The organism is Dehalococcoidia bacterium, assembly GCA_035574915.1.
Classification (GTDB): Bacteria; Chloroflexota; Dehalococcoidia; order DSTF01; family WHTK01; genus DATLYJ01.
Genome location: DATLYJ010000016.1, coordinates 1 through 40,847 on the forward strand (window position 1 = coordinate 1; position 40,847 = coordinate 40,847).

General features: G+C 68.5%; 37 protein-coding genes. 31 read left to right on the forward strand and 6 right to left on the reverse strand.

Annotated features, from left to right (window positions below):
- The 25 genes from VNN10_01285 to aroB form a co-directional block, all read left to right on the forward strand.
- A partial coding sequence (locus tag VNN10_01285; GenBank protein ID HXH20631.1) for a hypothetical protein occupies window positions 1–344 on the forward strand: 344 nt, incomplete at its 5' end.
- A 423-nt stretch (window positions 345–767) separates the two neighbouring features.
- Entirely contained in the window at window positions 768–1,832 is a 1,065-nt protein-coding gene (locus VNN10_01290; GenBank protein ID HXH20632.1) for a rod shape-determining protein, read from the forward strand.
- Window positions 1,833–1,983: 151 nt separating this feature from the next.
- Window positions 1,984–2,808: a rod shape-determining protein MreC gene (mreC, locus tag VNN10_01295; GenBank protein HXH20633.1), complete on the forward strand. Its 825-nt coding sequence runs from the start codon at window positions 1,984–1,986 to the stop codon at window positions 2,806–2,808.
- Window positions 2,805–3,302, forward strand: coding sequence for a hypothetical protein (locus VNN10_01300; protein HXH20634.1), 498 nt, complete (start codon window positions 2,805–2,807; stop codon window positions 3,300–3,302). Before mreC ends, VNN10_01300 begins: the two co-directional genes overlap by 4 nt.
- A gap of 136 nt (window positions 3,303–3,438) precedes the next feature.
- Complete coding sequence (gene mrdA / locus VNN10_01305; protein ID HXH20635.1) at window positions 3,439–5,355, forward strand: penicillin-binding protein 2; 1,917 nt, start codon at window positions 3,439–3,441, stop codon at window positions 5,353–5,355.
- Complete coding sequence (rodA, locus tag VNN10_01310; protein HXH20636.1) at window positions 5,356–6,480, forward strand: rod shape-determining protein RodA; 1,125 nt, start codon at window positions 5,356–5,358, stop codon at window positions 6,478–6,480. It abuts the gene before it with no gap.
- Window positions 6,467–6,979 carry an NUDIX domain-containing protein gene (locus VNN10_01315; protein ID HXH20637.1) on the forward strand — a complete coding sequence of 171 codons (513 nt, stop codon included), beginning with the start codon at window positions 6,467–6,469 and terminating at the stop codon, window positions 6,977–6,979. The genes rodA and VNN10_01315 overlap by 14 nt, the downstream gene beginning before the upstream one ends.
- Before the next feature lie 33 nt (window positions 6,980–7,012).
- Window positions 7,013–7,705 (forward strand): A24 family peptidase, encoded by a 693-nt coding sequence (locus VNN10_01320; GenBank protein ID HXH20638.1) that lies wholly within the window; start codon window positions 7,013–7,015, stop codon window positions 7,703–7,705.
- A gap of 154 nt (window positions 7,706–7,859) precedes the next feature.
- Window positions 7,860–9,074 carry a CoA transferase gene (locus VNN10_01325; GenBank protein HXH20639.1) on the forward strand — a complete coding sequence of 405 codons (1,215 nt, stop codon included), beginning with the start codon at window positions 7,860–7,862 and terminating at the stop codon, window positions 9,072–9,074.
- Complete coding sequence (locus VNN10_01330) at window positions 9,071–10,285, forward strand: CoA transferase (protein ID HXH20640.1); 1,215 nt, start codon at window positions 9,071–9,073, stop codon at window positions 10,283–10,285. The genes VNN10_01325 and VNN10_01330 overlap by 4 nt, the downstream gene beginning before the upstream one ends.
- Entirely contained in the window at window positions 10,282–10,722 is a 441-nt protein-coding gene (locus VNN10_01335) for a GNAT family N-acetyltransferase (protein HXH20641.1), read from the forward strand. Before VNN10_01330 ends, VNN10_01335 begins: the two co-directional genes overlap by 4 nt.
- Window positions 10,719–11,120 carry an MmcQ/YjbR family DNA-binding protein gene (locus tag VNN10_01340; protein HXH20642.1) on the forward strand — a complete coding sequence of 134 codons (402 nt, stop codon included), beginning with the start codon at window positions 10,719–10,721 and terminating at the stop codon, window positions 11,118–11,120. The genes VNN10_01335 and VNN10_01340 overlap by 4 nt, the downstream gene beginning before the upstream one ends.
- The gene (locus VNN10_01345; protein ID HXH20643.1) at window positions 11,120–11,932 is read left to right on the forward strand and encodes an alpha/beta hydrolase; all 813 of its coding nucleotides are present in this window, start codon (window positions 11,120–11,122) and stop codon (window positions 11,930–11,932) included. The genes VNN10_01340 and VNN10_01345 overlap by 1 nt, the downstream gene beginning before the upstream one ends.
- 97 nt (window positions 11,933–12,029) lie before the next feature.
- Entirely contained in the window at window positions 12,030–13,364 is a 1,335-nt protein-coding gene (locus VNN10_01350) for an adenylate/guanylate cyclase domain-containing protein (protein ID HXH20644.1), read from the forward strand.
- Window positions 13,365–13,467: 103 nt separating this feature from the next.
- Window positions 13,468–14,286 (forward strand): alpha/beta fold hydrolase, encoded by an 819-nt coding sequence (locus VNN10_01355; protein HXH20645.1) that lies wholly within the window; start codon window positions 13,468–13,470, stop codon window positions 14,284–14,286.
- A 268-nt stretch (window positions 14,287–14,554) separates the two neighbouring features.
- The gene (locus VNN10_01360) at window positions 14,555–15,496 is read left to right on the forward strand and encodes a hypothetical protein (protein HXH20646.1); all 942 of its coding nucleotides are present in this window, start codon (window positions 14,555–14,557) and stop codon (window positions 15,494–15,496) included.
- A gap of 599 nt (window positions 15,497–16,095) precedes the next feature.
- Window positions 16,096–16,785, forward strand: coding sequence for a hypothetical protein (locus tag VNN10_01365; GenBank protein HXH20647.1), 690 nt, complete (start codon window positions 16,096–16,098; stop codon window positions 16,783–16,785).
- Between the two features lie 125 nt (window positions 16,786–16,910).
- Window positions 16,911–17,741: a peptidylprolyl isomerase gene (locus VNN10_01370; GenBank protein HXH20648.1), complete on the forward strand. Its 831-nt coding sequence runs from the start codon at window positions 16,911–16,913 to the stop codon at window positions 17,739–17,741.
- 85 nt (window positions 17,742–17,826) lie between these two features.
- Window positions 17,827–20,574, forward strand: coding sequence for an alanine--tRNA ligase (gene alaS / locus VNN10_01375; protein HXH20649.1), 2,748 nt, complete (start codon window positions 17,827–17,829; stop codon window positions 20,572–20,574).
- Between the two features lie 80 nt (window positions 20,575–20,654).
- Window positions 20,655–21,212: a Holliday junction resolvase RuvX gene (gene ruvX / locus VNN10_01380; GenBank protein HXH20650.1), complete on the forward strand. Its 558-nt coding sequence runs from the start codon at window positions 20,655–20,657 to the stop codon at window positions 21,210–21,212.
- Window positions 21,202–22,275, forward strand: coding sequence for an endolytic transglycosylase MltG (mltG, locus tag VNN10_01385; protein HXH20651.1), 1,074 nt, complete (start codon window positions 21,202–21,204; stop codon window positions 22,273–22,275). The genes ruvX and mltG overlap by 11 nt, the downstream gene beginning before the upstream one ends.
- 33 nt (window positions 22,276–22,308) lie before the next feature.
- Window positions 22,309–23,175 (forward strand): shikimate dehydrogenase, encoded by an 867-nt coding sequence (gene aroE, locus VNN10_01390; protein ID HXH20652.1) that lies wholly within the window; start codon window positions 22,309–22,311, stop codon window positions 23,173–23,175.
- Between the two features lies 1 nt (window position 23,176).
- The gene (locus VNN10_01395) at window positions 23,177–23,824 is read left to right on the forward strand and encodes a hypothetical protein (GenBank protein HXH20653.1); all 648 of its coding nucleotides are present in this window, start codon (window positions 23,177–23,179) and stop codon (window positions 23,822–23,824) included.
- 1 nt (window position 23,825) lies between these two features.
- Window positions 23,826–25,013: a chorismate synthase gene (aroC, locus tag VNN10_01400; GenBank protein ID HXH20654.1), complete on the forward strand. Its 1,188-nt coding sequence runs from the start codon at window positions 23,826–23,828 to the stop codon at window positions 25,011–25,013.
- A gap of 33 nt (window positions 25,014–25,046) precedes the next feature.
- Window positions 25,047–26,741, forward strand: coding sequence for a 3-dehydroquinate synthase (gene aroB / locus VNN10_01405; GenBank protein ID HXH20655.1), 1,695 nt, complete (start codon window positions 25,047–25,049; stop codon window positions 26,739–26,741).
- Window positions 26,742–26,756: 15 nt separating this feature from the next.
- Here the strand turns inward: aroB and VNN10_01410 are convergent, their stop codons facing one another.
- Window positions 26,757–28,622, reverse strand: coding sequence for an acyltransferase family protein (locus VNN10_01410; GenBank protein ID HXH20656.1), 1,866 nt, complete (start codon window positions 28,620–28,622; stop codon window positions 26,757–26,759).
- A gap of 321 nt (window positions 28,623–28,943) precedes the next feature.
- On the opposite strand from VNN10_01410, the gene VNN10_01415 reads away from it, so the two are divergent.
- The gene (locus tag VNN10_01415; GenBank protein ID HXH20657.1) at window positions 28,944–30,737 is read left to right on the forward strand and encodes a phosphoenolpyruvate carboxykinase (GTP); all 1,794 of its coding nucleotides are present in this window, start codon (window positions 28,944–28,946) and stop codon (window positions 30,735–30,737) included.
- On the opposite strand, the gene VNN10_01420 is transcribed toward VNN10_01415, so the two are convergent.
- A complete protein-coding gene (locus VNN10_01420; GenBank protein HXH20658.1) occupies window positions 30,734–31,735 on the reverse strand; it encodes a zinc-dependent alcohol dehydrogenase family protein in 1,002 nt (333 codons plus the stop codon). The two genes, VNN10_01415 and VNN10_01420, sit on opposite strands and share 4 nt — an antisense overlap.
- Window positions 31,736–31,803: 68 nt before the next feature.
- Here VNN10_01420 and VNN10_01425 point away from each other — a divergent pair, with 68 nt between their 5' ends.
- Window positions 31,804–32,463, forward strand: coding sequence for a methyltransferase domain-containing protein (locus VNN10_01425; GenBank protein ID HXH20659.1), 660 nt, complete (start codon window positions 31,804–31,806; stop codon window positions 32,461–32,463).
- Here VNN10_01425 and VNN10_01430 read toward each other — a convergent pair.
- Both VNN10_01430 and VNN10_01435 read right to left on the reverse strand, forming a co-directional pair.
- Complete coding sequence (locus VNN10_01430; GenBank protein ID HXH20660.1) at window positions 32,438–33,757, reverse strand: NAD(P)/FAD-dependent oxidoreductase; 1,320 nt, start codon at window positions 33,755–33,757, stop codon at window positions 32,438–32,440. The two genes, VNN10_01425 and VNN10_01430, sit on opposite strands and share 26 nt — an antisense overlap.
- On the reverse strand, window positions 33,754–34,824 hold the full coding sequence (locus VNN10_01435) for a lysylphosphatidylglycerol synthase transmembrane domain-containing protein (GenBank protein ID HXH20661.1): 1,071 nt from the start codon (window positions 34,822–34,824) through the stop codon (window positions 33,754–33,756). Before VNN10_01435 ends, VNN10_01430 begins: the two co-directional genes overlap by 4 nt.
- A 196-nt stretch (window positions 34,825–35,020) precedes the next feature.
- Between VNN10_01435 and VNN10_01440 the strand changes: the two genes are divergently transcribed.
- Window positions 35,021–35,272 (forward strand): Lrp/AsnC ligand binding domain-containing protein, encoded by a 252-nt coding sequence (locus VNN10_01440; protein ID HXH20662.1) that lies wholly within the window; start codon window positions 35,021–35,023, stop codon window positions 35,270–35,272.
- An 85-nt stretch (window positions 35,273–35,357) separates the two neighbouring features.
- Here the strand turns inward: VNN10_01440 and VNN10_01445 are convergent, their stop codons facing one another.
- The gene (locus VNN10_01445; GenBank protein ID HXH20663.1) at window positions 35,358–36,698 is read right to left on the reverse strand and encodes an MFS transporter; all 1,341 of its coding nucleotides are present in this window, start codon (window positions 36,696–36,698) and stop codon (window positions 35,358–35,360) included.
- A gap of 147 nt (window positions 36,699–36,845) precedes the next feature.
- Here VNN10_01445 and glp point away from each other — a divergent pair, with 147 nt between their 5' ends.
- Window positions 36,846–38,126, forward strand: coding sequence for a gephyrin-like molybdotransferase Glp (gene glp, locus VNN10_01450; GenBank protein ID HXH20664.1), 1,281 nt, complete (start codon window positions 36,846–36,848; stop codon window positions 38,124–38,126).
- Here glp and VNN10_01455 read toward each other — a convergent pair.
- Window positions 38,123–39,055 (reverse strand): acylphosphatase, encoded by a 933-nt coding sequence (locus tag VNN10_01455; protein ID HXH20665.1) that lies wholly within the window; start codon window positions 39,053–39,055, stop codon window positions 38,123–38,125. The genes glp and VNN10_01455 overlap by 4 nt on opposite strands.
- A gap of 77 nt (window positions 39,056–39,132) precedes the next feature.
- On the opposite strand from VNN10_01455, the gene VNN10_01460 reads away from it, so the two are divergent.
- Together VNN10_01460 and VNN10_01465 are read left to right on the forward strand one after the other, a co-directional pair.
- Window positions 39,133–40,029, forward strand: a complete 897-nt coding sequence (locus VNN10_01460) for an MBL fold metallo-hydrolase (GenBank protein HXH20666.1) — start codon at window positions 39,133–39,135, stop codon at window positions 40,027–40,029.
- Between the two features lie 341 nt (window positions 40,030–40,370).
- A partial coding sequence (locus tag VNN10_01465; GenBank protein HXH20667.1) for a hypothetical protein occupies window positions 40,371–40,847 on the forward strand: 477 nt, incomplete at its 3' end.

Genomic DNA, 40,847 nt, shown 5'->3' on the forward strand with positions numbered 1-40,847 from the left:
TGCGTCTTCAGCACCTGTCGCAGCAGCAGGAAGTAGCCCTGAGCGTCCTCCTGCTCCCGGAAGAGGGCCGCGACGACCTTGCCAGTGGCGTCATCGATGGCGGCCAAGAGGGTGCAGGCAGGGTGGTCGAGGCCGAACCAGGGGTGGGGGCTGCCGTCAACCTGGAGCAGGATGCCTTCCTGGGGCCGGCGGTCGCGGCGCTGGCGATGCTTAGGAGGCCGGTGGGTACGCTTGGGCTTTTGGCCCGCCTGCGGCGCAGACGCTGGACGCTAGCGCGGCTAAGGGCGATGCCCTCGTCGCGGATGAGCAGGTCCTGGAAGTGGCTGTCGTTGCAGGCGGCGTAGCGGCCAGCACCCAGCTCCACCACTCTGGCGCGTACCTCATCACTGATGCGATGGGGCGACGGCTGGCCGCGGTTGCCGTGCATGAAAGCCCTAGCGCCTCTCTCCGCGAAGCCTCTGCGCAAGCGCCGGACCTGTCGCTCCGACAGCTTCAGCGTCCGGGCGGCCTCCGCCGCCGACCACCTCCCTGCTGCTACTTCAGCGATCACTCGCAAGCGTGTCTGCTCCTTCTGGCTCAAGATGACCGGGTCCTCTCTCATGAAAGGACAGAATCATCGCTAGCGTCTCAACGGACAAATCTACTGAGCAGAACCAGCGGACAGATTCTCGGAGCAACGACACCTTAATGCGCTTCTGATAGACGGGTCTGATGCGTCTCCCTATAATGTCTGGGGTCTCCCGCCTGAGGCGGGGGAAGGAATCTCTATGGCCTTCAACCCGATCAGCGCCTTCCTGGGCCTGTTTTCACACGACATAGGCATAGACCTGGGCACGGCCAACACCCTGGTGATGGTCAAGGGCCGCGGCATCGTAATCGACGAGCCGTCGGTGGTGGCGATCGACCGCATCTCCAAGAAGGTGCTGGCTATCGGCGCCGAGGCGAAGCGCATGGTTGGGCGGACGCCGGCGAACATCGTTGCCGTGCGGCCGCTCAAGGACGGGGTGATCTCGGACTTCCACGTGACGGAGCGGATGCTGCACTACTTCATCCGGGCCGTCCATGAGCGCTTCGGTTTCGGTGTCCCCCGCCCCCGGGTCGTCATCGGCATACCGTCCGGCGTGACGGAGGTCGAGAAGCGGGCGGTCCACGACGCGGCGCTCAACGCCGGGGCGCGCGAGTGCTACCTGATCGAGGAGCCGATGGCGGCGGCGATCGGCGCCGGGCTTCCGATACTGGACCCTTCGGGCTGCATGATCGTCGACATCGGCGGTGGCACCACGGAGGTGGCGGTGATAGCGCTCGGCGGCACCGTGGTGTGGCACTCGAGCCGGATCGCCGGCGACGAGATGGACCAGGAGATCATCGCCTACGCGCGCCAGGTGCACAACATGATCATCGGCGAGCGTTCGGCGGAGGAGATCAAGATCCAGGCCGGCTCCGCCTTTCCCCTCGACGAAGAGGAGACGACGGAGATACGCGGCCGTGACCTCGCGACCGGGCTCCCGAAGCAGGTCGAGGTGAGCACGGTCGAAATCCGGGACGCGCTCTCCGGGCCCGTGAGCGCGATCGTCGACGTCGTGCGGGCCGCGATCGAGATCACGCCGCCGGAGCTGGTAGCGGACCTGATGTACAAGGGGATATGCCTGGCGGGCGGCGGCGCGTTGCTCCGCGGCCTGGACCGGCGGCTGCAGCAGGAGACTCGCTTCCCCGTGTATGTTGCCGAGGACCCGCTGACCTGCGTGGTGCGGGGTTGCGGCGAGGTGCTGGAGGAGGCAAGGATCCTCGCCAAGGTCCAGGCGTCGCTCGCTGCGCGAAAGCCGCCGCGATAGCGCCAGCCACGCTCTGCCCGGCGGCAGCCGCGCCGGCCGGCCTCGTTTCATCGAGACAGAGAAAGGAGCGCCCCACCATGACAAGCTCCTCACTCCCTGAACCTGAGCCGACCGCCGAAGCCAGGGGCCACGGGCTGCAGTCACCGGCCTTATGACCGCCCGCACCAGCCTCTGGTTTGCCAGCATGATGGCCACGGGCCTCTTGCTGATCGCTATGTCCACCGTCGGGGTGCTGCGCCCCATCGAGAACGTCTCGTACAAGGTGCTGGCGCCAGTGGAGGGCGTCCTGCGGGCCATCGCGCGGCCAATCGCGAACACGGTCACTAACTACAACGACATCCGCGACCTCACGCGGGAGAACGAGGCCCTGCGCACCGAGAACGAGCGCCTCAACGCCGTCATCGCCCGGCTGCAGGAAGAGGCAACGCAACGAGAGGCGTTGGAACGCCTGGTGGAAGTGAAGCAGGGCCTGTCCGAACACACATTCCTGGGGGCGACCGTAATTGCCCGCGACCCGACGAACCTGCGGCAGATGATCGCCATCGACCGCGGGCGCGACGACGGCATCAAGGTGGGGATGCCGGTGATCACCGAAGGCAGCGCGCTGGTCGGCACCATCTCCAAGGTGGAGAGCGACCACGCCTGGGTCACGCTGGTCACGGACGTGAACAGCGCCGTGAGCAGCCGCACCCTGGAGTCGCGCGCGGACGGCGTTGTCTCCGGCGGCTACGACCGGCGCCTGTCGATGGAGTTCGTGACCCAAGACGCGCCGGTAAAGGAGGGTGACACCGTCGTGACCTCGGGCCTGGGCGGGAGCTATCCGCGCGGCCTCGTGATCGGGCGCGTGACGGGCATCGCCGGCAGCAGGCAGGAGGTGTTCCGTAAGGTAACGGTCGAACCGCTGGCGAGCCTCGCGCGGATCGAGACCGTGCTGGTGATGACCAGCTTCGTGCCCGTGAGGCTTGCCGCGCCGTGAGCTACTACATCGGCATCCCCCTCGTGATCACGGTCGCGCTTTCCGAGGTGGCGTTCCTGCCTTACTTCAGGGTCTTCGGCCTCCAGCCGAACCTGCTCCTGGTGGTGCTCCTGGCCTGGCTCATGGTACGGGGCCAGGAGGAAGCCCTGTACCTGATCCCTACCGGCGCCATCGTCCTGGGCCTCGTCGACGGCGCGCCGCTGGGCGTCGCCCTCCTGGCCCTGGCGCCGCTGGCGATCCTGCACGACCTTCGCGGCTCCCATCTCAGCGAGGGGCAGTTCCTGAACGCCGTCGTCTTCACGATTGCCGCCACGGTCGTTTACCAGACCGCTTACCTGGTGGCGTTTGGGGCGGCGGGCGAAGGAGGAAACATCCTGGTGGCGGTCACCCGGGTCGTGGTGCCTGTCGCGCTCCTGAACGTGGCCGTAATGCTGCCGGTGTACTGGGCTACGTGGGTCTGTAGTCCTGATGTGCGCCGCACCATGTTTGCGTGAAGCCATGACGGTAGCGCGGAGATCCGGGAGCAGAGAGGAAAGGGTACGGGGCCGCTGTCCGGCGCCTCTGCGCGCCTCCGCGCCCCGGGCAGCGTCCACGGCCACAGGCCTTCATTTCGTGACAAGGGGGCTCTGAGTGGGCTACAGCACGGGCCGAAAGCCGTGGCGCTCCGATCCGCCCCGCGAGCTCACGGACGAAGCGGAAGCGGCGAAGCGGAAGGTCTTCTACCTCGGCCTGGTAGTGCTGGCGGTCTTCGGCGTCCTCACCGTACAGCTGGCGCGCCTGCAACTCATTTCCGGCGAGAAGTACGCCCTGCGCGCGGAAAACAACCGCCTGCGCCAGGTGTCGATCACGCCGCCCCGCGGCCTGATCTACGACCGTCATGGCGTACCCCTGGTCGAGAACCGGGCGAGCTTCTCGGCGGCGATCGTGGCCGCCGACCTTCCGCCGGAGCAGGAGACCGCGATCACGGTGACCCTCCAGGAGCTTCTCGGGGTGCCCGCGGGAGAAATCGCCGCGCGCGTCCAGGAGCGGCGCCGCTCGAATGACCCCTTCAGCCCCGTGGCGATCAAGGAGAACCTCAGCCAGGAGACGGCCTTCCGGTTGCGGGAACGCCTGCCGGAACTGCCGGGAGTCCGGGTCATCGTCGAGCCGCGGCGGGAGTACATCAACGGTCCTCTCTTGTCGCATGTCATCGGGTTCCTCGGGCCGATCGACGATACGGAGTACGCGGCCCTGAGGTCGCGTGGCTATCAACTCAACGACGACATCGGCAAGACCGGCGTCGAGTACACGTACGAGAGCGCGCTACGCGGTATCCCGGGCGTGAAAGTCGTGGAGGCCGACGCCTCCGGGCGCGAAGTGCGCACGATCCTCGAACAGCCAGCGACTCCGGGCGCGAGCATCGTCCTCTCGCTGGACCTGGACCTGCAGCAGAAGGTCACCGAGTTCGTCCAGGCCGGGATGGGACGCTCGCGCAATGCCGCCGCCGTGGTAATGGACGTACGCACCGGCGAGATACTGGCCCTCGTCTCGCTCCCCACTTACGACAACAACGTCTTCGCGCGCGGCGTCGACCAGCGGGAGATCGAGCGGCTGCTCACCGACCCCGGCAAGCCGCTGGTGAACCATGCGATCGCGGAGATGTATCCGCCAGGGTCGACCTTCAAGCAGATCACCGGCATAGCGGCGCTCCAGGAAGGCATCGCGAACGCCAGTACGCGCATCACCAGCCTGGGCTCGATCCAGGTGCGGAACCAGTACAACCCCAGCATCTCCTACACATTCAAGGACTGGGCGGCGCTGGGCACGATGGACTTTTACCGCGGCGTCGCCATGTCGTCTGACGTGTACTTCTACTACCTGGCCGGCGGCTACGTGGACTTCAACTCCGGCCGCGATGTCTTCCAGGGGCTTGGCGCGGCGCGGCTGGCCTCGTGGGCGCGCAAGTTCGGCCTGGGCGCGGCGACGGGCATCGACCTCCCGGGCGAGTCCGAGGGCCTTGTCCCTGACCCGGCCTGGAAGGAGAGGGCGCTCGGCGAGGTCTGGACGGTGGGCGACACCTACAACATGGGGATCGGCCAGGGCTACGTGGCCACGACGCCGTTGCAGATGCTGCTGGTGACTGCGGCCATCGCCAACGGCGGCGACGTGCTCGTGCCGCACGTCGTGCGCGAGATCCGGGACGCGGCGGGCGGAGTCATAGTCCCGCCGTGGCGACGCGTGAAGAACAACCTCAACGTCGACCCGCGAAACATAAACATCATGCGCGAGGCCATGCGACAGGCGGTCGACACCGGGACGGCGACGACGGCGAAAGTGCGCAGCGTGGCGGTTGCCGGCAAGACGGGGACGGCAGAGTTCGGCGAGCGGCGGCCCGATGGCTCCTACCTGGAGCACGGCTGGTTCACGGGCTTCGCACCCTACGACAACCCGGAGATCGCGGTGGTGGTGTTCCTGGAGCAGGGCGGTGGCGCGCTCACCGCCGCCCCGGTCGCCGCCAAGATCTTCGACTACTACTTCCAGCGCAAGAACCTCGCCGAGGCCCGCTAAATGCGCAAGCGCGATACCGGCAACTTCGACCTCGTCCTCTTCGGCCTAGCCCTGGCCTTGACTGCCTACGGGCTCGTCCTGATCTACAGCGGCAGCCTAACCTCGTCCGGGGGCGTGCGGGAGTCGCTTAGCGGGCCGGTAGGGCGCCAGCTTGTCTTCGCGGCGATCGGGATCGGCGCGTTCCTGGCGGTCTCGCAGGTCGACTATCGCTTCCTCGCCCAGGGGTCGCTCGGGATGTACGTCGGGCTGATCGCGGCGCTCACGTTCGTGCTGGTGTTCGGGGCGCAGGCGTTCGGGTCGCGGCGCTGGATCGACATTGGCGGCACCCACGTCCAGCCCTCTGAGATCGGCAAGATCGTCGTCATCCTGACTCTGGCCAAGTACCTCTCGGACCAGGGCGAGCGCGTCAAGGAGCTGCGCGTCTTCCTGACGTCGCTTGCCATCGCGGCGCTGCCGGCGCTGCTGGTCTTTGCCGAACCGGACCTTGGCTCGGCGGTGATCTTCCTCCTCATCTGGCTGGGCATGGTGGTGATGGCCGGTTGCGACATGCGCCACATCATGGGGGCGATGGGCATGGTCATCGCCATGCTGCCCTTCGCGCTCATCGCCGTGGTCACCGACTATCAGCGCGAACGCGTCAGCCTCTTCCTGGACCCGAGCCAGGACCCGCTCGGCTCCGGTTTCAACATCTTGCAGGCGGAGATTTCGATTGGGTCGGGCGGTCTCCTCGGCAAAGGGCTGACGCAGGGCACTCAGACGCAGCTCGATTACCTGCGCACGCAGACGACGGACTACATCTTCAGCGTGCTGGGCGAGGAGCTTGGCTTCGTCGGCGCGATGCTCTTGTTCGCGCTTTTCATCCTGCTCCTCTGGCGCGGACTGCGCGCCGCGGCGCTCTGCCGGGACGACTTCGGGCGCTCGATCGCCGTCGGGGTCGTGATCTTCATCCTCTTCCAGGCGTTCATCAACATCGGCGTGAACATCCGCCTGTTCCCGGTCACGGGAATTCCGCTGCCCTTCATCAGCCAGGGCGGAAGCTCTTTGGTCACCGTGTTCATAGCAATCGGATTGCTCGAGAGCGTGCTCATCCGGCACCGGCAGATGTCGCCCTATGGCCTCACCTGAGGCCAGGGCCGGAGCGATCGTCCGGCCAGCCGCGCGCGTACTGCTGCTTGACCCGCTCGGGCGCGTCCTCCTGCTGCGTGTCGAAAGACCCTACGGCCTGCCGTACGCCGCCTGGCTCACGCCCGGTGGCGGCCTGGAGCCGGGCGAATCCCATGAGGAAGCGGCCCTCCGCGAGCTCCGCGAGGAGACGGGGATCACCGGAGTCGAGCTGGGGCCCTGGGTCTGGGAGCGACGCTTCCACTTCAGCCGCGGTGTCGTCTACTGCAACCTGGAGCGCTACTACGTCGCCCGGATCGCCTTCGAGCCGCGCGTCCAGACCCAGGGTGACGATGGGGAGGGGCCGCCCGGGCACCGCTGGTGGGGAGTCAGGGAGCTGGCCAGCCTCCGCGAGCCGCTGCTACCGCCGCGCCTTCCGGAGTTCCTGCCGGAGATCATCGCGGGGCACTATCCGGCAAGAGTGCTGGACATAACCGAGGAAGGCGAATTGCAGACCTGCTGAACGCCCCCCTGCGGGCGTCCGATAATGGAGACGATGACGCCGCTCCTCTTTTTCCTGGCCGGTATACCGGCCGCCCTGGTGCTAAACCACGGCATCGCCGTGTTGGGCCGCGAGCAGGACCCCGCAGAAGACGGGCTGGAGGCGAATGAGCCGGGGCCAGGCCCCGTGGTGCGCAAGCTGCCCTGGCAGGTACAGCCCTGGCGCGACCGGGTGCGAGTGCTGGTCGTCGCTGCCGCGCCCTTCCTCATGGCGGGCGCGGGGTGGCGCTTCGAGCCGCTTGAGGCGGTGGCAGTCTCGGCGCTGATCCTGGCGCTGCTCCTCTGCACGGGCACAGACTTGATCGAGTACCGCGTGCCGAATGTCGTGACCTACCCGGGCATCGTGCTGGCGCTGGCGGCCGCGGCCTTGTTTCCGGATGGCGACCCCGTCAACGCCCTCGTCGCGGGCGTCGTGGGCGGCCTGATATTCCTCGTGCTTGCGATCGTTACGCGGGGCGGCCTGGGCCTCGGGGACGTGAAGCTCGCGGTGCTGATCGGCGTCGCCCTGGGCTTCCCAGCGAGCTACCAGGCGCTCGTCATCGGCGTCCTCACCGGCGGCGTGGTCATCCTGGCGCTGTTCCTGGCCGGCATCGTGTCGCGCAAGCAGGCCGTGCCCTACGCGCCATTCCTGGCGCTTGCGGCGGTCGGGATAGTGCTCACGCAGGGCGCCGTGTTCGCGCCGTTGTAGCGGCGCCGGGAGTGGGGCGTCAGAGCAGGGTCTCGGACACTCACGGCATGCTCTGCCCTCGACCCTCTCCGTCGCCTTGCCCGTAGCTTGACACCTTCCCTTACCATATACAGCGACCCTCGCCTTAGCCTGCACTGCTAGACAGGACCTACGGATGCCCGGCGCCCTGCAAGGCCTTCGCGTGCTCGACCTCACGAACGAGCGGGGCGTGTACTGCACCAAGGTCCTGGCAGACCTCGGCGCCGACGTCATACGCATCGAGCACCCGAAGGGCGGCGGGATCCGCGACTTCCCGCCCTACTACCATGGCGAGCGCGACGCGAACCGGAGCCTCTACTTCTGGCACTACAACACGAGCAAGCGGTCGGTCACGCTCGACATAACCAAGCCCCGGGCGCGGGAAGCCTTTCTGAAGCTCGTGGACGGCGCCGACGTGCTCGTCGAGAGCTTCGACCCCGGCTACATGGCGTCCCTCGGCCTCGGCTACGCTGACCTTGCGCTGCGCAACCCGAAGCTCATTTACACCTCGATCACGCCGTTCGGGCAGGACGGGCCGCTGGCCAAGAACCCGGCCAATGACATCGTCCTCTGCGCCCTGGGCGGCATGATGAACGTGAACGGTGACCCGGACTTGCCGCCGCTGGCCGCGTTCGGAGAGCAGTCCTATCACGTGGCGTCGAACTACGGCGTGGTGAGCACGCTCGCGGCGAACCAGTACCGGCGGCGCAGCGGCAGGGGCCAGCACATCGACGTCTCGACGGAGGCCTGCATCGCCGGCTTCATCGAGCACGTCGGCTACTTCTACTGGTACAACGACATGATCGCGATGCGGCAGGGGAGCCTGCACTGGAGCCTGGCCTTCGCTGTCGTGCGCTGCAAGGACGGCTACAGCATGGTGAGCATCGCCCACAATTGGGAGGACCATCTGGCGTGGATGCTCTCTGACGGCTTCGGCGAAGAGCTTGCCGGCCAGCCGGCCCGGCCCACGCAGATACCCGACTACGCGACGCGCCGCGCGAATGCGCAGCGCCGCACCGCGATCGTCGAGCAGTGGGCGGCGACCAAGAGCGTCGACGACTTCGCGCGGGAGGGGCAGGAGAGGCGGTTACCGTTCGGCAAGGTCCTGAACGTCGACGAAGTCTTCGTGAACCCGCAGCTTCGGACCCGGGGGTTCTTCGTGGATGTTCAGCATCCTGAGCTGGGCGAGACCGTCACCTATCCAGGCGCCCCGTTCGTGATGCACGCGAGCCCCTACGCCATCCATCGTCGCCCGCCGCTACTGGGCGAGCACACCCATGAGGTGCTCGCCGGCGAACTCGGCATGTCGGAGGCCGAGCTGGCGCAGCTCGAGCAGGAGGACGTGATTTGACCGACCGAGCGCTGGAGGGCGTCCGCATCCTCGACTTCACGTGGGTGGTCGCGGGGCCGTTCGCGACGCGCATGCTCGCCGACCTCGGGGCCGAGGTCATCAAGGTGCAGTCGGCTGCGACCTCGCGGGGCGCGGACTCGAACGGGGCGGCGGCGTTCAGCACCTTCAACCGCAACAAGTACGGGATCGTGCTCAACATGCGGCAACCGAAGGCCGTCGAGCTGGCGAGGCGGCTGGCCGCTTTGTCCGACGTGGTGGTCGACAACTTCAGCGCGCGGGTGATGAAGAACTGGGGCATGGACTACGAGAGCCTGAAGGCGGTGAAGCCGGACATCATCTGCGTCTCCATGTCCGGACCAGGCCACAGCGGCCCCTGGCGCGACTACGTGAGCTACGGCCCCACGCTGCAGGCGCTCTCGGGGATGACCTACCTCATGGGCTTCCCCGGGCGGGCGCCGCAGGGGTTTGGCTACTCTTACGCCGACCACGCCGGCGGCGTGACGGGGGCGATCGCGGTGCTGGCGGCGCTGGAGCACCGCGCGAACACGGGCGAGGGACAGTGGGTGGACCTGGGGCAGCTGGAGGCGATGACGGCGCTCATCGGGCCGGCATTCCTCGACTACGCCGTCAACGGCACGGTGCCCCAGCCGAAAGGCAACCTCCTCCAATCGCGGCCCTGCGGCCCCTATGGCGCCTATCGCTGCAAGGACGACGAGTCCGGCAGGCTCCCGGCGGTCGACCGCTGGATCGCCATCGGCGTCACGAACGACGACGAGTGGCGGGCCTTCGTGAAGGCCATTGGCTCGCCGGCGTGGACGCAGGACGCGAGGTTCGCGACGCAGGAAGGCCGCTACAAGCACGCCGAGGAGCTCGACCGCCTGGTCGAGACGTGGACGCGCGACAAAGAGCCCTACGAGGCCATGGAAGCCCTAACCCGCGCTGGCGTCCCGGCCGGGGTCGTCCAGAACGCCTATGACCTCGTACACAACGACCCGCAGCTCAAGCACCTGGACTTCTGGTGGGTGGCAGAGCGCACGAACATGGCGCCGAACCACTTCGACGCCTACCCGGCGCGCCTCTCGGAAACGCCGGCGACGCTCTGGGGCCCTGCGCCCTGGCTGGGCGAGCACAACGAGAAGGTGTTCGGCGAACTCCTCGGCCTCAGCGCCGAGGAGATAAAGCGGCTACAGGAGGAAGAGGTCATCTGGTGACCGCAGCGATCGAGTATCGGCGAAAGCCCGCGATCTCCAATGCCGAGCTGGATGACCTCTATGCTGCCGCCTGGCCGGCCCATCAGCGGGGGCAGGAGCTGCAGCCGGTGCTCCAGCGCTCCCTGACCTGGATTGGCGCCTACGCCGGCGCCCGCCTCGTGGGATTCGTCTACGGCGCCTGGGACGGCGCACAGCACGCCTTCCTGCTCGACACGACGGTCCATCCAGACTATCGGCATCTCGGCGTGGGCACGCGGCTGGTGCGTGAGCTGGCGGCCGCGGCGATCGAAGCGGAGCCCCGGCTCGAATGGCTGCACGTGGACAGCGATGAGGCGCTGATGGAGTCCTTCTATCTGCCGGCCGGCTTCCGGCCGACCGCCGCCGGGCTCATGAGCGCAGAAGACATGCGCGGCATCGGGGAGGCGCTGCGGCCGTGACCGCTGACGCCTCGGCGCCCAGGGCTCGCTTCCCAGCGGTGCCGCCGCCAGCGTCGAAGTACTACCCGCCGCTGCGCGACCTGTGCCTGTCGATGCCTGGCGCCTGGGAGGACTATCCCTGGGGCGAGACGGTATTCAAGGGCCCGAACAACAAGATCTTCGCCAGTTTCTACCAACGCGAGGATGGCGCGCTGGGCGTCGGCATGCGAGTCTCTCTTGCCGAGCAGGGCGCGGTGACTCAGATCCCCGGCATTTCCGTGGCCGCCTACTCCGGCAAGTACGGCGGCATCACCGCCATCGTCAGTGACGAGGCCTCGTACGAGCTGGTACGCGACCTCATACTGATCAGCTACCATCACGTGAACCCGCGGAAGAAGGCGCGGGCAAGGAGAGGCTGATGCGGATCAAGGCCGGTGACTTGCACCTGAATTACGAGATTTACGGCGAGAGCGGCGACTGGCTGGTGATGTGCCACGGCCTGGGCGCCGGCCTGCGCTCGCTGCGCAATGCGGCCGAGAGGCTGTCGGACAAGTTCCGGGTCCTCATCTGGGACAACCGGGGCATCGGCGAGTCCGACACGGCGCCGCCAGGGAGCGACTACAGCATAAAGACCCATGCTCGCGACCTAGCGAACCTCATGGACGCCCTCGGCATCGAAAAGGCCATCGTCCACGGCGTCTCCTGGGGCGGCGTCCTCGGCCTTCGCTTCGTCATCGATTATCCGGAGAAGGTGCGCGCCTTCATCTGCGACTCCTCCTCTGCCGAGGTCAACGAACGGGCGGCGCAGAACTGGATCGCCCGCGGCGAGGCCTATGTCCGCGAAGGCCCGGCCGGCATCCGAAACGCCCCCGGCGGCCTCAACGATGGCAACAGACAGGCGCCTTCAGCGCAGCCGGCGCCCTCACTGGCCCAGGCCAGCGGCGGTCCCCAGGCAGACCCGACGGCTTATCTGGAGACCTGCAAAGCCGTCGCCTCGCTCTACGAGCACCCCATGAACCAGGACCTGCCCGGCATCCGCGTGCCGATGCTGGCGATCGTTGGGGAGGACGACCAGACCGCGGGCGTTGGCGGGACGGTGAAGATCGCGCGCGCGGTGCCGGACTGCAAGCTCGTGATCGTGCCGGCCACGGGTCACGGCGTCTACAGCCAGAACTTCGAGGTGTTCCGCAAGGAGCTCGAGGAGTTAGCGGCGCGGGTGGCCGTCGCCTGAGCCCAATCCGGCGCCGCCCGCGCTGCCTGGAAAAATCGCAGCCAGGTGCCCGGATGCATGGCCGGCTAACGGCTGCATGATCCTACAATAGGAATCCGTGGACCCGCCGCGCATTCAGTATGCCCGCACCAAGGACGGCGTCAGCATCGCCTACTACTCCTCGGGGACGGGTTTCCCGCTCGTCGTCATGCCCTCGCTCCCGGTCAGCCATATCGAGCAGGAGCTGGGCATCCCGGAGTGGAGGGCATGGTACGAGAAGCTGGGACGCGGCCGGCGCGTCATTCGCTACGACGCGCGCGGCACCGGACTGTCCGACCGCGGTCGCATCGAGCGCGACGTGGACGCCATGGTGGCGGACCTCGAAGCGGTGGTCGACCGCCTTGGCCTTGAGCGCTTTGGCCTCCTCTCGATCTTCTACGCCGTGCCGCCGGCGATCGCCTATGCCGCGCGCCATCCGGAGAGGCTTTCCCATCTGCTCCTGTTCTGTGGCTTCGCCCGCTTCGCCGACCTGCGGTCGCCCCAGTTGGCGGCGGTGCGCAGCCTCCTCGACCGGGACTGGGAGCTTTACACGGAGACGGCCGCGCACCTGGTCCTGGGCTGGTCGCTAGGCGAGCCGTCGCGGCGGTTCGCCAGGTTCATTCGCGAAAGCGTCTCGCCTGAAGCGATGGCAGCGATCTACGCCGCGGGCTACGACGTCACGGACCTGCTGGCCGGGGTGCAGGCGCCGACTCTGGTGCAGCACCGCAGGGAAATAAGCTGGCTGCCCCTGGACCTTGGACGGCGGCTGGCGGCCGCGATCCCGGACGCACGCCTTGAGGTGCTCGAGGGCAGTTCCATCGCGCACTACCTCGGCGACAGCGACGCGATGCTGCGCGGCATCGACTCCTTCCTCGGCGACCGCGGCGAAGAGCGGCCGCTGGACTCGGTCGGAGGCCTGCAGACCATAGTCTTTACGGACCTGCGCAACCACGCCGAGATCCTGCGGCGCCTGGGCGATGAGCGCGGGAGCCAGGTGCTTCGTGAGCACGAGCGCATCACGCGCGAATCACTGCGTGCCCACGGTGGCCGTGAGGTCAAGTCGCTGGGGGACGGGTTCATGGCCTCGTTCTCCTCGGCGCAAAGGGCCCTGGAGTGCGCGATCGACATCCAGCGGCAGTTCGACGCTTGGAACCGCGAGCACGAGGAAGCGCTCCTCGTGCGCATTGGCGTCAACGCTGGCGAACCGATCGCGGAAGACGACGACCTCTTCGGCGAGTCCGTGATCGCGGCCTCGCGTATCGCTTCGAGGGCGGCGGGCGGCGAGATCCTGGTCTCGAACGTCGTGCGGGAACTCGTCGCGGGCAAGGGCTTCGCGTTCGCGAGCCGGGGCGAGGAAGTGCTGCGCGGCTTCGACGACCCGGGGCGCATCTGGGAGCTGAACTGGCATCAGTAGGCCCCCCACACGGCCGGCGCAGGGCTGACGACGAGGGACGACGACCGCGCCCGCGCCGCGCGGCTGGGGGCTCGCCCGGGCGCGAATCCCGTAAGATCGCCTCGTGGACCCGCCAACCGTCCGATACGCGCGCTCCTCCGATGGCCGCGCGCTGGCCTGGGTGATGCTGGGCACAGGGCCGCCGAACGTGTATGTCAGCCCCGTGCCCTGGAGCCACGTCACGGCGTTCTGGCGCATACCCGGCTATCCTCAGATGTACGAGGCCGTCGCGGCCCGCCGCACGCTCGTCATGTACGACGCGCGCGGCACCGGCCTCTCCGACCGCGACCCGGACTTCGGCCTGGAGGCGCGGCTGCGCGACCTGGAAGCGGTCATCGACGCGGCGGGGTTCGATACCGTCGACCTGGCCGGGGCCGCGATAGAGGCCGGTGTGGCCTGCGCCTTTGCCGTACGCCACCCGGCGCGCGTCCGGCGCCTCGTGCTGCTCGACCCGGTAGCCCGCGGCAGCGATTACATGCAGCAGCCGGCGATCCGCGCGCTCTCGAGTTACCGCGAGATGCTAGACGAAGACTGGCTGGGGTACCTGGCGACGCTCAGCGCCAGGATCGTCGGCTTCGAACACACGGACCGAGCGCGGGCGCTGGCCGGCGTCATGGCCGAGGCCAGCTCGCCGGAGGCGATCCGGGTGCACGTGCGGACCCTGCCGGAGTTCGACGTTTCGGACTGCCTGGCCCAGGTGTCCTGCCCCACGCTCATACTCTGCTTCCCGCAACAGACTGCCTCCTTTCCACACCTGTCACGCGAGTTTGCGGACAAGGTACCGGGCGCCCGGGTAGCTACGCTGGACGTGCCCCACCGCTTCCCGCTGCAGCCCAGGGCGATAGAGGTGATGGAGGCCTTCCTCTCGGAGACAGACCCTTAGTCTTCATCGGGGTCAGGGCGGCCGAGCCCCCGGCCGGTCGAGGCCCAGCGCCCTCCTCGGCGCGCGGGTCTGGGTCCGCAACGTGCGCAGGGGCCTGCCGTGCCGCCGCGGGCGCCAGCGCGACGGCGATCTGTGAGCCGCGCGAAGTTGGCTTGGCCTGGACGCCCCACTGCGCCAGTACGCAGCCCTCCGTGTCCGGCATAGCAGCGTCTTATCCAGAAATGGCCTCATCACAGGGCCGGCAGCGCCGATACCTAATATGCGACCCATGGACTTTGAAGCGTCTCCCGCCATGGAACCGCGCGAGGGCCTTGCCCGGTTGCTGGACCGGCGCTACATGGTACTGCCCGCAGCGGCCGCGGCAGCGCTTGGCCTGAGCGCCTACGGCGCGGCCCTGATCCTCGGTGCCGCTGCGGCGCCGCTGGCAGCGGTCGCCGGCATCGCTGCCGGCGCTGGTTGGAGCTGGACCCGTGCGCACCAGCATCGTCACGACGGCTCGCGGGCCAGCCTCGCCAGGGCCCTGGAGCGCCAGGTCGACAACGGCCGCAAGATATCGATCCAGGACCGCGCGACCGGGCTCCTCCAGAAGTGGTACTTCGATCTCCGCGTCGCTGAGGAGGTGAGCCGCTGCAAGCGCTACGGTACGCCCATGGCGCTGCTCAGGCTGAGCGCCGGGTCCGGCGCCGAGGAGGACACCTGGGGGACGGAGACCGAGTGGCGGCTGGCCCAGGAGCTTGCCCACCACCTGAGGGCAGTCGACATCGCGACGCGGGCCGGGCCTCTGGAGTTCCTCGTCTGCCTGCCGCACACGGACCTGCGCGGCGTCCAGGCCGCGGCCAGGCGCCTCCTGGCCAGCCTCGAGAGCTGGTCTCCCGGCGTCAGTTACGCGACTTATCCCGAGGACGGCGACGAGTCCGAAGCGCTGATGCAAGCAGCCCTCGGCCGCCAGTCCCCGCCCGAGGGAGGACCGCCTCCGCACGAAGACGATGCCGCCCCGGCCAGCTACGACGAGGTCCTTGCGGCGCTGGCGGAGGGGGAGACAGCCGCCGTTGCGGTCGAAGCTCCTGACACGGCCCGGCTCGTGAAGCAGCGGCTGCGGCATGCTGGCAGACGCCTCGGCCTCAGGGTGAGGGTCTGGGAAGAAGACGGGCGCGTCCTCGTCCGCCGCGAGACAGCCGCCGACTCCGGGCGCTCGACCAACGCTGCCTGAGCCAGCTGTAACGCTATCGCGCCAGCGACGTTTCCTCTGTTGAAGGAACGCCCGAAGGTCAGGGACTGGACCAGCAGGCCGCGACGCACTGGCCGGCGCCCAAATCCCACGCCCGGGCTCCGCTCAGTGCTCAGCCCGATGCCGGCCTGCCAGGAATGGCAGGCCTCTTTGCGTCAGGGCTGCTTCCCACAGCGGAAGCCGGCCGCGGGGAGACAGGCAAGGTTAGTGATGACAGGGAAGAGTAGGGAAGCTGGTCAGAAGCCACTTTCGTGTCCGTACTGCGGGCTGGACTTGATGGTTACGAGGCCCGTAACCCACGGCCCCGGCGCGCCCAGCCGTCCGCTGGGCCAGCTTTACCAGCGCCCGCGGCTGGTATTGCCGACGCAGACCCAGACGCTGCCCCCCGCCGCGGCCTGAGCGCACCCTAAGGCCGCCCCCTCGCCCCTTAGCAGGGCTCGGCCTGTGTCTCGGATGATGGGCGGGTGCGCGTGTCCGCCGTGCTCCTCTCCGCCGATAGGCTGCCCTTATACTGGGCCGGCGGAGGGAGGTGCTCGATAGCCGGCGAGATTACGATCGCGGAGCTCGTTCGCAACGGCACCATGAGCGCCGAAGTCGCGGCGGTGCTATGGGCTGCCGTGGACGAAGAGGTCTCGTTCCTGACGGTCGCGGTGCCACGCTTCGCCGGCAAGTCTACGACCTCCGAGGCGGTCCTCGCCCTCCGGCGCCCGGAGGTGCCCCTGCACCGCTTTCATGGCGAGCCCGGCGTCCTCGACCGGCTGCGGCATGAGCGGCTCGGCGGCTACATCGTCGTGCCCGAGTTCAGCCAGGCGCCAGTCCCGGGCTACATCTGGGGCGAGCCCGTGCGCCAGGTATTCGACACCCTCAAGGCCGGCTATTCGCTCCAGGCCTCGCTCCACGCCCCATCACCGCAGGACGCCGTCCTCGAGGTGACCGCGGGCTGCGGCGTGGACGACGAGGATGCGTCGGCGATCGGTCTCATCATCTATATCGAGCGCTTCGGCCACGACCTGGCCGACTTCTGGCGGCGCATCGCCGAGGTATACGAGGTCGATTACGTCGAGGGCGGCCAGGCCGTTGGCCGCACCCTGTACCGCTGGTCCCCGGAGACCGACCGCTTCGACGCCGAGGAAGAGCCGCGCAACTTCGCGCGGGACACGGACCTGCTGCTTGCCCGCGCCGAGCTCCTGGGGGACCTTGCGCGCTCCGGCCATACCGCTGCGGCGGACGTGGCGGCAGCCCTGGAGCGCTTCCGCGCCGCCCACGGCTGACGCGTGCTTGCCAGCCTCGCGCTGACGGCACTGCCGACGGAGGCAGATCGCATCTTTGGGCGTAGGGAAGGCTGCTTGATATACTCGATTGGGCCGCTGGAAGCGGCCAGGGGAATGCCTCGCCGATGATGAACCGTCAGCCCGCCAACCGCCGCGCCCGGCGCCGCGCACCGCGCTCCTACACCGACGTCCGCCGCGCCGAGCTACCCGGCCTGCTGGGCGTGATCACCAATCCCAAAGTCTTCGTAGTGGCAATGGTCGTAATGGGCCTCTCGATGCTGCTGAGCGTGCTACCGCTTGGCATTGGAGGGGCGCAGCCGACAGACGATGGCCAGATCCACCAGGCTGGCGAACTGGAAGACAAGCCGATCGTGAGCGCTGACGAGACGCCGCAGCCGCAAGTCAGCACGACGCCGACCGTGAAGCGCTACGACTCGCCGCCGAGCCTGCATATCGACCCTTCCAAGCGCTACGTGGCGACCGTGAAGACCTCGAAGGGCGACTTCCAGATCGAGCTGGACCCGAGCCAGGCGCCCGAGACCGTGAACAGCTTCGTCTTCCTGGCCCGCGAGGGCTACTACAACAACACGCCCTTCATGCAGCTGGCCCGGGACCAGAGCGGCGGCAAGTTCGTCGCCCAGGCGGGCGACCCGACCTGCAAGCCGGGTGTCCTGTGCCAGGCCCTGGGCACGCCGGGATACTCGATCCGGAAGGAGACTACGAGCCTGCCCTTCAGCCGCGGCGCGGTGGGCATGGGAGGCAGCTCGCCGACCAGCAATGGCGGGCAGTTCTTCATCTCCTTCGGCGACTACCCCGCTCTCAACGGCAAGTACACCATCTTTGGCCGGGTTATCTCCGGCATGGACGTCGTCGACCGCTTGACCCTGCTCGACCTCACGCAGGGCGAACCCGGCCCCGCGGACACGATCATCTCCGTGGAGATCGCGGAGAGCTAAGCCAGGCCTCCCTCGGTCCGAAGGGCTCAGGACGGAGGGAGCCCTTCGACAGGCTCAGGACGGAGCCCTAGACTGGAGCGAGGCCATGAGCAGCAGCCGGGACATTCGCGACCTCTGGACGTCCTTCTTCGAGGCGCGCGGCCACAAGCGCATCCCTTCCTCCTCCCTGATCCCGGTGGGCGACCCGACGCTGCTCTTCACGACGGCGGGCATGGTGCAGCTCAAACCCTGGTTCATGGGCCTCGCCGAGCCGCCGGCAAGGCGCCTCATCTCGATCCAGAAGGTCCTTCGCACCTCTGACATCGAAGCGGTGGGGAACGAGCGGAACCAGACGTTCTTCGAGATGCTGGGCAACTTCAGCGTCGGGGACTACTTCAAGGACGAGGTCATCCCGTGGGCCTGGGAGCTGGCGACTACGCCCTGGCCGAATGGACTCGGCCTGGAGCCGGAGAGAGTCTGGGCCACCATCTACCTCGACGACGAAGAGTCGTTCGACCTGTGGCGCAAGGTTGGCATCCCGGCGGAGCGCATCGTCCGCTTCGGCGAGAAAGAGAACTACTGGTTCGCCGGCCCCGTCGGGCCCTGCGGCCCGAATACGGAGATCAACTACGATTTCGGGGAGGGTTTCGGTTGCCGGCGCCCTGATTGCGGCCCGAACTGCGAGAACCCCAAGCCGGACGGCAGCGGCGAGTGCGACCGCTTCCTGGAGTTCTGGAACCTTGTCTTCATGACGCTGTACCAGGCCGAGGACGGCAGCCGGACGCCCTTGCCCCAGAGGAACGTGGACACGGGCGCCGGTTTCGAGCGCTGGGCCACGCTGCGCCTCTGGCTGGAGGGCGTCGACTGGCGGGGGAAGCCGAAGGACTGGCGCGCGCTGGGCGTCCGGCCCACGAACTACGACACGGACCTTTTCGGCCCCCTGCTGGACACCATCGGCGGGATCGTTGGCAAGTCGTACGAGGAGGCCTCGCCCCAAGAGCAGCGGGCGATGCGCATCATCGCCGACCACTCCCGGGCCGCCACCTTTCTCATCGCCGAGGGCCTGACGCCCAGCAATGAGGGCCGCGGTTACGTCCTCCGCCGCCTCATCCGCCGGGCGACGACGTACGGGCAACGCTTGAAGCAGGGCGAGCAGTACCTGGCCCGGACGGCGGCGACGATCGTCGACATAATGTCGCACGCTTACGAGCAGCTGGAGCAGCAGCGCGAATTCGTCCTCAAAGTGCTCCGAGGCGAAGAGGCGCGCTTCTTCGAGACGCTGGGGTCGGGCCGGGCCCAGATCGCCGACTTCCTCCGGGCCCGTCCGGACCGCAAGCTGACGGGGCGCGAGCTCTTCTACCTCTGGGACACGCACGGCTTCCCGCCCGAGCTGACGCTGGAGCTGCTGGCCGAAGAGGGCGCCGGCGTCTCGGACATGGACGAGTTCGAGCGCGAACTCGAGGCCCAGCGCGAGCGCTCCCGCTCCGCGTCACGCTTCGAGGGCGAAGCCGAGCGTATCCAGGCCTACGCCACCCTCGGCCTCGAACCAACGACGTTCCTCGGCTATGACACCCTGACGGCGACCGCAGCCGTGCGCGGCCTCGTTACCGAAGGCCGCGTCGCTACCGCCCTCGAGGCTACGGAGACGCATGGCGCCCGGGTCGAGGTCGTGCTCGACCGGACGCCCTTTTACGCCGAAGGCGGAGGCCAGGTGGGCGACAAGGGTGACCTGGTCTGGGACGGCGGCCGGTTCGTGGTCGAGGACACGCAGGCGGTGGGTGAGGGCGGCGTCATCGCCCACGTCGGCCGGCTCGTGGAAGGCCGCCTTGCGGCCGGCATGCAGGTCGAAGCCCGCGTCGACCCCGAGTTGCGCGCCGACACGATGCGCAACCATACGGCCACGCACATCCTCCACGCGGCCCTGCGCCAGACGCTGGGCTCCCACGTCCGCCAGGCGGGCTCCTACGTCGGCCCGGACCGGCTTCGCTTCGACTTCACGCACCTGGAAGCGCTGACGCCGGAGCAAATCGCCGAAGTCGAGGCACTGGCGAACCGTGTCGTGCGCCAGAACATCGAGGTGCACGTGAGCATGGAGCCTTACGAAGAGGCGATCGCCGGCGGCGCGCTCGCCTTCTTCGGTGAGAAGTACGCGGAAACGGTGCGCGTGGTGGGGATCTGCGAGCCCGAAGCTGACCGCTGCTTCAGCAAGGAGCTTTGCGGCGGTACTCACTGCCACGCCTCCGGTGAGGTGGGCGTCATCATCATCGTGCACGAGACTTCGATCGGCGCGGGGATGCGGCGCATCGAAGCCGTGACCGGGCGCGCGGCCGTGGAGCGCATCCGCCGCAACGAGGACGCCCTCGCCGGGGTGGCGGCCCTCCTCCGTGCCCAGCCGGGCGAGATCGGCGCCCGCATCCAGGCGCTTCAGGAGGAGGTGGAGGCGCTACGGCGCAAGGTGCAGGCCCTGGAACGCGCCGCCGCCCGCGACGAGGCCGAGGAGCTCATCGCCCGTGCCCGGAACGTCGACGGCGTCTCCGTGCTAGCCGCACGGGTGACGGCCAGCAGCACGGACTACCTGCGCGAGCTCGGCGACGGCCTGAAGGCGAAGCTGGGCAGCGCCGTCATCCTCCTCGGCGCGGACATCGGCGGCAGGCCGGCCTTCGTGGCGATGTCGACGCCGGACGTCGCCAGTCGGGTCCCGGCAGGCGACGTCGTGCGCGCCGCCTCGCAGGCGTCCGGCGGCGGCGGCGGTGGCAGGCCGGAGCTGGCCCAGGGTGGCGGGACGGACGTCTCGAAGCTCGACGAGGCCCTGGCGGCCGGGGCGAAGCTCGCGGAACAGAAGCTCATGACCTGACGCTTTCACCCGCGGGGCGTCGATCGCTGGTTAATCTCTCCTTCAGGGGTGTGCCCTGGCTCTCAACAGTAGGAATCACGGTGGGGCTCAGTATCGCCGACTACGCGCACGGGCAGGCCTCTGTCCGGACTCCCGGGACGGGCAGTGGGGTGGCTGAGGGCAGCCTCCCCCGGGAGGGCCGGCTCCTCGGCCTCGACGCCGGCGAGCGCCGGATCGGCGTGGCAATCTCGGACCCGGAGCAGCGGCTCGCGGTGCCCCTCAAGACGGTCGAGCGTCGCGGGGCCGAATTTGCCGAACTCAGGGATATCGCCCGGGCGGAGGAGGTCGTCGGCCTGGTCGTGGGGCTGCCGCTATCGCTGAGCGGGGAGGCCCGGGCTCAGGCTGAGCTGGCGCGAGAGTTCGCGCGGCAGGCCGCGGACAGGCTAAACTTGCCCGTCGCCTTCTGGGACGAGAGGCTGTCGAGCCAGGAGGCGGACCGGATGCTGGCGGGGGGCCGCTCCCAGCGGCGGGAGCAGGGCAGGCGCTCCTCTCGCGGGCCCCAGGGCCGGCCTGGGAAAGGCGCGACGGACGTCGTCGCGGCTACCATCATCCTGCAGGCATACCTCGACAGCATTCGCGGCTCGCGATTTGACGACTAGCGCACTCAACTCCGCCTTTTTCGGCATTGGCCTGGCCGCCGTTATCGTCCTTGCCGGCTGGGTGATCAAAGACTCGCCGTCTTCGATCTCGAAGCGGGCGGCCCCGGTCCGCGTCCTCGAGAACGCGGAGACCGTGTTCATCGAGGTGAAGCCGGGTGACAATGCAGCCGACATCGGGCGGCGCCTCGAGGCGGCCGGGGTCATCCAGGACGCCTCCTCCTTCAGCCTCCTCGCCCGGGCGACAGGCGCCGAGCGCGGCCTAGCGGCCGGCGAGTACGAATTCGAGCAGGGCACGAGCGTGGTGGACGCGCTGTCGCGCATACGCAAGGGCCTCACGGCGGCGCGCGTGGTGACCATCCCCGAAGGCCTGCGCATCGAGGAGGTCGCGGGCCTCCTCGAGCGCCGCGGCATCGTCAGGGGAGGCGACTTCCTTGCCGCCCTCGGGCTGCTGCAGGCAACCCCCGCGAACGGCTCCAGCCTTCTGGCGGCGAGGCCACCCGGCGCCGGTCTCGAAGGCTACGTCTATCCCGCGACCTACAGCTTCTCGCGCCGCGCGACCGCGGGCGAGGTCGCAGCGGCAATGCTGAGAGCGCTCGAAGAGCGGTTCACTCCGGAGATGCGCGAGAAGGCGCGGCAGCTCGGCCTCACGCCGCACGAGGTGATCACGCTGGCCTCCATCATCGAGCGCGAGATTGTCGTGCCCGGGGAGCGGCCACTGGTCGCGAGCGTGTACCTGAACCGGTTGCGCATGGGGATCGCGCTCCAGGCCGACCCGACTGTCCAATACGCGGTGGGGCCGCCACCGGGCACTCTGGGGCTACTCAGCTACTGGAAGCGAGAGCTAACGGCGCAGGACCTGCAGTCGCAGTCGCCATATAATACCTACGCGAGGCCGGGACTGCCGCCGGGACCGATCGCGAACCCTGGGATCGACTCGATCCTCGCGGTCCTCAATCCTGCCCAGACGAGCTTCCTCTACTTTGTCGCCAAACCGGACGGGAGCCATGCTTTCTCGGCCACCTTCGAAGAGCACCAGCGCAACGTCCAGCTCTACCAGCGCTGACAGCTCCTGGCCGTGCGGCCAGCGAGGGCGGCAGTGAAGCTCGCCGCCCTGATCGGCTACCCGCTTGCGCACTCCGTGACTCCGGCGATGCACGCCGCCGCCTTCGGCGCGCTGGGCATCGACGCCCGTTGCGAGAAGTGGGTGACGCCTCCCGACGAGCTGCCGGCGACGGTCGCCAAGCTGAGGGCGCCGGAGATGCTGGGGGCGAACGTGACCGTGCCTCACAAGGAGGCCGTGATCCCGCTGCTCGACAGGCTTGATGAATCGGCAAGGCTGATCGGGGCCGTCAACTGCATCGCTCGCGCCGGCGACGGCGCCCTGAGCGGCCACAACACCGACAAGTACGGGTTCCTGCGGTCCCTGCGCGAGTCCGGCTTCGACCCGGCCGGGCGGCCTGTGCTGGTGCTGGGAGCCGGCGGCGCAGCGCGGGCCGTGGTCGCCGGGCTGATCGAAGCCGGCGCCGGCTCCGTGCGCATCGCCAACAGGACGCCGGAGCGTGCCCACGCCCTGGCGCGGGCATTTGGCCGCCCCGTCGAGGCAATCGAGTGGCAGGAGGAGTCGCTGGCCGCGGCCTGCGCGGCCGTGGACCTGATCGTGAACACGACTCCCATGGGCACGGCGCGTACGGCGCTGGCGGCAGAGTCGCCGCTCGACGAGCGGCACTTCCGGCCCGGGGTCTACGCATTCGACCTCGTGTACAACCCGGCGGAGACGCCCTTCCTCGCCGCGGCAAGGAGCGCGGGGGCGGTTGCGGTAGGCGGACTCGACATGCTCGTCTACCAGGGAGCGGAGTCTATCCGCCTCTGGACCGGGCGCGAGCCCCCCGTCGACCTCATGCGCGAGGCGGCGCGCGAAGCGCTGCAGGCGCCCGGCGCCGCCGTGATCGCAGGAGAAGGCTAAGGTGGAGTACGGCATCGCGATCGTTGCTGTGTTCCTCCTCCTGATCGCCTACGTGATCCTGCAGGAGACCCGGGCGCAGATGCACTGGCGGAAGCTCGTGGCGGAGGGCAACGTCGACGCCGTGCGGCAGCTCCTCGAAGACGAGGTCGAGCGCTGGCACACGGAGCGGGTGCCAAAAGGCGTGCCGGCGTTGCTCTGGCACGGCATCCAGACCGTGGAGTTGATCGACGTCAGGCCGGACGCCGCGCGCCTCAACTGCAGCGCCGAAGCGGAGTACCAGCTTGTCCAGGGCCGTCGCGTCGAGACCAGCAGCCCGCTCGCCGAGGCCAAGAAGATCACGATGAAGCTCGCCGACATGGTCCTGTACGAGGTCCCGAACGTGAAGCTCGCGCGCGTGCAGATCGACGTGTACACGTCGTTCCGCGACGAGGTCGGGCACTCTGAGCCGCGGTGTATCCTGAGCACGATCGTCGAGCGGAAGGACGTGGAGGATCTGGACTGGGAGGGGATTACGCCCGAGGAGTTCGTAGCGCGCACCCGCGGCCGCTTCGCGGTCTCCGGGAACGGCGCGGTCCACCCCGTCGAGCCGTTGCCCTGGGAGGGCGGCGCCACCGCGGCTGACACGAGCCCGGGGAAGCAAGAAGGATGAAATGGGCCACCTGCGCTTTCTGACCGCCGGCGAGTCCCACGGCAAGGGCCTCCTCGTGATCGTCGAGGGCGTGCCCGCCGGGCTCCCGCTGAACGAGGGGTACATAGCCGCCCACATGCGCCGCAGGCAGCTTGGCTACGGCCGAGGCAAGCGGCAGCAGATCGAGCAGGACGCGGCGGAGATCGTCAGCGGCGTGCGCCACGGCCTGACGATGGGCAGCCCCATTGGCCTGCGCATCGAAAACAAGGACTGGAATAACGCCAACTGGCAGAAGCGCATGGCCGTCGAGCCCATCGAGGACGAGATCGAGAAGCTGACGCAGATGCGCCCCGGCCATGCCGACCTCGCTGGCTCGGTGAAGTACGGCCTCGACGACGTCCGCCCCGTCCTGGAGCGCGCCAGCGCCCGCGAGACGGCGGCGCGAGTCGCCGCCGGGGCGGTCGCGCGCAGGCTGCTCGAGGAGATGGGGGTGCGCATCCACAGCCAGGTGCTGGCGGTCGGCGAGGTCGAAGCGTCCCCGCCTGAGCCGCCGGACTGGGAGGCGGTCGAGGCCTCGCCGGTCCACTGCGCCGACGCCGCGGCAGAGAAACTCATGATCGAGCGCATCGACCGCGCCAGGGAGGAATTCGACACGCTTGGCGGCATCTTCGAGGTGCGCGCCACGGGTGCGCCGATTGGCCTGGGGAGCCACGTGCAGTGGGACCGCAAGCTCGATGGCCGCCTCGCCCAGGCGATCATGAGCATCCAGGCGGTAAAGGGAGTCGAGATCGGCACGGGTTTCGCAAACGCGCGCAGCCCCGGCTCGCAGGTGCAGGACGTTATCCTGCCCCGCGAGCAATGGTCGGACCGCCCCTGGGTGCACGCCTCCAACCGCGCCGGCGGCCTCGAGGGTGGCATCACGAACGGCGAGGACATAGTCGTGCGCGGCGCCCTCAAGCCGATATCGACGCTGCCGCGCCCCCTGGCTACGGCAGACCTGCACACCGGCGACTCCACGCCGGCGTTCTACGAGCGCTCGGACGTCTGCGTCGTGCCCGCGGCCGGGGTAATAGGCGAGGCGATGGTGGCCCTGGTGCTGGCCGACGCCGCGCTGGAGAAATTCGGCGGCGATCACGTCGAAGAGACGCTGCGCAACTTCCGCGCCTACCAGAAGACGACGGGCCCACGCGGTCGCGATAGACCGGATTAGAGCCGCGAGGCATTGCCGGTCTACACTTCTTCCATGTCCGCCTGCAGGCGATTGACCATTACCGGCTTCATGGGCACGGGCAAGTCCACGGTGGCGCGCCTGGTGGCGAAGAGGCTTGGTTGGGACGCAGTCGACAGCGATGACCTCGTTACGCAGGCCGCTGGCAAAGGGATGGATCGCATCTTTCATGAAGAGGGCGAGGCGGCGATGCGCGGCCGCGAGTTGGAGGTCTTCCGAGCGCTTGCTTCGCGCCAGGATGTCGTGGTCTCCGCAGGGGGCGGCGCGATGCTCCTGGAGGAGACCCGCCGCCTGATAGTCGAATCCGGGCTCGTCGTTTGTCTGACCGCTTCACCGGACACAATTACGGTCCGTCTCGACGCAGAGCAGGCCAGCGCCCGCCCGATGATTGCCACTTGGGAGCGCGGCGCGCGCGTCCGGCGGCTCCTGGACCAGAGAGCGGCTGTTTACGACCTTGCTGACTTCACGATTGCCACGGATGTCCTCTCGCCGGAGGAGGTCGCGGAGGAAGTCGTCCGGTTGTTCAGGACATACGGTGAGCGAGCCTGGCGCCGGCCGGGCCGCGTTGAGGAGCTAACGCGGACTCCTTCCATCCTGCCGCCTATCGTCGACGCTCCCGGCGCCGCCGTCATCGTCCGCACGCCGTCCGCCGACTACCCCGTATACGTTGGCTGGGGTGAGCTCGAGCGGCTCGGCGAACATGTCCGGCGCGCGACCGGCTCCCGGCGCGCTTTCCTGGTGAGCGACCAGTCGGTGATGCGCCATTGGGGCGAGGTCGCGCTCGCGGGCCTGCGGGCCGCCGGCCTGGAGACGGTGGCCTCGGCGTTGCCGCCCGGGGACGGGACCAAGAGCCTCGCCTCGGCGGGCAAGTTGTACGGTTGGCTCGCCGAACATCGCGCCGAGCGCAAGGACTCGATCGTCGCCCTCGGCGGCGGCATGGTGGGCGACCTTGCCGGCTTCGTCGCCGCGACCTACATGCGCGGCGTGCCCGTGGTGCAGGTGCCCACGACGCTGCTCGGCATGGTCGACGCCTCGATTGGAGGCAAGACCGCCGTCAACCACGCCGGCATCAAGAACATCGTCGGCGCCTTCTATCAGCCGCGGGCGGTAGTGGCGGACGCCGCAACCCTCAAGACCCTGCCGCGGCGCGAGCTCGTCGAAGGCATGGGCGAGGTCATCAAGCACGCCCTCATTGCCGATGCGTCGCTCCCGGACCTCCTGGAGGCGCGCCTTGAGGACCTCCTTGCGCTCGACCAGGCGCTTACCACCGATGTCGTCTCGCGCAATATCCAGATCAAGGCGTCCATCGTGAGCAGGGACGAGCGCGAGACCGGCGGCGTGCGCGAGTTCCTCAACTACGGGCACACGCTTGGCCACGCCTTCGAGGCCGCGGGCGACTACCAGGCCCTCTTGCATGGCGAGGCTGTCGCCGCCGGCATGATGGCCGCCGCGACGATCGGTGTGCGCATGGGCGTAACTCCTTCAGGGCTCCTGGAACGCCAGAGGCGCCTGATCGAGCGCGCGGGCCTGCCCTTGCGGCCGCCGCCTGGCCTGGACGCCGGCCGCGTGCGCGAGGCACTGGCCCTGGACAAGAAGGTCGTCAGCGGGACTCAGCGCTGGGTGTTGCTGGAGGACGTGGGTCGCCCCGTAATCCGCGATGACGTGCCCACGGGGCTCGTCGAAGAGGTGCTGCGCCAGCTTAACGGCTGAGTCCGTCCCTGAAGCCTACTTCCAGTTCGCGATGATCGCGTCGGCGATGAGGCCTGCGTAGAGCCGCACGCCCGCGCCTGTAAGGTGCACGCCGTCGTTGCCGAAGAGCTCCGGGTGCCCCTCGCTCGCGGCGTACCAGTCGACCAGCACAGCGTTCCGGTAGGAGGCTACGCCGCGGGCGATCACGCTGTTGTTGGCCTCCTCCCAGGGGCGAGGGACGCGCACGTTCACGAACACTACCAGTCGCACGTCCGCAAGGACGTCCATTACCTGGGCGAATTCCTTCGCGCTGAACGAGCCGTTGCTGCCGAAGGCAATGACGACGACGTCACCCAGGCGGCCTTCGTCCCTGCGTTGCCGCAGCAACCCGATGCCGGCCCAGACCTGCCGGCCGACCTCGGCGTCGACCTCGATGTCGCCGATGACGTAGGCAAGCTGGCGGGCCGCGCCGAGGAGCACCGAGTCGCCGATCGCGGTCACGCTGAGTCCGTCGGGCATAGGGACGGCGCCAACGGCCGGGAGCGGGCGGGCCGGCGGCGCGGCGGCAGGCGCGGGTGGCGGCGGCTGCGGGGCAGGTGCAGGTCTCGCCGCTGGCAGTGGCGCCCACTCTTCGGCCAGCACCGAAGCGTCGTCGCTCTTGTAGACATAAGGAACGAGAGGCTGGGGGACGGCGTCGCTGTGACTGGCCCGCGCCGAAGAAGGGCTCGCGGCCGTGAAGGACACCGCGACGGCGACGACGCCAACGACGCCGGTCAGCGTCCCCAGGGTGCGTCTATAGCCCCACGTATCGGCCGCCGGCGAGACGAGGCCGGCCCAGAGCCGCGAGAGCGCACCGCGCCGGCACGGCATCTCTACGAGCCGGAACGAGGCCTCGGACACGGTGGCGATGAGGGCGAGCTGGGCCGGAAGGAGCCACCAGGCCCCTTCTGCCAGGGGTGCGGTGAGGAGCAACAGGGGCCAGTGCCAGAGGTAGACGCCGTAGGAACGCAGCCCCAGCCAGCGCAGGGGCGGGATGCCGAGTGGCTTCGAGATCAGGTCTGACGGCAGGGAGACGGCCAGGATTACGCCCGCCGTCCCGAGGCCTGTGACGAGGAACCCGCCCCTGTACAGAAAGGGTTCGTACTGGCCGATCAGCAGCATGGCCCCAAGGAGTGTCGCCAGTCCGGCCGCGCCGGCTACTCCTGCGAGCGCCCGCATCCCGGGTGAAGTCTGGCCCCCCGGCGGGGCGAAGCAGGCAAGCGCGGCGCCGAGCAGGAGCCCGGCCGCGCGAGTGTCGGTGCCGTAGTAGATGCGCGAGGCGTCGTACACGTCCTCGTACAGCGTCGCCATCAGGACCGCCGAGGCGCAGGCCGCGAGGAGGAGTGCCGCCGCCGCTAGGCGCGGCCTCAGCAGGCGCAGCATCAACGCGAGGACGACAGGCCAGACGATGTAGAACTGTTCCTCGACCGCGAGCGACCAGAGGTGCTGCAGCAGCGGCGGACGGCCGAAGCTCTCGAAGTAATCGACTCTCGAGAAGATCAGGTCCCAGTTTGTGACGTAGAAGAAGGCGGCGAGGGCGTCAGAGCGCAGCGCTGGCAGCTCTCCGGGAGAAGCCAGCGCCGCGCCCGCCAGTAGCGCCAGCAACAACACGAACAACGCCGGCAGGAGCCGCCTCGCCCGCCGGCCCCAGAAGTCGACCACAGCAAGGCTCCCCGTCTCGCGCCATTCCGCCAGGAGGCCGGCGGTGATGATGTAGCCGCTGATCACGAGGAAGACTTCGACGCCGAGGAAGCCGCCCGGAAGCCATGACTGTCCGGCGTGATAGAGGACAACGGCAATGACGGAGAGCGCGCGGAGGCCGTCGAGGCCGGGCAGGTAAGGCGTGCGCTTGCCTTCCTGCACGCCGCTATATCCCGGCAGCGCGCGGAGAGGTCCTCCTGCCGGCCCCGAGGGCCGGCTCCGTGCGGCCATGCAGAGCCCCGGAGGGAGTAGCTCCAGCGCGATATCTTTCGCGGGCGAGGTGAGTGGAGCTCACGTCCGAAGTATAGTCCTCGCTCTAACGCCGCGGCCATAAGGGATTACAGCACTGTGAGCGATGACAGACAGATGATAGATGGCAGTTGACCCACGGCGATTGCGGGACTAATGATGGGCATGCGGCGCCGGCTTGTAGGCGCCGCTTCCTGTCCCGGCCCCTGGCCGGCATTCGGAACGGACGATGAAGTGACGAAAGCTGTCGAGGCCTTTGCCGCTGAGTGGGCGGCCCTAACCGGAGCCTCGCGCATCGAGCTCGTCGGCCCGGAGGACGAGGCCAGGCTTACCGAAGAGGCGCTGAGCGCGGGCGAGGTCCAGCCTGTGTTCGGCCACCGCTACTACGCGCGCTCATACGTCAAAGACACGGCACGTTCGGAAGAGCGCACCTTCGTATCGACGTCGTCAGAGCGCGACCGCGGCGTCTACAACAACTGGCGCTTCGCGGCCGACCTCAAACCCAGGGTGATGTCACTGATGGAGGGCGCCTCACGGGGCAAGACCATGTACGTGATCCCGTACCTGATGTCGAACCCGGGGTCACCCCTGGCGCCGTGGGCCGCGGGCGTCGAACTGACGGACAGCCGCCTGGTGGTCCTCCACATGCTGCGCATGACGCGCGTCGGCCTGAGTTATCTCGGCGGCGGAGGCGGCTTCGTCAAGGGCGTGCACGTCACGGGTGACCTCGAACACCTCGGGCAGGGGACGCCGGACGACCGCCGTCACTTCGTGACCGTGGCAGACGAGCGCTTGATCATCCACTTCGGCTCCTCCTACGGTGGCAATGCCCTGCTCGCGAAGATCGCCCACGGCCTGCGCCAGGCCTCCTACGACGGCTGGCGCAGCGGGCGCTTTCTCGCCGAGCAGTTCATGCTGATCGGCGTCCACGACAGGCTCACCGGCGAGACGTCCTACATTGCCGGGGGTTTCCCCAGCGCTTCCGGCAAGACCAACCTGGCGATGCTGGTGCCGCCGCCACCGCTGGACCAGCGATACGAGGTCCAGTTCCTGGGTGACGACATAGCCTGGATGTATGTCGATGAGGCGGATGGCCGTCTTTACGCCATGAACCCGGAGTATGGAGTCTTCGGGGTGGCCAAAGACACTAACGAGCGCACTAATCCCAACGCGATGCGTGCCATCGGACCGGACACCGGTACCCTCTTCACCAACACCGCCTACAACCCGGCGACGCAGGACGTGTGGTGGGAGGGTAAGACGGAGGTACCGCCTCGCGGTGGCGGCTGGCTCGACTGGCGGGGACAGGCGATCCCGGAAGCGCCACTGGGCGGCCGCGACGGCGCTACCCAGGAAGAATGGTCTCACCCGAACAGCCGCTTCACCACTGCCCTGAAGAACGTACCCAACCTCAGCCCGCGCTGGCAGGACCCGAAGGGCGTGCCGTTGGACGCGATAATATTCGGCGGGCGCGTGCGCCGGCGCGAACCGCTGGTCCGCGCCATTCTCGACCTCGCCGACGGGGTCTACGACGGCCTCACGCTCGGGGCAGAGGCGACGGCGGCGGCCGAAGGCAAGGCCGGCGTCCTGCGATACGACCCCATGTCGATGCGGCCGTTCCTCAGCTATGGCGAGGGAGACTACGCCCGGCACTGGCTGGATGTGCTCGGACGCGCGCGGGAGCGGCCCATCTTCGCCCACGTCAACTGGTTTCAGCGCGACGAGTCTGGCGCTTATCTGTGGCCCGGCTACGGCGAGAACCTGCGCGCTCTCCTCTGGCTCCTTGACCTCAAGGCCGGGCGGGTAAAGGGATGTGAGACGCCGGTCGGCGTGATTCCGGCGCCGGGTGAGCTCAACCTCGAAGGGCTGGACATCCCGGCGTCCCGCCTCGAGCGCCTGCTGCGCTACGACCCCGAAGAATGGCGTCCTGAGGTCGAGAGCCGGCGCGAGCACCTCCGCCAGTTCGAGCGGCTCCCCGAAGAGATCTGGAAGGCGCACGAACGGCTCGCCGAAGCCGTCGGCGCCTAGCCCACTCGCAGCACCGCGGCGCCTTCGACGCGCCCTTCGGCCAGATCGACCAGCGCTTCGTTTGCCTCCTCCAACGCAAAGGTGCGCACGGTGGTGCGGACGCCAGCTTCTGCCGCCAGCGCCATGAACTCGGCCGCATCCGCCCGCGTGTAATTCGCCACGCTGACGATATTGCGCTCGAGCCAGAGCAGCTCGTAAGGGAAGGAAGGCATCTGGTCGAGGTGAATGGCATTGATTGCTACCGTGGCGCCCCTCGCCAATGCCTTCAGGGCGGCGACGACGACGCTCCCCGTGGGCGCAAACGTCACGGCAGCGTCCAGAGGCGCGGGCGGGAGATCGTCGTAGAGGCCGTACCAGTCCGCGCCGGCCTCGAGCGCGCGGACCCGGTCCTTCTCGCTCCGGCTACAGACGAAGACCTCACAGCCCCAGTGCTTCGCGACCTGCAGCGCCAGCAGGGCCGAGGCGCCGAAGCCGTACAGGCCGAGGCGCCCTCCCGGCTGGATGCCCGACCGCTTGAGAGACCGGTAGCCGATGATCCCGCCGCAGAGGAGCGGCGCCGCCGCGACGTCGTCGGCGAAGGACTCAGGGAGGCGCAGGGTGAAGGCGGCCCGCACCACCATGCGCTCCGCGAAGCCGCCGTCGCGGTCCCAGCCCGTGAACTCGGCCTGCTCGCACAGGTTCTCGCGCCCGCCGGTACAGAAGCCGCAGGCGCCGCAGGCCCCGGCCAGCCAGCCGATGCCCGCCCTCTCCCCGACACGCCAGCCTTCGACGCCCTCACCGACGGCTTCGACCCGCCCGACTGCCTGGTGTCCGGGCACGACCGGCAGCCGGCGCGGCGCGATGTCCCCTTCGCACAACTGCAGGTCCGTGCGGCAGACGGCACAGGCGGACAGCCTCAGCAGCAACTCGCCCGGGCCGGGGAGGGGAGCCTCGTAGTCCTCGAGTCCCAGCGGTCGGGCCGCGGCCCTCCGGGGCGACCTGAGCACCATCGCGCGCATCGCTACTAGTGTGCCCCAACGGCCTGGCAGCGTCGCGCTAGCGTCATCGGGGACGTAACCTTGGGAAGGTGGCAAAGCGTCGCTCCGTCCTCTACCGGCATTTCTCGCCGGAGAGCAACAGGCTCTACCTGCTTTTCCAGGAGCCGGGCGACCTCCCGAACCTCGAGATCGCGGGCATCAAAATGAAAAGCGCGGCGCCCACCATCAGCGCCGTACTCGAGGCGTCTCTGGAGGCGTTGCGGCCCCTGGAAGGCGTCTGCCTCGATACCTGCGGCGGGCTGGGCTACAGCGCCATCGCGATGGCCCGGGCGCCCGGCGTCATCCGCGTCGTCTGCTTCGAGGCGGACCCAGAGGTCCTCGAGGCCGCTCGACATAACCCCGAGTCACGCGACCTGTTCGAGAGCCCGAAGATCGAGCTGAGGATGGAGGACGTCTTCACAGGCATCGATTCACTTCCGGAGGCTTCGTTCGACCGGATCTTTCACGACCCGCCTCGCCTGAGCATGGCCGGGGAGCTCTACTCGCTGGACTTCTACAGGAAGCTCTTCCGCGTCCTCAAGCCCGGTGGCCGCCTGTTCCACTACACCGGCGCGCCGGGCGAGAAGCAGGGCAAGCGCATCCGCGAGGGGATAGTCCGGCGTCTCTACGAGGCGGGCTTCGACCGGGTGCGCGCCGTCCCTGCCGCGCAGGGTGTCTCCGCGGTCAGACCCGGGCCGCGGCGCGGGTGAGGACCGGGGCGTCCTGCATGACCATCCGTGCCGCCCGGCGCCCGATCTCGACGGCGAAGTTCGTGCCCCTGTCCCAGGGGTAGACCTGGCTCATGGAGGCGAAGTACACGCCCGGGATGGGCGTGCGGATTGGGGGGATGTGGCGCGAGTGGTTCAGGGGCGGCACCGGCTGCGCGTACGGCGTCCTCCACAGCCAGGTCTCCCGCACCCAGGAAGGCTCGAAGGCCGGGTTGAAGCGGCGCAGCGCCGGGATGAAGCGCTCCAGGAGTTGCTCCTTGGTCAGGCTGAAGTATTCGTGTTCCGGCGGCAGGTAATCGCCGCAGTAGACCAGGTGGTCGCCGCCGTAGTGGGCCGGGTCCATGTAGTTCGTATGCTCTACCAACGCCAGGAACGGGAAGCCGGCTTCCTTGGGGATGTTGTGCCAGTAGTAGGGGGTCAGTTGCCGGTCCAGCGCTAGCACGAGCACGACAGCGCCCATGGACTTCATCTCCAGCAACTTGCCGGCGTACTCGGGCGGCAGCTCCGGCGTCATGCGCGCCATCAGCGCCGGCGACGAGGTCGAGAGCACGGCCGCGAACTCATCGACTCCGCCCGCGCTTTCGACCACGACCGAATCGGCGCGGCGTTCGATCTTGCTTACCGGGGAGTTCAGGCGGATGTCGGCGCCCTGTCCTGCGACAACGCCCGCGAACCTGTCCAGGAAGCTCTGGAACCCGCCCTTGAACGTCCCGAGCCGGGTGGTGCGCACGTGCAGGCGCGCCCACATCCACGCCATGTTTACCGTCCCCAGGTTCTCCTCGCCGAACTTGCCGACCAACAGGGGCTTCCACAGCGCCTGATAGACCCGCTCGCCGAACCAGCGGCGCATCCAGGCGTCCGCCGTGACGCGCTCCAGCGGCTGCCAGCGGGGCGTGAAGCGCAGATACGCCGCCACGGCGGCAAACCGGGCCGTCTCCAGGGGCCCGAAGTGTCTGAGCAGGAACTTCAGGATGGAGGCGGGCGAGTCAAAGGGCTCCCATTTGCCCTCGTAGTAGACGACCGTGTACGGCCGTGGAAAGAGCACATCGTCCCGCCAGCCGAGCTCGTCGATCAGGCCGAGAATCGCCTTATCGGAGGCGAACCAGTGGTGGTAGAACTTCTCCAGCGTCCACTCCCAGTGGTCCGCCTTGAAGCCAGAGGCCAGCCCGCCGACGCTCCCGCTCGCCTCAAAGACCGTAACGCTGTGCCCGGCCCTGGTCAGGTCGTAGGCGGCGGCCAGGCCCGACGCGCCTGCGCCAATGATCCCGACTCTCACTCGCCCGCTCGCGGCGCCGATGGGCGCGGACCGGCGACCACCTTCGGCGCGCTAAGGTCATGTCCCTCGCCGGCCGGCGGCCGCCCGTTGTCGTTGCCGATGCCCATGATCTGGCTGAGCGAGAACTGCATCTGCCAGAGCAGGACGAAGCCCACCACGGTGACCGGCCCCAGGAGCAAGGCGTGCAGCCCGATGGCATAGGCCGCTGCCGCTTCCGCGTCCGACATGAAGGCGAGCAGGATCGTCTTCGTGGTCGCTTCGAAGGGCCCCACGCCGCCGGGCGAGGCGAGGATCGATAGGGCCAGGTTCGCGCCCGCCGCTATCAGGTAGTACACGTGCAGGCCCACATCGAGATCGAAAGCCACCCCGACGACGACGTACATCGAGGTCTCGACGGACCAGGAGGCGAAGGTCAGGACGGCAGCGCTAACCATCACGGCCGGGTTGCGCAGCGACTGCACGCCCGTCAGGAAGTTATCGAGGAGCCCTTCGACCTTCTCTTCCAGCCCGTGCGGCAGCAGGTTCAGCACCCGCAGGGCGAGAGCCCGCGCCCGGTTCGGCGAAAAGGCCAGCGTCACGAGGACAGAGGAGGCGCCGATGAAGACGAGCGCGGTCCCCACGCCCACGGTCTTCACGCCGGCGCTTGTGCCCGAGAAAATCGTGACTGCCGCCAGGATAGCCACGAGCACAAGGCCGTCGAATGTGCGGTCCACGGCGATTGTGCCGAGGGCGGCCGACTTGCTCACCTTCTCGCGCTCGCCGATGAGGTAGGCGCGCACCAGTTCCCCGACCCGCGCCGGCATGACGTTGTTGGCCGTCAGCCCGACCAGCACCACCGGGTAAAGCCGGCGGGTGCTGACGCGCCGGACGGGGTCCAGGAGTATCCGCCAGCGAATGGCGCGGATCCAAAAGCCGACGAAGTAGAGCGGCACAGCGGCGAGTGCCAGCACGTAATCCGCCTGCCGCAAGTTCTGGACTATCTCGCCCAGGTCTATCCGGTAGAGGAAGTACGCGAGGAAGGCCAGGCTGATTATCAGCCCGAACCAGAAGCGCTTACGCTTGAGCAACGGCCCGGGACCCGTGTGAAATGATTGCTCTCACAAAAGATATTCGGCCTGACGCAGATCGAGTATAGGAACGGCGCGAAAGGCGGGTCAACGCGCATCGCCTCGCCCTGTCCGGGCATCACGATGTTGACACTCCCGCGCTTGAAGATCATGATTGGCCCACCACGCCGCCAAATCTGCAAGGAGGCGCCGTTAGATGGCCGTCCGCGGATACGTCCTCATCGAAGCCGAAGTTGGCAGGTCGAAGAGCGTCGCCGAGGCGCTCGCTGCCCTCAAGCACCCAGACGCCAACGTAACAGGTGTCGATACTGTCACCGGCCCCTATGACGTTATCGTGCAGATGGAGGCCGAGGACCTCGACAAGCTGGGTAACTGCATCACCGAGGGCATCCAGCACATCGACGGCGTGCAGCGCACAACCACCTGCCTGGCGGTGCGGCTGAGCTAGCCGCCCTCACTGCCCCTCGGATACAAGGCGCGCACCGGAGCGTGGGCACGCTCATGCTGACGCGCGCTGCGCCGCATCTGCCGGGCTAGACCAGCGCTGCCGGCGCCTCCGCGCCTCCGGCCCGGGCGCGGACGGCCGGACGCCGGATCGTCAGGACCAGGCCGGCGCCGATGGTCCACAGCGCCGCCAGGGCCAGGAAGGCCCCGTAGTAGTTCCCGACCTCGTCGAAGTACCAGGAGACCACCTGCGGCCCGCCGGCCCCGAGGAAGAGGGAGAAGGGCAGGGCCACGCTGCGCACCTGTCCCAGGTAGCGCCGCCCGAAATAGGTCGCCCAGATGGTCTCCTGGATCGGTATCTGGCCGCCGATGCCTGTCCCGACGAGAAGGAAGCCCAACACCAGGATGGGCAAGGACTGTTCCGCGGCCCCGAAGCAGATCAACACCATTGCCGCGGCGGCGATGAGAAAGCTCAGCGCCGCGGCCGTCTTCTCGGACGCGAGGTCCATGAAGGCGCCCCACAAGGGCTTCGTGAATGCCGCGGGCATCGCCAGCAGCGTGACCATGAGCGAAGCCGTGCCGCGACTGAAGCCTGAGTCGGTCATGAACGGGATGGTCTGGAGGAGCATGGTCCCGAGGCCAATGCCGGAGAAGCCGAAAGCGAGCACGATCTGGTAGAAGGCCCTTGTCCGGAGCGCCTGGGCTCGCGTCAGGGAGTTGTCGAAGTCGGCGCGCAGGCGGTCTCCCCGCGACGATGCCATCTCTTCGTCCGTCTTGTTGTCGGGGTTCAGGCCGTAGGCCTCGGGCGCGTTACGCATGAGCATGGCGGCCGGGTAGATGAGCGCCCAGGTCATGACGCCCAGGATGCGCCACCCGTCCCGCCAGCCGTAGTCGTCCACCAGGGAGGTCATCAATGGCGGCAGGATCACGCCGGCGAGCGAGACCCCCATCGACGAGATGCCGATGACGCGGCCTCGCTTTTCGACCCACCACTTCGACAGGGTGACGTTCACTACCAGGTTCCCGATAAGCGCCGCGCCGATGGTCGTGGCCACGCCGCGCAGCAGGACCCACTGCCAGAGCTCGGTTACTTCTGCCGTGAGCATGAGGGTGGCCCCGAGGACCGTTGCGCCCAGGAGCATCACGCGGCGAGCGTGGCCGCGGTCAACCTGGGCGCCGATGAAGAAGCCGGCGAACGCTGAGACGAACCGGCCGACCGTCTGTCCGGCCGTGAAGTCGCCGCGGCTCCAGTCCAGCGCCTCTGTCATTGGGCCGAGAAACACGCCGGCGACATAGGCCTGGGTGCCGGCCGAGACGAACTGAGCCACCAGCGCGACGCCTATCAGGTAGTAGCCGTAGTAGATGCGGGGCTTCGCCTTAGTTGTCGCCAGCGAAGGCGCCTGTTCGACGGAGGCCGGTGTTATTGCCATGAAGCAAGGACGCGGTTAGGCCGCTGGCCGCACTATAGACGTCCAGGCCGCCGGTTGGAATCCATACTTCTTCGGCGCCTGCGCCGCCATCGCTCCGGCAGGCTTACGCCCTTGCCTTTGCCTGACCCCTGCTAAGATCGGTCTGCAATGATGGACCCTCGCGACATGATGAGCATCGAGGAAGCGCGAGAGCGGATCCTCGCCGTGATCTCACGCCTGGAGCCGGAGGAAAAGCCGATATCGGACGCGCTCGGCCAGGTGTTGGCAGAGGACGTCGTCTCCCCGCTCACTATCCCGCCGCTCGACAACACAGCGATGGATGGCTACGCGGTCATCGCCGCCGACACGGCCGGGGCGTCGCCGGACGCGCCCGTACGCCTTCGCATCGTCGGGGAGGTGGCTGCAGGCTACATCTTCCCAGGGCGCCTGGAGCGCGGACAGGCCGTCAGGATCATGACCGGGGCGCCAATTCCCGAAGGGGCGGACGCCATCGTCCCCTTCGAAGAAACGGATGAGCCGCCGGGGAGGAACTTTGGCGCCTTCGCGAAGTCGGCCGAGTCGGTCGGCGTGTTCAAGGCCGCGCTGCCGGGCGCGAACATCCGCCGTGCCGGCGAAGACATCCGTGCCGGCGAGACGGTGCTCCGCGCGGGCACGGAGCTGCGCGCCGCCCAGATCGGCGTGCTCGCTTCCGTGGGCATGTCGCGGGTCAGGGTTTACCGGCGCCCCGTCGTCGCCATCCTCTCGACGGGCGACGAGGTGCTCGAGCCGGGCATGCCGCACGAGCCCGGCAAGATCTATGACGCCAACTCCTACAGCATCGCCGCCCTGGTCGCTGAGGCCGGCGGCATCGCCAGGCGCCTCGGGATCGCGCGCGACACGGTCGAGGACCTTACGGCCAAGGTCCGCGCTGGCCTCGACGCCGACTTGCTCATTACGTCGGCCGGCGTCTCGCGCGGCGACTACGACGTCGTGAAGGACGTGCTCATGCGGGAGGGCGAGATTGGCTTCTGGACGGTGCGCATGCGCCCCGGCAAGCCGCTCGCCTTCGGCACCTTCCGCTCCGGCGGGCGCTCGGTGCCTCACCTGGGCCTTCCCGGCAATCCCGTGAGCTCGATGGTGACCTTCGAGTTGTTTGGCCGCCCCGCCGTCTACAAGATGATGGGCCGCTCCGGCTGGGAGCGCCCCGTGCTGCGCGTGACGCTCGAGGAGCGGGTGGTGAATACGGACCCGCGGCGTTTCCTGGCTCGAGCCATCGTCCGCGAGCGTGACGGGCGCTACGTCGCTACCCTGACGGGCCCGCAGGGCAGCGGCATCCTCACCTCGATGGCGCTCGCGAATGCGCTCGTGGTCTGTCCCGAAGACCGCACTTCGCTGGAGCCGGGCGACGAGGCCGATGCCATGATGCTCGGGCCGGCGCTGCGCGACTAAGCCCTGACCGCGAACCCGCGAAGTCTGCCTTCGGCCCGCGACCAGGCCGCGTCCACGCTGTCTACCGCGGCATGGCGCGGCCCGCGATGGACGTCTGCGAGGAGCCTGTCGAGCTTCGCGGGCTCACCCTCGGCGAGGACTTCCACGGAACCGTCCGGGAGGTTGCGCACCCAGCCCGATAGCCCGAGCGCGTTCGCCTGCCGCTCGACGAAGAACCTGAAGCCGACGCCTTGCACGCGCCCCTTGATGGCGGCGTGGAGCCGGGTGGCGCCGTCCGGCGAGGCGCGCGCCAGCGCGAATGTCGTGAGCCAGGGCGTATTGGGCCGCTGCGCCTGCGCGTCGAAGGTGTGCTGCTCCTGCGGCTCGAAGCCGGCCACCCGCAGGTGTCCGAGCCACTCCGCCGGGTCGTAGTGGGCGAAGTAGCGGTCCCCGCGCACGGCGCCGCCGCCTCCGCGCTCCTCCTGCGTCATGATCCCGTCCCAGTCGCCCATCTTCATGAAGGTGCAGATTAAGCCGCCGTCTCTGAGGACTCGCCTCGCCTCGCGCAGGGCGGCATCGACCTGGGCCTTCGGCAGGTGAAGGAGGCTGGCGCTGGCCCAGACGCCGTCGAACAGGTGGCCTCGAAAAGGCAGATGGCGGCAGTCGCCTTCGACCAGGGCCCGGACTTTGCCCCGCCCGCGCGCGACCAGGAGCATGGAGCGCGTGAGGTCGAGGCCAGTGACTTCGAGGCCCAGGTCCGTGAGGGAACCCGCATCGATGCCAGGCCCGCAGCCCAGGTCGAGCACGCGCGCCCCGGGCTCGAGGAGGTCGCGGAAGCGCTGGTAGCGCCAGGGCAGGAAGCCGCCGTCGCGCCTGCGCTCCGCCCAGGCGGAGGCGTCCGCCTCGTACGCCGCCTTCGTCACCAGCACGGCATGGTCGTCAGACGTCACAGAACCGGCCCTCCTGTTCGACTCCCGGCCGCCGGCCTTAGAATACGCCAGCCCCGCCCGCATCTCAGGAGGACTCCATGGCCATCACGCTCGACTGGCTCGGCTGCGCGACCTTCCGCCTCACGATCAACGACGTCGTCGTCTTCCTCGATGCTTTCATGGACTTGCCGCCGGGAGCGCCGGATACAGGGATGAACACGTCGAAGGTCGACAAGGCGGACTTCATCGTCGTCGGCCACTCCCACTTCGACCATCTCTGGGGCGCCGAGCGCATCGCCCGCAACACGGGGGCCACCGTGATCGGCTCACACGAGAGCATCCGCCTGATGCGGGACGAAGAGGTGCCAGAGGAGCAGTGCATAGCCGTGGCCGGCGGCGAGCGGATCAAGCTCTCGGATGAGGTCTCGGTGCGCGTGTTCCCGAGTCAGCACTCCTGCATCTGGGCGCGCATGTCGGCCCCAGACGAGCCCTGCCTCGGCGACATGGGACTCACCCTCCAGGAGCGTCAGGCGAACCTGGCGCAGCGCTTCGCCCGCCGCGACCAACCGGCGGACGAGGCGCAGCGCGCCTATCGCGCCCAGAACCGCCAGCGGCCGCGCGGCGAGGGCGGCGCCTTGGCCTACCTCTTCGAGACGCCTGAAGGCTCGATCCTGTACAAGGACACTTCCGGCCACTGGACCGGCATCATGCGAGACCTCCGTCCCGACGTCGCCCTGCTCGCTGCCGCCGGCCGCGGCAACATCGACGGCGAGCCGATACAGGGTTCCCTGGCGCAGTTTGTCGCCCGGGAGGTCGACCTCCTCCGCCCGCGCCGGGTCATCATCAGCCACCACGACGACTGGAACGCCACCGGCGTCGACCCGGAGCGCACCTTCCTGCCCGTGCAGGAGGAGCTGAAGCGCCAGCACCCCCGCGTTGAGCTTGTGAAGCAGACGTACCAGGAACACTACCCCCTGCTCGCGGGCATCCGCTGACGCATGGAGGCCTTGATGGCCTGCGCAAGCATCCTGCGAGACGAGGGGGCGATCGCAGGCATCACCCTGATCCGGCCCGAGCGGGTTGAACATCGTCGGTGGCACGATGCTGCCTGACCTGGTCGCCGGCATGCACGAGGCCAGCGCGAAAGCGGCGCGCGCTGCCGCGGCTGAAGACGCCGCCCGACATCGCGAGAGGCCTTCCGGGGCTTTCTGCCCCTTGGCCACGAAGGCCCTGTATGCTCTGGCCACCGGCAGTGCGCCACGTGTTAGAATCGCCGCCGATCCCCCGCCGCTTTTCCGCCGTCCTCCATTCCTAGCCGAACCTTCAGGAGGTGTGCATGGCCACGCAGAAGCGCGACGCGGCGATCGTCGGCATCCACGAGTATCCGTCCCGAGCCGTCGGTCCCGGTGTCACGGAGATGCAGATACGGGTCGACAGCATCAGGGCAGCGCTGGAGGACGCCGGCCTCGGTTGGCAGGACATCGACGGCCTCTTCGACTACGGCGGTGGCGGCCTCAGCATGGCCGAGTACCTCGGCATAAGGCCCACGATCATCGACACGACCAGCGTGGGCGGGTCGAGCTTCGAGTTTCAGGCGGCCCACGCCCTCTACGCTATCCGCTCCGGCAAGTGCAACGTCGCGGTGCTCTCCTACGGCTCAACTGCCCACACACAGTCGCGCAACATCGGCACGGGCGGCTTTGCCGGCGGCGGCATGCCGACGCTGACCGGCAACATGGAGAACCCCTGGGGTAGCGTTCTCATCTCCAACTACGCGCTCGTCGCCCACCGGCACATGTACCAGTACGGCACG

Bases quoted from the DNA above. Each gene is read 5' to 3' on its own strand.
- VNN10_01325 (HXH20639.1), top strand. From the start codon at position 7,860: ATGCCCGGCGCCCTGCAAGGCCTTCGCGTGCTCGACCTCACGAACGAG.
- VNN10_01420 (HXH20658.1), bottom strand. From the start codon at position 31,735: ATGCGCGCGATGGTGCTCAGGTCGCCCCGGAGGGCCGCGGCCCGACCG.
- VNN10_01460 (HXH20666.1), top strand. From the start codon at position 39,133: ATGGCCATCACGCTCGACTGGCTCGGCTGCGCGACCTTCCGCCTCACG.
- alaS (HXH20649.1), top strand. From the start codon at position 17,827: ATGAGCAGCAGCCGGGACATTCGCGACCTCTGGACGTCCTTCTTCGAG.
- VNN10_01440 (HXH20662.1), top strand. From the start codon at position 35,021: ATGGCCGTCCGCGGATACGTCCTCATCGAAGCCGAAGTTGGCAGGTCG.
- VNN10_01320 (HXH20638.1), top strand. From the start codon at position 7,013: ATGACGCCGCTCCTCTTTTTCCTGGCCGGTATACCGGCCGCCCTGGTG.
- VNN10_01290 (HXH20632.1), top strand. From the start codon at position 768: ATGGCCTTCAACCCGATCAGCGCCTTCCTGGGCCTGTTTTCACACGAC.
- aroC (HXH20654.1), top strand. From the start codon at position 23,826: ATGGGCCACCTGCGCTTTCTGACCGCCGGCGAGTCCCACGGCAAGGGC.
- VNN10_01445 (HXH20663.1), bottom strand. From the start codon at position 36,698: ATGGCAATAACACCGGCCTCCGTCGAACAGGCGCCTTCGCTGGCGACA.
- rodA (HXH20636.1), top strand. From the start codon at position 5,356: ATGCGCAAGCGCGATACCGGCAACTTCGACCTCGTCCTCTTCGGCCTA.
- VNN10_01365 (HXH20647.1), top strand. From the start codon at position 16,096: ATGAGCGCCGAAGTCGCGGCGGTGCTATGGGCTGCCGTGGACGAAGAG.
- VNN10_01345 (HXH20643.1), top strand. From the start codon at position 11,120: ATGCGGATCAAGGCCGGTGACTTGCACCTGAATTACGAGATTTACGGC.
- VNN10_01315 (HXH20637.1), top strand. From the start codon at position 6,467: ATGGCCTCACCTGAGGCCAGGGCCGGAGCGATCGTCCGGCCAGCCGCG.
- aroB (HXH20655.1), top strand. From the start codon at position 25,047: ATGTCCGCCTGCAGGCGATTGACCATTACCGGCTTCATGGGCACGGGC.
- VNN10_01360 (HXH20646.1), top strand. From the start codon at position 14,555: ATGGACTTTGAAGCGTCTCCCGCCATGGAACCGCGCGAGGGCCTTGCC.
- glp (HXH20664.1), top strand. From the start codon at position 36,846: ATGATGGACCCTCGCGACATGATGAGCATCGAGGAAGCGCGAGAGCGG.
- mreC (HXH20633.1), top strand. From the start codon at position 1,984: ATGACCGCCCGCACCAGCCTCTGGTTTGCCAGCATGATGGCCACGGGC.
- VNN10_01370 (HXH20648.1), top strand. From the start codon at position 16,911: ATGATGAACCGTCAGCCCGCCAACCGCCGCGCCCGGCGCCGCGCACCG.